Genomic DNA, 57,671 nt, shown 5'->3' with positions numbered 1-57,671 from the left:
TGCCTGATTGTGGGGGTGCTGCTGCGGCGGGTACCGGCTTTCCCGAGCACGTCGCCGGTGGTGCTCAACCAGTTCATCATCTATATTTCGCTACCTGCACTGGCGCTCTATGCTATACCTGAGGTAGAATTGGATAGCACGGTGCTGTTGCCGGTGGGGGTAGCCTGGATCTGCTTTGGGGCGGCTGCATTGTTTTTCTATACCTTGGGCCGCATCTACGGCTGGTCCAAAAAGCTGATCGGCTGCCTGATCCTGACAGCCGGACTGGGCAATACTTCTTTCGTTGGCTTCCCAATAATTGAAGCGCTTTATGGCAAACAGGGTTTACAGACAGCCATCCTCGTCGACCTGCCCGGCACCTTCGTCGTGGTGTCGACGCTGGGTATAGCCCTGGCCGCCTACTTCTCCAAAGGACAACCCGATTTCAGAGCTATCGGCCTTAAGATTCTCACTTTCCCGCCTTTCATCGTGTTTGTGATCGCTTTTGCCATGAACGTGGCCAACCTGCATTTTTCAGACGATCTGAAGGATGTCTTCAACCGCTTGGGCAGCACCGTGACGCCTTTGGCGCTGGTGAGTGTGGGCATGCAGCTGCGCATTGAACGCAGGAGCAAGCACTGGCGATTTCTGTTTCTGGGGCTTGCCTTTCAGTTGATTCTGGCGCCACTTCTGATTTACGTGCTGTATGCACTGGTGCTCGGTATGCGTGGTCCGGTGGTGCAGGTGAGCATTCTTGAAGCAGGTATGGCGCCCATGATCACGGCTTCCATTGTGGCTATTTCCTACGGTCTCAAACCCCGGTTGGCTTCCATGATGGTGGGCTTCGGTATTCCGCTCTCTTTCATCACACTGGCAGTCTGGTACCTGCTGCTGCAGGGGCTATAGGTATAAGAGGTTAGCTATTCCTGAAGATTTCTCGTTATTTTACAGGTATAAATACTGGCCCGGGCTATACCTGGGCCTATTCAGATTATGACACAAAACACAACCGAGGGCATCCGCCTGAATAAATTCATCAGCGACGCAGGCATTTGCTCGCGCCGCGAAGCCGACAAACTGATTGAGCAGGGGAGGGTGCTGGTGAATGGCAAATTGCCTGAAGTTGGAGCCAGGATAAAAGGCAAAGACAAAATACAGGTAGATGGCAAGACGCTGCAATGGAACCAGGTGGCACCCGTATACCTGGCGCTCAACAAACCGGCTGGCATTGAAACCACTACCGATCTTTCGCAGCGCGACAACATCATCCGTTTTGTCAATTATCCGGAGCGTATCTTCCCAATCGGTCGCCTCGATAAAGACTCTGAGGGCCTGATCTTCCTGACGAACGACGGCGACATCGTAAACAAAATTCTGCGGGCGGGAAACAAGCACGAGAAAGAGTACATCGTGACGGTAGACAAGCCGATCAACGAAGATTTTGTGCAGCGAATGAGTAGTGGTGTGTCGATCCTCGGCGTGAACACGAAGAAGTGCTTTGTAGAGCAACTGGGTGCAAACAAATTCCGCATCATTCTCACACAAGGTATGAACCGCCAGATCCGTCGCATGACCGAAACGCTGGGCTACGAAGTGCAAACCCTGCAGCGCATCCGCATCATGAACATCACCTTGGCCAAACTTCCGCTGGGCCAATGGCGTGAACTTACCGACGATGAGATTGCCACAATCCAAAGCCAGGTGGCCGATTCAGCGAAAACGGAAGAAGGCTCAGTGAGCAAAAAAAAGGCAGCGACGAATCAAACATCATCTTCACAACCAGGTCGTAAGAAGACAACTACCAGCAACCGACCAGCCCGAAAAGAGGGAGGTGCAGGCAAAAAAAGCAATTTCGGAGCAAGTGACTCCAAAGTTGGCAGAGGCCAGCGTGGCGCTTCGAAAGGGCCGGGAGCTAAAAAGTCAGGAGGAAAGAGCAGTGCAGGTGCCAGGGGAGCCAGCCGGAACGCCCCGGCAGCCAAGGGCGGCGGACGGAAGCGACGTTAGCTTATACCTTTAATTAAGAAAGCCGGTGCAGCAGGCAGGTTGATATACCTGTACCTGTTGCACCGGCTCCTTGCATTTTGTGTACTGATGTCTTTTTTATCGTAGGATTTTGAATCTGCTGCTCGTTCCTAAGGACCAACTTTTAATTTATACACGTATCGTAAAAAGGCACTTACTGATTGTCTTCCTCGTCCTCAGTATCCTCTTCCGGATAAGCGTTTAGTTTGATCTTTTCGATCTGGAGGTAGGTTTTGAATTGATGAATCAGCTTGTCCATTTCCTTTTCCTTCTGCTGCAGGGCATCCACTTCTTCATCTGAAGTTTGCAGTACCGGGCGCAGACGGTTCAGGCTTTCTTTCATCTGAGCCACAGCGTCTTCTGTGTGGTTGATTACATCCTGGTTTTGCTCGGCGGCCATGGCCAGTTGCAGCTGACCGATGTACATTTCCAGGAATTCCACCATATCCCAAGGATTATTGGGGCGGTTCCAGGTAAAGCTGGTGTTGCAGCGACGGCATTTGTAAGTATTGCATTTCCAGCCGTGCTCGTTGGTGGTGGAGCCGGTGCGTTTCAGCATATCAGCTTTGTTACACTTGGGGCACTGGGCATTGTCTTCGATGATGTTGAGCAGGCGCTCCCGCTTGTCCATGATGGCCGTGCGGTTGGTGGCATGCGTGAGCAGCTGCGTTTCCAGATTCTGGCAGGCAGCTGTCATTTGAGTATGCTCCGCGCTGAGTTCGCCTTCTTCCATCAGCTTAGCGGCACGCTTGCTGAAAAAGCGTATCAGTTTGATCAGTTCTCTCTCGTTGGGCTTCAGGGTGGCTTGTTTCATGGGCTTGTGTTTGTTCAAAGTTACAAAATCCGTGGTAAAGCACGAATTGTTGAGCGGATTACCGGGATGCTTTTGCTTCGCGGGTGCGTTTGTAGATGCGGATCGCCAGCATCAGCATGGCCGAGAAAAGAAGCAGCCCCACAATGCCCCACACCATGCTCAGTGCGTTTTTGAGAACCACTAAAAAGACAATGGCGATCAGAAAGACTGTGGCCACCTCGTTCCAGATGCGCAGTTGGGCGGAGCTATACCTGATGATGCCGTTTTGCTGTTGCTTGAAAATGCTGTGACACAGGAAATGATACACGTATAGGCACACCACAAAAGCCAGCTTCCAAACAAGCCAGCCCGGAAAACCACCGCCATACAAGTGCCACATCGTGATACCAAAAATCAGGGTGAGCACCGCCGAGGGCCAGGTGATGCCGAACCACAGGCGCTTCTGCATGATGCGGAACTGGTTTTGCAGAATGCTGCGCTCCGGTTCCGGCTTATCTTGTGCCTCTGCAAAGTATATGAACAGGCGCACGATGTAAAAGAGACCCGCAAACCAGGTAACCACAAAGATGATGTGCAGGGCTTTGATGTATAAAAATGACATAGAGCGTCAGGTTGCTGTTTCGGCAAAGGTACGTAAAACAAAATTCCGGAGGGGAAGGCCCCATCCGGAATTTTCGGGCGGTTTAAAGTAACAATAAAAGCTTTAAACCATTTCTAAACTAAACTTATCTTAAACAGATTTACTGAAAACCGGTACGGTTAACTTGCTGGCCCACAGGCGCGCATCCAGGCACATAGCAATATTGCGAACGAAAGGCTTACCGGCAGGCAGCACCTGTATGTCGTGGTTGCTGTACTCTACCAGGCCGTCGTCAGCGAGTGGTTGCAGGCGCATAAGGGCATCTACAAAATAAGGCAGTTCTTCAGCAGACCAGCTGGTGTAATCGCGGCACATTAGGTTTTGGATGTGGGTACGCAGTAGCATGTCCTCGCCGGTCAGTTCGTGGCCTTTCAGGATCGGCAGATGTCCGGTCAGTACAGCTTCTTCGTAGGCTTCTACTTCTTTGATGTTCTGCATAAAGGCCGTGCCGGTGTCAGAGATGCTGGAGCAACCTAAGCCAATCAGCAATTCGGTATGACGCGCGGTATAGCCCATGAAATTACGGTGTAAAGTTCCGTTATCGGCCGCAATGCACAACTCATCTGCCGGCAAAGCGAAGTGATCCATACCTGTTTCGATGTAACCGGCCTCTTCCAGCATGGCTCTGCCGAGTTCGTACAGACCGCGTTTCACTTCTGGTGCCGGCAGATCGGCCTCAGAATAACGACGCTGGCCTTTGCTCTTCCAGGGCACGTGGGCGTAGCTGTAGAAGGCAATGCGCTCCGGACGCAACTCTTTCACTTTCTCGATCGTCATGCGCACGCTCTCTGCCGTTTGGTGGGGAAGACCGTAGATAATGTCGCCGTTGATAGAGTTATAGCCGATTTCACGGGCGTTGTCAAAAATTTCTTTTGTTTTGGCGAAGGTCTGGATGCGGTTGATTACGATCTGCACACGCGGATCGAAGTCCTGTATACCTACGCTCAGTCTGCGGAAACCCAGGTCATATAGCACCTGCAGCTGCTCGCCATTGGTAGCGTTCGGATGCACCTCGATACTGAAAGCTGCGTCGGGTGTCACTTCGGTAGGGGCCAGCAATCGCTCCAGCAGGTCTTTTAAATTGGCCGCACTGAAAAATGTTGGCGTGCCGCCACCCAGGTGCAGCTCCCTGATGCGTGGTTTCTCATCAAAGAGTGCCAGATACTGCTCCCATTCTTTCAGCAAGGCTTCCAGGTAGGGCGACTCTACTGCGTGGTTTTTGGTGATGCGCTTGTTACAGCCGCAGTACGTACATAGCTGCTCACAAAAGGGCAGGTGCAGGTATAAACTGATGCCTTCTTTTTTATTGGTAGCACGAAAAGCCTGCTGCACATGGCTCATCCAACGGGCCTCGGTCAGGGGCTTTTCGTCCCAGAACGGCACGGTGGGGTAGCTGGTATAACGCGGCGAAGGTACATCGTATTTGGCCAGTAGTTCAGCGGGGGTGACAGCAGTTTTCATATTCGACTCTTCTTTATTCTATACCGAAGCAGACATCTGCTCCATTACGTTTACAAAGGTCGGGCACGCAGGCTACCGAAGAAATGACATTTGTCAGTCAGCGCGTTTTTTCTGAAATTTCGGGCAGGGCAAAGGGGTGATTTTTATCATAAAAATGATTTTCCTGTTACAGGATCTAGTGCTATACCTGCCACGCAACTGCCCGCTATACCTGTTAAGCCAACTACTATGCTCGACCATATCATGCAAACCACGCTTCTGCTGGACGAAATAAAGTGTCGCCATAACATCGCCATGATGGCTGAAAAGGCAGCCCGTAACAACATCCGGCTACGGCCGCATTTTAAAACGCATCAGTCGGCACAGGTCGGGGGGTGGTTCCGGGAAGCAGGCACAACGGGTATTACAGTTTCGTCACTCAAAATGGCGCGCTATTTTGCCTCTCATGGCTGGACTGATATACTGGTGGCTATACCTGTGAACATCCGGGAGATGGCGTTGGTAAATGAACTGGCCGCTAAAGTGCAGTTGCATCTGGTGGCTGTGAACATCGAAACGGTGCAGGCGCTAGCAGAACAAGTACAATACCCGGTTAACCTCTGTCTTAAAATCGATACCGGCTATCACCGCACGGGCATCCTGCCGCACAGTCACGAAGAACTCGATGCGATAGTAACACTGATGGAACAAAGCGACTTGTTGCAGTTTACAGGCGTGCTCGCCCACGACGGCCATACCTACAAACAAACCGATGCCGATGCCATTCGCACCATCCACCACACCACTGTTTTCCTCCTGAACCTGGTCCGCGACAGGTATAAGGCCCGTTTCCCGGCGCTGAAGGTATCGATCGGAGACACGCCTTCGTGTAGTATTTTGCAGCATTTCAGCGGAGTAGACGAGATCAGGCCGGGCAATTATGTTTTTTACGACCTCACCCAACAGCACATCGGCTCCTGCAATTTCAGACAGATAGCGGTGTGCATGGCCTGCCCGGTCATCGCCAAGCATCCCGAGCGTAACGAGATCATCGTGCATGGTGGTAGTGTACATTTTTCTAAAGACAGCCTGGCCACAGCAGATGGTTCGCTGATCTATGGGCGTGTGGTGGACTTGTCTGAAAACGGTTGGTCAGCGCCCCTGGAAGGTATAGCGGTGGTGTCGCTTTCGCAGGAGCACGGCACGCTACGCGCAAGCAAAGCACTCTTCGACAGGTATACGATCGGTGATCTGGTAGGTATACTTCCGGTGCACTCCTGCCTCACCGCCGACCTGATGAAAGGCTTTACCTTGCACGATGGCACGCAGCTGGAGCACCTCTCAGGTATGGGGCGTTAAGTTTTTAGGACGCGTCGCAGTGCAATTAGCCCGAATGGTATATCTTTGCTTTCCCCACAGCAAACCATGAGTACAGTCAGAACGCCCGCGCCGCTGAAACCCATTAAGTCCCCCAAGGCCCCTCAGGCCCCCAGGGTGCCCCGTGCTGCGCCAAAGCGAAAAAAAAGCAAGAAAAAACAGTCGAAACTGCCGTTCTGGATCGGGGTTGGCGTTGTGGCTGCTATTGGTTTGCTGGTGCTCTATGTGGAGTTTTTCACAGAAAAGAAGCAGCCAATCTGGCCTGAAGGGCATAATCCGCTCGGCAATACCATACTGGGTATAGACGTGTCTAAGTACCAGCGCAAGATAAACTGGGAGAAAGTGCGCGACAACGATGTGTCCTTTGCTTTTATCAAAGCCACCGAGGGCAAGAAACTGAAAGACAGCCACTACGAGCGCAACTGGGAGGGAACGCAGGAAGTCGGCATCATCCGGGGAGCCTACCACTTTTACCGGCCTAATGTGTTGCCAGAGGAGCAGGCCCGTAATTTTATTCAGACGGTGGTGCTGCAGCCCGGTGACCTGCCCCCCGTACTGGACGTGGAAGTGCGCGGCAAGCAGCCACTCAACCATTTCCGGGGCGATATCAAGGAATGGCTGGTGCACGTAGAGCGGGCCTATGGCGTAAAACCCATCATCTATACCGGTTACAGCTTTTATAAGGATTATCTGGAGGGCTTCTTTGATGAATACACGCTCTGGATTGCGCACTACAACGTGAAGGAATTACAAATGCAGCGCACCGACCGGGCTCTGCTCTCGTTCTGGCAGCATACCGACCGCGGTGTAATTGAAGGTATAAGGGGGCCGGTGGACTGCAACATCTTCTATGGTACCAAGAAGGATATCCTGAAACTTTGCATTTCGCCGAAAGAACCGACAGAAACAGCAAAGGTGCAGCGATAAGCTGCGCCTTTGCTGTTTGTCGTAGCTATACCTGTTTTCAGTCATTTGGTCAGTACTTCCGATTGCAAGATCATCCTGCTCAAGCGAAGAAGCCATACCTGACTACCAGTCGGTAGCCCAACGGTTGCGGGCTGTGTTAAATTCGCGTGGGCGCTCCTGGTTGCCGCGGTGTGTACGATTTTGATTGCCTGACTGCAGGTAGCCGCCCGAGCCGTAATCCCCATCGCCATACCTGCTGCGCGATTCGCGGTGGTAGCCGCCTCCCATGTAGTTGCCCTGGTCATCACCGTAGTTGGAACTGTAGTAATCGTCGCGCTCAAAGTCGTAGCGCTCCTGTCCGCCACGTCCCTCAAAACGGCGCGACACTTCATTTCCGTACAGGTCTTCACGGTTGGAGCCATACCTGTTATGGCGGCTATAATCCCGGCCTTCTTGCTGGTATCCGCGGCCGCCCATCGATCCACGGCCCTCGCTGCCATACCTGCGCTGCGAGCCCATGCCGCTATCGAAGGGGTGGCTTGAGTCGTGGCGGCCGCCTCTGCTGTCGCCGAAGCCCTGGGCGCCACCGTAGCTGCCCATGTTGCCGTAGTTGCGGGAAGTGCTGTAAGTATTGCTGTCGGTGATGTTTGTATTGGAATAGTTGCGTGAACCACCCCGCTCATTTCCCTGGTTGCCCCAGGTGTCCTGGTAGCTCTCGTTGCCATAGCCGCCGTGCGCTGCAGAGCCATAGTCGTCGAAGCGATAGTCTCTGTCCTGCTCCGGATGGCGATAGCGCTCTGAGCGATGGGTATGGAAACCTCCCTGCTGGCGGTCGTAATCCCGGTCTGATGAGTGTCTGTTCATAGGTATAAGTTTTAGCGTTTTACATCGATACACTATAGCTATAAACGGGAGCGGACGTCAACTGTTGGGGTATTTATGACCGGACTTACCTGGGTGTGGGCGGCATACTCACCGGAAAGGTCGCATGTGTGCCGGCGTCTGGTTTAACCGGCTTTTGGACAAGTGGCCTGTCTTGCTTTTGAGGAGTGTTATAAGGCTTATAACCAAACAGCAGGAAACTGGTCGAGACAGCCACCGAGCCCATCGTGATGACAATAGCCACGTACCGGATGCCGTCGTAAAAGCTGTGTCGTGTTCGCCAGATGGCTAGCCGGAGCGGTTGCAGGACAGGTTGCAGGATGTCGGCGTGCAAAATATTGTGGCGCACCCATTGTATAGATTTTTCTTGCCCGATTACCACCACCGTGCCCAGTATACCAATGTTCACCAGCGAGAACATGGCCATCATCTGCACATAAGGGTTGGTATAAAGGTGTCCGTACAGGTGCTGGCTATAGGCAATGGCTCCGAGCATCAACCCGATCATTAGGATATTAGGGAGACTCAGCAGCCAGTTGTTTTTCGGTTTGTCGTCTTTGGGCGTGGGTATATACGGCACTTTCACCCGGAAAATAGAGTAAATGAGTCCCAGCAGGAAGATCCACCAGGTGCCGGTGCGCAGTATGCCCCCGAACATATGGAAGCCTTTTTCATTTTTCTCATGATACCAGCGCTGCGCATAGTGCCGGATGGCGATGGAAATCAGGAAGAAAGGCGTGAACATGATCAAAAACTCACCCAGCGACACGTACCACGGGAACTCTGCCATGATCAGGGCCAGCGAAGGAATCAGGAAATCGATCAGGTTGAACATTCCGAAAAGGTAGTAGAGCGGAAGTGTGCCGTAATGGATGCGCTGCCGCCAGGTGAAGTGTTTGAACAGCTTCGGGTATACTATAAAGAGCAGTTCGAACGTGCCGCGGCTCCACTTTACCTGTTGTTTGTAGTAAGCCGAAAGCGTGCCCGGCACCAAACCACGATTCAGGATTTTGGGTACGTAAACCGATTTCCAGCCCTTGGCGTGCAGTTGCATGGCAGTGTGCATATCTTCGGCCAGACCAGCGGCATGACCGCCAATGCTGTCGAGGGCGCTGCGGCGGAAGGTACAGTTGGCACCAATGGCCTGCGCTGTACCGTGTGCATTCATCCCCATCATCATCGGGCCGTAGAAATTGTAGGTTTGCTCGGCAGCGCCATAGGCCACCAGACTTTCTTTCTGGTTGTAGTAGGCCTGCACGCACTGCACATAGCCTATTTCAGGGTCTTCAAAATAAGGCAGCACTTCATCCAGAAACTCCGGCACAGGCACATGGTCAGGGTCCAGAACGAGACAGATGTCGCCGGTGGCCTGCTTCAGGGCGTTGTTGATGTTGCCGGCTTTGGCATTGATTTTCTGGGTACGGGTAACGTGGATCACGCCCAGGCGGGCGCATTCTCTTCTTAGAAACGGATCATCGGCCTCATCGCAGAGGTAGGTGGTATGCGGGTATCGTATGCGCTGAATGGCTTCCAGCGTGTTGACGATCATCTCGTAGGGCTCGCCGGGGCAGAAAGTAGTGAGCACATCTACCTTAAATTTAGTGCGCAGTTTGGGCTTAACAGGTACACTCACATCAAAGTAATGGTACCACTCATGCAGGGTACGGAGGAGTTTGAAACCCAGCGCAGTGGTCAGCATGATGTAGAGGGGCAGGTAGCCGATATGGTCTTTGTCGATGAACCAGTATAGGAACAGCACCATCGAGATCAGGCCCATCACGATCATCAGCCGGATAGTCAGGACATCCTTCGGCTTTGGGTCAACGCCGGGAAGAGAAGCATGCTGTACTTTCGGATTACTGGCAGGAGCGTTATACATCGGGGAATGAAACGTGTATTATCTTAAGAATGGCTTATTGAACATGCAGCTGTTGTTTTGCATGCTTTATGATTATCTGGTGCAATAACATCTGAAGTTTATACTCGTATTAGCCTCAAAAGTTCTGTCGCTTCAAACTGATTTTGATTACTTCCACCCACCCTATACCTGCAATATGTTTACCCACATAATGGTTTGTTTCACCAGTAAGAGTGCAATTTTTCTCTTTTGCCTGCTACTAATCAGCTCTTGTTCTTTTTTAACATCTGATAATCAGCAATATGTCAAAATGGGACGCACGGTTGAGGTAGTGAAGGAAGGCGACAAGTATACCCTCTACCGTCACGGCAAACCTTACTTTATAAAAGGAGCCGCCGGCTACACTTATTTTGACAAAGTAGCGGCCTATGGCGGTAATTCTATCCGGGTATGGCACACCGATGAAGACACCCAACGAATACTCGACGAAGCGCACCAACAAGGCCTGACCGTGATGCTGGGGCTCTGGATGGAGCGCGAGCGGGAAGGATTTAACTATTACGATAAAGACGACGTGGCTGCCCAGAAGGAGCGTTTGCGTGAAGAAGTGCTCAAGTATAAAGACCATCCGGCCCTGCTGATGTGGGTGGTAGGCAACGAGTTATACGCTGAAGGATCAAATGTGAAGGTATGGGATGCCGTGAATGGTGTTGCAGAAATGATCCATAAAATCGACCCTAATCACCCGACTACCACCACGGTGATGAACGTACCAAATCAGGTCGTTAACCTGATTAAGCGCCGCTGCCCGGCTATAGACATTCTCTCTATCAACTCATTCGGGGCTCTTTACGACCTACCGGCAGAAGTTCGCGATACGAACTGGGATGGCCCCTATGTTATCGCTGAGTTTGGAGGGCGGGGTTACTGGGAAACCTACACCACCTGGTGGTATGCGCCCATCGAGCAGACCAGTTCGGAGAAAGCCGCCTTTGCCCGCCAAAGGTATGAGAAAACGGTGCTGGCTGACCCGGATCGTTGCCTCGGGGCCTATGCTTTTATCTGGGGGTACAAATATGAGACAACGCCAACCTGGTTCAGCATCATGACCGAAACCGGCGAAGAGACCGAAATGGCGCAGGTGATGCGCGAAATCTGGAGCGGAAAGCGCGACTTCAATCGTGCGCCGCACATTGCTTATTTATCACTGAAAGACATTTTCCCATCTGACCAGGTATACCTGCAACCCGGCGAACTCTCCACAGCCGCCGTTTTTGCCACAGACCCGGATGGCGATAGTCTGCAGGTAAAGTGGGAATTGCTACCCGAAACCGTGAGCGAAGATGGCAATGCCATAAAAGAACAAAAGCCGGAAGTGATACCTGATGCCCTTCAGAAAGCGGCAGGTAACAGCGTTACGCTCAAAGCTCCGCAGCAGGAGGGCCCTTACAGGCTGTATGCCTATGTGTATGACGGGCAAGGAAACGTTGCCACCGCCAATTTCCCGTTCTATGTAAAGGCCGGTAATACCTTTAGTTCAGCTTTAGATTTTTACTAAGGTATACAGCGAAATATTTAAACCATTTGGCTGTTTTTTGGACTTATTTAATGGTCTTGCGCTATCTGATTCTTTATTTAGTAAGTGCTACAACTAATTCGGCACTTCATCAGTAAACCACTTACCTCAGTTATAGATTTAGGAGTAGTACAATTTAGACTGTTTCCGCTAGAGGCAGTCTTCAGGCCATGCTGTCTCCTTCTGAACATTTCATAGATCCTGGAGCCTGAATGAACACATGAGCAAGCAACTGAATAATACAAAAATAAAAAAAACCCAGACGACGGAAAAAGTAACAAGTGCCTTGTCGAAAAATGGGCAAAAGCCTTCCAATAAGCTATCGGCAGAGGACTTTTACAAAGAAGCGCTGAACCTGCTAGTCAAGAGCGAGGCGAAGTATCTGGTAGGAGGTGGCCTCGCCCTCGATATGTATACCGGGATTAACAGGGCCACCAAAGACCTGGATATTTTCTGCAAGGTAGGAGAGTGCCCCCGCATACTCAAAACCTTTGCGGAAAGCGGCTACGATACCGAGATGACTGATGCCCGCTGGCTGGCCAAAGCCAAAAAGGAAGATCACCTGATGGACCTGATCTATAATAACCCGGCCAGCCTGTGCCCCGTGGATGACCGCTGGTTTGAGTACGCCACCGAAGGAGAATTATATGGGGTTAAGGTGAAGTTTATGCCGCCTGAAGAGCTTATCTGGTGCAAGCTGTACGTGCAGAACCGCGAACGATACGATGGCTCAGACATTAACCACCTCATCCTACGATGCGGCGAAAAATTAGACTGGAACCGCCTTTGGTCTTACACCGAGCAGCACTGGCAACTTATGCTGGCACAGTTCATGAGTTTTCATTTCGTATATCCTTCCGACCGCGACATGATACCCCGTTGGCTGATGGACGAACTGCTGCTGCGGGCCAAAGAGCAATACGACGTGGAAACACCCAAAGAAAAAATCTGCCGCGGCCCTTACATCGACCAAACACAATACGGACACGATATTACGGTATGGGACTACAAAGCCCTTACCATGCGCACTATTTAGGTTTTTGCTGCCAAAATTCTATACCTGTATACCTGTAGGAAATAGAATACGGCTTAGTATTTTTAGACAGCGAAGAAAACTTTAGGAGTGGATCTATACCTTAGGTATAGCGTATGTTTTAATCTACCTCCCTCAGGTATATTCCTTTTATAAATCCATACCTTGACACATAAAGCGAAAGGCCCTGTGCGTACAGGGCCTTTTGCTTTAGAACTTATTGCTGCGTCTCTCCAGCAGAATGGTGTTGCGCCATACCTCGTGTAGCTGGGCAATGCGTTCGCGGTAGCCGATCTGGCGGAAGCCGTGTCGCTCCTGCATCCGCAGGCTGGTCAAATTGTCGGCAAAAGTTGATGATTGTAAGGTCCAAATGCCATTGGCTTCGCTTTCGTTTATCATGGCGTGCATTAGTTGGTCGGCTATACCTCTGCCGCGGTGGCGGGTGGCGATGTATATACTGAATTCGGCCACGCCACGGTAACAGGCTCTGGACGACACAGGCAGCAGCGCCACCCAACCCAGCACTTCATCCTTTTCAATAGCCACTATTCGGGTATGCGGCAGGTGGTTGCGGTCCCATTCCTCCCAGCTGGGCACCTCGGTGTTGAAGGTAGAGAAACCGGTTTCCAGGCCTTCGCCGTAGATGCCGAGCACCTCGAGGGCATGCTCCGGCTGCATTGTTGCAAGCTGTATCATTGCTTATTTCCAGATCAGAATGAGAGTTCCGCACAAGATCACGCCCATGCCTAGCAGCAGGCGCGGTGTGAACGGTTCGTTCAGCAAAAAGTAAGAGAGTCCCACCGTTACCAGTATACCTGCCCGGTCGATGGTCGCTACCACCGACACATCGGCCGTTTTGATGGCTTTAAAGTATAAAATCCAGTAGACGGCAGTGCAGACGCCAGCCAGTATAAACCAGGTAAGTGTTTTGTTGTCAATCTGTAATGCCGACTTGAGTCCGCCCGCATACAGCGCATGGCCGAGCACCATCATAAACAGCACTCCTGTGCGGATAACCAAAGCCAGGTGCTCGTTGGCATTGTTATTCATTCCCATCTTCGCAAACACCATCGCCACGCCTCCTGTGAGCATGGCTATGAGTGCGTATCCTAACCAAGATTCCATTGTCCAGAAATTTTCAGGCTGCAATAGTACGACAGGTTTCGTTCTCTGCAATTACTTGTGACTTGATTTTTGCGGAGATCTACCGCTTATTTTTTGGTGAGTTGGTTGGCTAGTTTTGCCTGCTTTATTTCAACCTGCATGGCAGCCAAATCGGAGCGGAATTTTTTGCTTTTTAACTTACTGTCATTTTGTTAAGAAACTTGGTTGAAGTGAGATTAAGCTGAAGCTACTAGCAACCAAGATCCTTAAAGGATAACAAAAGAGATAAGGTGAAGCCCTACCCTTCAAAGGGGGAACTTCTGCTACTTCCTCTTCTAAGGTATAGCATCGTAGCAAAATTAGACCATTGGCAGGTATAGCAAAATTAACTTGCCCCTTCAGCAATGAAACAAATCTCCTGAGCCAGGTGCACCTAAATGATTACCCACTGTTTGAGCGTTCAGCGAGTGGGGGTAGGGGCCCTCGATTTTTTTGTCAAGACAAAAAGGAGGTGCCCGCCGCACAGGCGAAGCTACAGAGCGACGCAGGTCTCTATACCTGTAATGGCAGTTGCTATACCATATGTCCGCCCTGGCCAGGGCAAGCTGTAAAACAAAGCAATTTGCTATACCTGCAACAAGCAGTAGCAACAACAAAATCCTTTCCTATAATCTTATTACCTTAGCACCACATTGCCAAAGGCATTAAATACTCATAATTTCAACACAAGACATAAATAATCATACATGAGCACCGAAGTAAGAGCACTCGAACCGAAAGCCCTCTGGAATAATTTCGCTGACCTGAACGCCGTGCCGCGTCCTTCCAAAAAAGAGGAGCGTGTGATCGCCTTCATGATGGAATTCGGCCAGAAACTTGGTCTTGAAACCATTCAGGACGAGATCGGCAACGTCATCATCAAGAAACCCGCCACGGCAGGTATGGAGGACCGCAAAACAGTACTGATCCAGAGCCACATGGACATGGTGCACCAAAAAAATGCCGACACTGATTTTGATTTCGACACGCAGGGCATCGATATGTATGTGGACGGTGACTGGGTAAAAGCCCGCGGCACGACACTCGGCGCTGATAACGGTCTTGGTGTTGCTTCCATTATGACCCTGCTGGCCGCTACTGACATTGAGCATCCGGCTATTGAAGCGCTGTTTACGATAGACGAAGAAACAGGTATGACTGGCGCCTTGGGCCTGAAAGGTGGTTTGCTGGAAGCCGAGATTATGCTCAACCTCGACACCGAAGACGATACGGAACTGACCATCGGTTGTGCCGGCGGAGTGGATATTAACGCCAGTGGTACCTACCAGCCCGAAGGTATAAGCGGCGACATGAGAGGCTACAAAGTAAGTATCAAAGGCCTGACTGGCGGTCACTCAGGTATGGATATTTACCTCGGTCGTGGCAATGCCAACAAACTGATGAACCGTTTACTGCACCAAGCTGCTGAAAAAGTTGGGCTGTGCATCGGCACAATCGATGGCGGGGGACTGCGCAATGCCATTCCGCGCGAGTCGGTGGCTGTGGTGGCTATACCTGCAGGCGAGGCTACGACTTTCGAGAAATTTGTGGAGGTACTGACGGCTATCTTGAAGAACGAGCATGCTACCACTGATCCTAATTTAACTGTAACGGCGGAGCAAACTGAAGCCCCGGCGCAGGTGTTGCCAGCTGACTATCAGTCGAAACTGTTGCGTGCGCTTTATGCCTGCTACAACGGAGTATACCGTATGAGTCCAGACATTGAGCACCTGGTGCAAACTTCCAACAACGTAGCCCGTGTGCTGGTACAGGACGGCAACCTGACTGTGCAGTGCCTCACCCGTAGCTCTGTTGACAGCGAGAAAATGGATTTGGCGGCCGCCATACAAAGTGCACTGGAACTGGCTGGTGCAGCGGTAAGCCTGAGCGGAATGTATCCGGGTTGGATGCCGCGTCCGGGTGCCGGCATCGTGCAGATAATGAGCGACCTGTACAAAGAGAAGTATAACGGCGAAGCCCACGTAAATGCCTGTCATGCTGGACTTGAATGCGGTATCATTGGTGCGAACTACCCGGAAATGGAGATGATCTCTTTCGGTCCGAACATTCGTGGCGCTCACTCACCTGACGAAAAGGTGCAGATCAGCTCGGTACAGAAATACTGGGATTTTCTGCTGGATACCCTGAAGCGTATACCTGCAAAGGCCTAACGCCCCACTCTTAACTGAACTTTCAAAGCCTCTTTCAGCTCCATCTGGAAGAGGCTTTTTTATACCTATTTACTCACCCGCATCACCCAATCCATTTCCCGGTCCACCGCCTGCAGTGCGATCCTCGATTCCATAATCAGCAGCAGACTGGCGTAGAATAGTAGGCCGGCGCCAATCAGGCTAAGCAGCGTGATAGCCCAGGCATAAGGCAGATTGAGCACATCGAACAAGGCGATGGCGATGCTGGTGGCTACAAAAACACCCAGGGTCAGGTATAGGCACGTCATGGCGCGTTGCAACAGGCGGCAGCGGCGGGTGACGCGCAGCAAAAGATCGAGCAGGAAGCTTTTCTCTGCCGGGTCGGATTGAGAAGATACTTCTTTGCTGGTGAGTGTACTGTACTGGTCTGCCAGTTTGCGGACCCGTTCCATGCTGCGACTCAGGCGCTGGGAGGTCGTCAGGATAAGTGAACCACTGGCCATGATCAGGATGGCCGGGGTGATCATGGCCGAAAGAATTGTCAGTGCTGCTGAGAGGTTGTCCATACCTGTGCTATACCTTGTTTAGGCAACCGGCCAGGCCATCATGGTGGCAATGGCATTGGCAGTCTGTCGTGTATCCTGTCGGCTGAATTGTACCACCACCGGCACATCCGATTGCAGCACGCATGAGTAGGGTGTGTCCAAAGCTATAGCCAAGGGGTCGATCAGGTCGTTGAAGCGCACTTCTTTCATGCGCTGCGCTTCTACACAGATCGGGTAGGGGCCATTCGGCTCACGGTCCTGGTAATAGATGACCAGTTCGATGTCTGCTACTTTGCCAGAGGTGTTAAGGATGCTGAGGCTGTCGTGGCTGGTAAACTCAGGTTCTTTGCCGTTCGTGCCAAAGGGGATGTGGCCACCGGGAATGACCCATTGCTTGCTGCCTGTTTTTTGTGGTTTCATGTTGGTTGCTCTTCTTTCGATAAACTCATTCAAGGCCCATCAGGCGACGCATATAAGGTGTTAGGAATACGCCGTTCGGGTCCATTTCTTTACGCACTTTCAGAAAATTGTCAAATTCAGGGTATAGCGGCTGAAGTTCTTTGGCTGTGAGCGTGTGCTTTTTCCCCCAGTGCGGACGACCGCCGTGCTCCAGAAAAATGGGTTCGATGTCCTTGAAATAATCCCAGAAAGGAAGGCCCGCATTGTGGTGCAGCGAGATCGTAACAGAATCGGTCGGGTAGGGGCTGAGGTAGGCATCGTCCGGGGCTATAGTTCGGTATAGTACACGCCAGGCCACTTCTTTGCGATGTTTCTCTTTTACCCGTTTGCGCACCGCCTCAAAACAGGCCGGGCCATTTTCGACGGGCAGGGCATATTCCATTTCGTCGAATTTTAGGGTGCGCTTACGTGGCAGTATCTCGTGGCTCCAGCCTTCCTCTTCTTTCACGCAGGTGGCATAGGGCAGGTCAAACATGTCATTGCCGGGTTCATTTAAGGTACGGATCTTGGTCATGTCGGAGCGGGGATACCAGTAAAAGTCGAAGTTGCGGTTGTTTTCGGCCAGCTCGTCAAGGTGCTCCATGCATTGCTCTATGTGTGTGCACCACTCCCGACGATGCAGTTTAAAAGCAGGCTCCAGTTTAAGTCTGATCTGGGAGAATATCCCCAGCATACCCATGGAAGTGCGCAGCGCCCGGATGAACTCCGGATCTTCTTCAATGTGCTTGTCGATGATATCGCCGGAGGCTGTGATCAACCGGGCCCCGATGAGCATGGTAGAGAGGTTCTGTAATTTTTTGCCCGTACCGTGCGTGCCCGTACCAATGGCTCCCGACACGTTCTGCACGTCCACATCACCGGTGTTGTGCATGGCAAGCCCCACTTTATAGAGTGCCTGACCGGCATCGTGCACCTTCATACCGGCATAAATGGTGGCTTCGTTTGCTGCAGTGTCATGCGATACCAGGCCCTGCAGTTTGTCGAGCGAGATCAAGGTATCCTGCGTTTCAATGAGAGGAGAGGAGGAGTGCTGTGCACCGGTAACCCGCACATTGCGCCCTTCTTTAGCAGACTTTGCAACGGCTTTGGCTATTTCCTTTTCGTTTTTGGGGTGGAGCAACTGCTTCGGGGTAAAACACAGGCTACCCGACCAATTGGTAACTTCTTTCGCCATACAGGAATGTTGGTTTGTTATACCTGTGCAGCCATCAGGTTGGGTGCATGAGGCGCAGGTATAAATTCCTGTTCTTTAACGGGAGCGTCCGTTTGGGGTTATCTATCTGTCTGCAACGCTATCTTTTTGAGGGCCGGAACAGATCAATACCGAAATTTTCGGGAAAGAAAGGCACTGGTCTATACCTGCCTAAGTTGCTCCAAACAACAAAGGCGCATTAGCTGCGCCTTTGAGTTATTAGGTTAGATGCTCTAGTTTCTGACTTTCAAAACATTTTAAATCAATTACTTACTTCAGGTATACCCTGAACTCAGAGCCTTTGCCCTGTTCACTGTCGCATTCAATTTTGCCATCGCTGTTCTCTACGATGCGCTTCACAATGGCCAGACCCACACCGGTTCCTTCTACATGAGCATGCAGACGCTTAAACATATCAAACACTTTTTCCCGGTCCTCTGACCTTAAACCAAGTCCGTTATCTTTCACACAAAACACGGTAAAGGCGCCTTCCCGGTAGGTGTTCACTGCAATAACTGGTTTACGATCGGGTGAACTGTATTTAATGGCGTTTGAGACTAAGTTGTAGACGATGCTCCGCAGGTTTTTGCGTGAGAAAATCATGTCAGGCGCTGCAGAGAAATCTGTGTCGATTGTAGCGTCGTACTTGAAAATCAGATCCTGAATGTTGAGGGTTATATCATCGATCAGCTCCTCAAAACGCACGCTTTCGGCCGCCGTCTCATCCTGATGCTGCAACTTGGCTACTTCCGTCAGGTCCATGAGGGTATGTTTGAACCGGCTAATCGCATCCTGTATCATGGCCATGATGATATTGAGTTCATCATGGTCAGGCTCCGGACTATCTAATACCTCTTTCAGCGCAACGGCCAGACCCTCAATGTTGTTGATAGGTGCCTTGAGATCGTGGGAAGCGGTATAGACGAAGTTATCCAGGTCTTTATTCACGCGGGTGAGCTCGGCAGTACGTGCCTTTACACGCTCTTCCAGTTCGCGGTTTATTTCCTGCGTCCGTTTGTGGGCACGCTCTATCTCTTTCTTTTGCAGGTAAAAGCGCACAAAGGCCGCCACTTTGGCTTTGGTGATGGCAGGGTGCAGGGGCTTGAAGAGAAAGTCCACGGCTCCGGCCTCAAAGCCCTCGATTACATGCACATCCTGCTGGTGAATGGCCGTCACAAAAATAATGGGAACATCACGCGTCTTGGAAATGTCGCGCAGGTAGCGGGCCACTTCGTACCCATTCATGCCGGGCATCTGCACATCCAGCAAAATAAGCGCAATCTCTTCCTGCAAGGCCATCTTCAGGGCTTCTTCGCCAGATTTAGCAAACAGGTATATGGTGTTGTCTCCTTCTTCCGATAGCAGACTCGCCAGGCTGACAAGGTTTTCTTCCCTGTCGTCCACGAGCAATATCTTTACCGGGTGAGTAAGTGTTGGCAAGGTTGTAATAGGTAAGATAACGTGGTCAGTGTTCATGTAAGGTTAGCAAATATGCTTGTATGCGCTCAACATGCATGATACTACAGCCAGGTGTGCTCTGGATGGCTGCTAGCGGCATGGTGGAAATCTCCGCTTCGCCGGGATGCTGCACAATAGCAGTGCCCCGTTTTTCAAATATATACTTTAATCCTGAACTTCCATCCTTGCTGGCGCCACTAAGTAGTATCCCAACCGTATTTTTCCCGAAAACATCAGCTGCGCTGTTAAAAGTCACATCGATGGAAGGGCGGGAATAGTTCTCCAGTTCGGAATCGTCGAGCGAGAAGGTATGGTCTTTTTCGAGGAGCACGTGGTAGTTAGCCGGAGCAATGTATAGGTGGCCAGCCTCCAAAGGAACTTTGTCATCTATCTCTACCGCTTTCAAGGCCAATTTTTTGTCAAAGAGCTCCTGCATATTGCCCTCATAGTTGCGCAAACGGTGCAGCACCAGCACAATGGGAATACTGTAGTTGGCGGGTAGCCCTTGCAGTATTTTCATCGACGCCTGAATGCCGCCCCAGGAGCCGCCTATTACGATCAGTCGGGAAGTTGCAAGCATCAGGAGTTTTTGCGGTAAATGCGGTTGTTTTTATCTACGAAGTTATACTTGCTGCTGATGTCTGACATGGCCAGTGTTTCCTTTTTGCCCAATGCCAGATAACCCAGGCTCACCAGACTTTCATCGAAAAGCTGGTATACCCGCTCCTGCAAGGCCTTGTTGAAGTAAATCAGCACGTTACGGCACACGATCAGGTGAAACTCGTTGAACGAGCTGTCAGTAGCCAGGTTATGCGGGTAGAACACCACATTTTTGACAAGCGATGAATTGAACTTGGCACTGCCGTAGTTACTGGTATAATATTCAGCAAAATCGCGCCTGCCACCTGCCGCGTAATAAGCTGCAGTATAGGCCGTCATGTGTGAAGCAGAAAAGATCCCCTCTTTCGCCTGCCGTAGCACCTTCTGGTTGATGTCGGTGGCGTAAATTTTGGTGCGGCCCAGCAAGCCTTCCTCTTCCAGCAGAATCGCCAGCGAAAAAAGCTCCTCGCCCGTGGAGCAGCCCGCATCCCATACCTTGATGAACGGATACGTCGAAAGTATAGGCAGCACATTATCACGCAGCGACTTGTAAAAAGTCGGGTCGCGGAACATCTCCGTTACATTCACGGTGATTTCCTGCAGAAAATTCTCGAAGAAAAAACTATCTGTGAACAGAAACTTGCGCAGCTCGTCTATGCTGTGCAGGTGTTTCTGTCCCAGAAACCGTTTGATGCGGCGGTATACCGAGGCCCGTGCATAACCGCTGAAATCGTATCCGTACTGTGTGTGTATTTCTTTAATGAGCGCCTCTACCTCCAGCTCAAAAAGTTCCTCGTTCTCAGGCTTCATACAACCAAACCCGCATCAGGGTCAGCAACTTATCGGTATCTACTGGCTTTGGTATATAATCTGAAGCTCCAGCTTGTATGCATTTTTCTCTGTCTTCTTTCATGGCCTTGGCGGTGAGTGAAATGATTGGCAGTTGCTTAAAACGTAAATCCGCACGGATTCGTTTTGTCGCTTCTATACCGTCCATTTCCGGCATCATCACGTCCATCAGCACCATATCTATACCTGCCTCTGTGTCAAGTTTTTCCAGTGCCTCCTTGCCATCATAAGCAGCTACTACCTGCATGCCGTGCAATTCCAGCAGACTGCTCAGCGAGTAAATGTTGCGCACATCATCATCCACTACCATTATCTTTTTGCCGCGCAGCACTTCCTCGGGCACGTGCAGCTTCATTTTAAACTCATTGCCCGGCGGCAGCTTCTGGTTTACTTTGTGCAGGAAGAGCTGCACCTCGTCAAGCAGGCGCAGGTATGAGTACTCGTTTTTGATGATGATCGTGTTGGCAAACTCCTTCAGTCTCGTCTCTTCGTCTTCGCTCAGGTCTTTGCCCGAGTAAATGATGATCGGAATATCACCGAGCTTGGTTTGCGACTTGATCTTCTTCATCCACTCGTAACCTTTCATGCCCGGCAGGTTGAGGTCGAGGATGATGCAGTCTACTTTTTGCTTGGCCAGCACCTTTTCGGCCTCTTCGGCAGAGTAGGCGGAGGTAGACTTGAGGCCGTGCGCCAGCAGCAGTTCGGCCACAGCTTTGTTCTCGATCTCGTTGTCCTCCACGATCAGGATGTTCTCGATGTTCGCTCCCGATTTGTTCACAATCGAACCAAAGGCCTTGTTGAGCATCTCAAGCGTAACGGGCTTCGGCAGGTATTCTTCGTTTTCGGCATGCTCTCCGATTACTTCTTTGTCGTAAGCCGACATCACATGCACATTGATGTTGCGCAGTTCTTTGTCTTCACGTACTTTTTTGAGCACGTCCCAACCGGTCATATCCGGTAACTGTATATCGAGCAGCATGGCGTCTGGCTTGTGCTCCAGGGCCAGACGCAGCCCCTCGCGACCGGTAAAGGCCTGGTGTACCCGGAAGTTTTTGGCTTTGGCAAAGTCAGCCAGGATGTCGCTAAAGCCTTTGTCGTCCTCAACAATGAGCACCCGGATGTCCTGCTTGTCTTCGCGCTCCATGTTCAGGAAAACCTGCCCCATGCTCCGGCTTTTCTGCTGAGCTGTCGGTTCGGCGGTTTCTGCTTCGGCTGTTGCTACAGGCGTTTTGTAGGTATGTACCAGTTGCTGCAAAGGTGCAGTGGTTGGTGAAGTGCCGGTTCCGTTAGGTATACGCGGCAGGTATAGCGTAAAGGTGCTGCCTTTGCCCGGCTCACTCTCGAGTATCAGTTCGCCGCCCAGCAGGCTGGCCAGTTCTTTGCTGATGGTGAGGCCCAGACCAGTACCGCCATACTTGCGTGTGGTAGAAGTGTCAGCTTGCTGGAAGGCTTCAAACACGACATCCTGCTTGTCCTGCGCTATACCTATACCTGTGTCGCGCACGGCAAAGGCTACCACGTCTTGCGTATCGCGTAGCTGCTCTGATCTGAAAGCGGGACGCTGTGTAACCGGGTATACCTGGAACTCCACTTCGCCGCCCTCGTCGGTAAACTTAATGGCATTACCAATGAAGTTTTTCAGGATCTGCTCCAGCCGGAAGCGGTCGGTCACGATGCTGTCGAACGTGCCTGGTACGTGGCGTTCTTTGAAGCTGATCTTCTTTTTGGCGGCCAATTCCCTGAACATCGGCTTCATTGTGATCTCAGAAAGTTGCAGCTCCTCTGTTTCCAGCTTCACCATACCTGATTCGATCTTGGAGAGGTCCAGAATCTCGTTGATCAGTCGGAGCAGGTCGTTGCCGGATTTGTGGATGATCTGTGCGTGGTCAATCTGCTTTGTGGACAGCGTATTTTCCATGTTGTCGGCCAGCAGGCGCGACAGAATCAGGATACTGTTAAGCGGAGTGCGCAGCTCATGGCTCATGTTGGCCAGGAAGTCACTCTTATACTTACTCACCGTCTCAACCTGCTGTATCTTCAGCTCAATCGCTTCGCGGGCATCTTCCAGGGCTTTGTTTTTGGCTCCCAGGGCTTCGTATTGCTCTTCCAGCAACTGTGCTTTTTCTTCGAGTTCGGCATTCTTTTCCTGCAGCTCTTCCTGGTTCACGCGCAACTCTTCTTCCGATGCTTTCAATTCGGCATTGAGCTGGCGTAGTTCCTCCTGCTGTGTCTCCAGTTCCTCGGCCTGGTTCTGTGTTTCGTAGAGGAGTTCCTGGGTTTGCAGGTGTGCTTTTAAGGTATGGATGAGCACCGAGATGCGTTCGGAAGCAGAATCGAGCAGACGACGCTGCACCTCGGTATAAGGCTTGCGTGAGGCCAGTTCCAGTGCGCCGACAATGGTGCTGCCAAAGTAGAGTGGAATGATAATGACCGTGGCCGGTTCAATATCAGATAGGCCGGTGCGGATGCGCAGGTATTCTTCCTGCACGCCTTCGAGCACTTTTACCTTTCGTTCCTGCACAGTTTGCCCTACCAGGCCTGCTCCAACTTCAAACACGGGCAGTTGCGCCTTGTTTTGTTGCACCCCGTAGCTGGCGGCAGGCTCCAGTTTGCCATTATTGTTGTGCAGGTATAGCACACCTGCTTCAGAGTCGGTGTAGTTGCAGAGGTAGGAGAGGGCGTGATTGGCTACATTGTCGAGCGTGGACTCGCCTCCGATCAGGTTGCTAAGCTCGGCCACACCTGTGAGCACCCAGTTGCGGTTGGCATTTTCGGTAGTGAAGGTATACAGGTTCTCCTTCATGGTGCGGATGGCCAGGCTGAGCGTGTCTTCTTCGCTCTGAGGCTCCACATCCATGTCGTAGCGGCCCTCGCCAATGGCCTTAGTCACGTCAGAGAGCATCACCGTTTTATTCAGCACTCCTCTGAACGAAGCAGCCACACTGCCAATTTCGTCGGTGCTGTTGATGTCGATCTGCACATCGCTGGCGCCCAGCCGGATGCGGTCGGCTGCCAGCTTAAGCTTGGCCAAAGAGCCGGAAATCAGGCTGATGATGTAAAAGGACAGCAAGCCAACGAGAAGCAAAATAACCACCAGGCTCGTAAATAGCACCTGCAGGTAGCGCTCCTTGCTTCTGCTCACTTCCATAACGCCTGACCGGATGTGGTCTATCAACGCAATTTCGGCATGGCGCAGGGCCTCAATGTTGCTGGTGAAAAGCGAGTAAACTTTAAGCGGATCGTAGTGGTTTAAGTCTGTCTCGGGATTCTCCTGTAAGCTCTTTAAAATAGCGTCGCCGCGCTTATAGGCGTCCGTCACCACAATTTTCTGTACTCCGGCAACGGCATCCTGCCCGCCAAAGCGGTAAAATTCTTTCAGCGATTTGGTATGGGAGGTATACTGCTCCATAAGCTGCCCAAAATCCTGGTATGAGAGAATCCCCTCCTGCAGCGATTTCATGAGCAGGCTGCGTATGCGGGCAAGGTGCACCTTTGCTTCAGACAAACTTTTGAAGCTGGTAAGCTGCCTGGAAATTTCGACATTGTCGATCCCGATTGCGCTGTCGTCCATGCGGTCGAGCATGCCGTAGATAAAATCAGAAGAATAGCGCCGGAACTCCAGCGGGTCGAGCTTGCCTTGGTCTAATTCATTCCGATATTTCTTTATGTCCTCCAGTTTGTTGATGGCGGGGAAAAACCGGTTATGCTCACCCAGGAATTTGATCAGTTCTTGTCCGGCCGCATCGGTGATGTTGCGCTGGGCGCGGGCATCGAGTGTAAAGGCGGAGTCGCCGGTAGAGGCAGCCAAAATGCGGGCCCGCTCCTGCTGGAAGGCGTGAACCAGAGCAGAAATTTTTTCAGACTCGTCTAACTGAACCATCTCCTGTTTCAGTTTTTCATGCGCTTCGAATTCGCTCTGCACCGTGGCAGCAACAAAGTAAACGAGTGGGAAAAGGAGCAGGGCCAGCAGGAGAAGGAGTTTATCCCTGATCTTCAGGTTTTTGATGATGTTCATCGAGCGTGCGTCGGTTTAAGCAAGGGTGAAAAAGAACCTGTTGAATATGCAAGTTAGGAAAACATAGGGAATTCTGGGATACAGGTATAGGAAAAGCACAGGTATAATACTTCTGCTTATACCTGAGTTTATCCGGGTCAGAAAGTGCTGTCTGGTGCCAGCATTATCCCGGAAAATTGCTGGCTTCTTTCAGCGTGTTAGGCGTATCGGATTTTAGCGTAGGTATAACCGTTATATCCCCAGTTGATTCCAATATCATTGCATCAATCACCGACAAGTTTTCCTGTCCACCATTGCGTGCGGCAGAATTGATTTCTTCGATCGTAATACGCTCCCTTTTAAGAGCACCTTCCAAAAGTTCGCCTTTGTAGAGCAGTAATGTAGGCTGACTGGTTATAACCTGTTTGACTTGCCTGATTCGCACCGAAAGCCAGGTAATGAGGTATTGCAGGAAGATCAGTACAAAAAATGAGGTAATCCCATCGGCCAGCGATACATTCTTGTTGAGCGAAAGCGAAGCCAGTACAGAGCCCAGTGCTACTGTAACAACAAAGTCAAAAGCATTCATCTTGGAGAGTGTCCGTTTACCAGAGGCTCTTAAAAGTACGATCATGGCAATATAACCCATGATCGTAACCGACAAGGTTCTGATAATGCTTCCCCAACCATCAAAGAAGATGTTTTCCATAAAGTATGTATACCTGAGGTTCAGAAGAAGATATACGCTCCTTTTGAGGGTTTCGGTTGTACAGTTACGGATAGGTATAAACCTTCTGTTTCTACATAAAGTTGGGCCTTTCTCCTATTCAGGATATTCAACCGGAGATAAAATTACACCAAATTGATCTAGTATGATCAATACACAGCTGGTTAACCTTCTATCATGAGGAAAGATTTATCAAATTTTAATAATTATTTATTGTTTTTCGATAAATAATTATTTACCTTCGATCAATCTAAATGATGAAAGTATGAAAGCAATAGGCAAAACCAGAACTGAGCAGATTCTCCGGGTGATGTATGTCCTCTCATGGATTGCGTTTATTGGCCTGCTGGTAAAAACAGGCGCCATTATGATTTCCTTTAGTGTAAGCTTGTACAATCCGGAAGCTTCACATAATCTCTATAAAGGTTTGAGTCTGCATGAAGTGAGGGAACACAGTTTCTGGTACTACACGCAGGTCGTTTCCCTGATGATTGTCTTTTCAGGCCTGAAAGCCTATATCTTTTATTTGGTGATCAAAGCCTTGTCAAAAGTAAATCTGACAAACCCCTTCACCATGGACGTGGCAATCCTGCTGGAAAAGATCAGTTATGTGCTGATCGGCATCTGGGCAGTGGCGCTGATGTATAACGCGCAGACGGAGTGGTTCGCCAAAAGGCAAATAATAAACCTGGAGCAGTGGTCAACCGACGGCTTTTTTTTAATGGCGGGGCTCGTGTTCATCATCTCCCAGATATTTAAACGCGGCGTGGAGATTCAGGCTGAAAACGAATTAACCGTATAAGACATGCCTATAATTGTGAACCTGGATGTGATGATGGCTAAGCGGAAAATGTCTTTAAACGAACTGTCAGAAAAGGTGGATATCACGCTGGCCAACCTGTCTATACTTAAAACCGGAAAAGCCAAAGCAATCCGTTTCAGCACTCTTGAAGCCATTTGCAAAGCGCTTGACTGTCAGCCCGGCGATTTACTGGAATTTGGCGCTGATGAACGTGCAAGTTCTTAAGTTAGTGTGGTTGCTATACCTATACCTGTTGGTATAGCGCTGTGTCTTGATTATGTTTTTGAGGAGAGATAAAGGTCTGGAATTTAGCGGGTTCGCCTGATCATAAATGCGTTTTCTGCCTTCTCGAATCCCACTTTGGGGTAATAATCCATGGCGGACGGGGCTGACAGAAGCAACAGCATCGTTTGTTCTCCAATTATCTCCCTGGTCAAAGCGATCAATTGCCTGCCGATCCCTTCTTTCTGATACTCCTTCCTGACGGCAAGATCTGACAGATAACAGATATAGCAGAAGTCGGTCAGTGAGCGTGCTATACCTATCAGTTTCTCTCCATCCCAGGCCGATACAACCAGGTTGGAATTAGCGTACATCTTCTCAATACGCTCATGGTCATCAGTCGGGCGGTTTATACCTGAGCTGTTGTAAAGGTCGCTGATCAATTGCGTGTCTGGGGTGAAGTCTGATCGGTAAGTGATGTTCATGGGGTAGGAAGGGTGTTGGAATTTAGGTTAACGGGCTCGCGCATGAGGTGAGCTAGGTATAGCCGGAGTTTTACTCATGTGTTGTGTTGGCAGTAGAGCTTCTGCTCAAATTTTTTAGACCAGATTTTCTCTTTTCTCAAAATAAAAGCTGTTCCCAATCCGAATACTATGCCTGTTGCAATTCCAGCCATGGCAAAAAAAGGCTTTTCCGGTACCCTCACGCTTAATTCTGATGCAAATGCTGCATAAAGCCCTAAAACCGAATAATACATAAACCAAACATGCACAGATTTATACTTCTGGGGCAGGCTTTTTAATGACAAGGGTAACATTCCTAAAACCAATGTCAAAGAACTGATAATAGCCATGATGTGAAACACTCCAAATTTTCCAGTCAAATTGTATATGTCCAACGCAGATCCACAAACTAACACCATGGCAATAACATAGCTATACCCGACCCTTTTATGCTGCTTTGTCCCCTTTTTTGCAACCAGCACGAAAGCACCCGCAAGCATAGCTAACAAGGCAGTAACTAAATGAAACCAACCTAAAGAGGAATTTACAAAACCGTACATTGTTGACTCAATTTGAATATTATTGTGAAATCAAATTACTGCTATTATAATTTGCTTCAATACTTTAATATTACTGCCAGCGGGCCGCGTGCATGCGGAGCCTGAAACGTTAGCGAAGGTTGAGCAAGCATTGTGTTGGCAAACGCGATTCTTATTTTAACAGCTTAAAGTAGGTAATGAAGTTAATTGCGTAGTAGACTAAAAACATAGCAACTCCTATTCCTATACTTTCAATTACATCTTTGATTCCTAAGCGCATTTCGCCAAAGAATACTCCGATAAAAAGTCCTGTTGAGATACTAAGGACAAGCCAAGTATAAACAAGGTTCTTTCTACTTAAGCTACCCTGATTTGTCAGGTAACTGAAAACAGGCCTTACTAAAATAAATTGTAAAAAGGTGAAAACTACAAAAAACAGAATCAAAAGAACAACATCTGAAATCATGAATTCAGCAAGCTCTTTTAACTCTTCATTATAGCTTTCGTTTCTAATCCTGTATATAAAGCTTTCAAGTTTCAACAGCCCGTAAATCACAAGCGTGCCTACCATACAGGCAACTAAATGTGAGCCTATTTTACTTTTCATACTTTACATATTTGCCAACTTGTTCAAAAGCGGAAACATACGCTTATTGGTGCTATATCAAAAGGCCTCTTCCTAATCCTCCCGCTCCAGCACGATCAAATTCGCCGAGGCTTTGTTCAATGCAATCGGGATGTTGTTGAGTACAGCTGTGCGGATCAGCGTTTGGATGTCGTGCTCGTGGCCGTGCGGAGTTTCCACGTCGATAAAGAAAATCACTTTCTGGATCTGTCCTTGCAGCAAACGTGCGGCCAGCAGAATATCACCACCACTGGGGCCGTGTCCGAACGGCTCAATGTTCATGTCAAGGAGCTCGTTAATCAGTTTGGCAGTGTTGGTGGTGCCAATCAGTTTGTATTGGCGCAGAGCCTGCTGGTTTTCTTTTACCCAGTTCAGCAGTTCGGTTTTCTTGTTGTTGTGGGCGATGAGTGCAATTGTTGTCATAATGTTTCAGGTATAGGGTACAGGCGCAACTCAACTGCATGAAGGTTGCGCAAGTGAATATAGGTTTTTCCTATTAATAATCGGCACTCAGCAGTTTGAAAGATTATCGGGCAGCGGAGGTAAGGGTGAAAAACCAGTGGCATCCTCCATAAAAAAACGCCGCCAGTAGTACCGGCGACGCTTTTGATAACAGCCTCGGTGGAAAGGCTGCGCATTATCCCATTTGTGTAAAAGGGTGCTACTTTTTATGAATTAGCTATCGCTTTAATCTGGCTGATAGCCGCTCAGGTTCTCCATGTATTTCTGTCCGGAGCCGGTGTTGAGTAATAAAATTTCTTCATCGTACTGAATGAAGCCGGTGTCCAGCAGTTTGCGGGTAGCCATCCAAACGGCCGCTCCTTCCGGTGCTACAAACAAGCCTTCGCTGGTGCCCAGTTCTTTCAATCCAACAACCATTTCCTGTTCCGTAATGCTGATGGCCGTGCCGCCAGATTCCTGCAGTGTTTGCAGCATCAGCTGCTCGCCCAGCGGACGAGGCACTGCCAGTCCGTTTGCGATGGTCGGTTTGCCCACATAGTTCTGGGCATTGGCTTGTCTTCCGTAGAAAGTCTCTACCAGCGGACGGCAGTTCTCGGCCTGCACTGCCACCATGCGGGGCAGCTTTATATTTTCCGGCAGCCAGCCAATTTTTTTTATTTCATTGAAAGCCTTCCAGATACCGATCAGCCCCGTGCCGCCACCGGCAGGGTATAGGATCACGTCCGGCAATTTCCAGTTGCCTTGTTCGGCAATTTCATAGCCCATGGTTTTCTTGCCTTCGAGGCGGTAAGGCTCTTTCAGTGTCGATACATCCAGTAATTCGCCTTTGCTGTTAAGCTCTTTTACTTTGGCGGCGCAGTCGTTGATCAGGCCATCTACAAGCACCACTTCAGCGCCATACCAGTAGCATTCATCACGAAAAGCCTTGGGTGTATGGCGAGGCATCACTACTGTGGCGCGCATACCTGCTTTGGCACAATAGGCGGCCATAGCTACACCGGCATTACCGGCCGTAGGTATAATGCAGCCCTCTACACCATGCTCTTTGGCTTTGGATATTGCCATGCTCAGGCCACGTGCCTTAAACGAACCTGTTGGGTTCTGTCCTTCGTCTTTCAGCAGCAAATGCTGTAGTTCGTACTTCCGGGCCAGGTTTTTCAATTCCAGAATAGGGGTATAGCCTTCCCCCAGACTCACGACGTTTTCCTGATGCAGCACAGGCAGCATTTCAAGGTAGCGCCACATCGTGCCTTCCCGGCTAAGCAGCGCCTCTTTTTCAGGCATTACATCGGGAGCATAGCCAGCCAGAAGCGGTAATTGACAGCAGGCCGAAACCGTCTGTTTTTCGAAAGGAGAGTAAGGAGCGCCACAGTTGGAGCAAGTTAGGCTGCTCAGGTGACTTATAAGTGGTTGAAGCGTCGTTTTCATATCAGTATCTACGGCAAATTGCAACCATGATATGACCAAACAAAATAGCTAAAAGGAATAGACTATTCCATTTTGGAATAATAACGCTTGGTAAACTGAATGAAATTCTTGTATGGAAAATTATTCTCGGTGCCTTTGCGCTGTATAAAGTTGAAGCTCCGTTTTATGGTGAGTCCATGGATCGGCACCTGCACCAGTTCGCCTGACTGTAACTCTTTGATAACAGCCTGCCGGGGCAGAAAGGAAAGGCAGGTATCGACCCGCACAAAGTTTTTAAGAGCCTCCGTACCACCCAGTCTTATTTTGATAGGCAATTCACTTAGCTTCACTTGTTTTTGCTCCAGCGCTATTTCCAGTACAGCGAGCGTTCCGGAGCCACGTTCGCGCAGCGCCAGCGGAATCTCGTACAGGTCACGAATCTCGAGTTGCTGCTTTTTGAGCGGATTGCGCGAAGAGCACACCGCGATTACTTCATCGGTCAGGAAAGGGGTATAGGTCACGTTACTCACCTTGTTGATGCCTTCCACTATGCCGAGGTCTATTTCATGGTCGAGCAAAGCTTTAAGGATGTTCTCGCTGTTGCGGTTTTTGAGGTCGAGCTGCACGTTTGGGTTCTTCTGCAGGTATGCCGAAAGCACTGGTGGCAGAATGTAAAGCGAAATGGTGGTGCTGGCGCCCAACACCATGTTCACTTGTGGCGAGAAGTTCTCGCTGAGTTGCTTGAAATCCTGGTATAGCTCATGCTGCAGCTGCTTGGCGGACAGCAGTTTATCGTACAGGAGTTTGCCGGCAGACGTAAGCACCACACTGTTGCCGAGACGCTCAAAAAGGCCGGTTTTATAATACTCTTCCAGCGCTTTGATGTGCTTACTAATGGCTGACTGGCTGATAAAGAGCGTCTGGCTGGCTTTGGTAAAGCTCAGCAACCGCGCCACTTCCATAAAAATCTCGTGCCTGTGAGAGAGCATACCTGTCGGAACGTGTTTCTGCCAATATAACGAAATGCCGTGTAGTTTGGTAGTAGATGAGCCCGGACATCAAGGCTGTTGCACGGTGATCTGCTTCACCAACTTCTAGATAAAAGACTGAGCTTACTTTACTCCAAACTTGTAGATCGTTGTTTCGCTGTACTTCTCGCCCGGCCGGATTATGGACGAGGGGAAGCTTTCCTGATTCGGGGAGTCGGGGAAGTGCTGGGCTTCGAGGCAGAGGCCGGCATAGCGGTTATAGGCTGTGTAGTTGTGACCAGTCAGGGTGCCATCCAGGTGATAGCCCGTGTAGAACTGGATGCCGGGTTGGGTCGTGTGCACTGTCATGATGCGGCCAGAACCCGGGTCTTCTACCGTCGCTGCAATCACAAGTTTGTCGCCTCCGTTGCGCACCACATAATTCAGATCGTAGCCATAGCCCTGCAGATTTTCGATGTGCTCGCCTACACGCTGTGGTGTAGTAAAATCGTAAGGTGTGCCTTTTACTGATTGCAGTTCTCCGGTAGGTATAAGCGTTTCGTCCGTGGCCGTGAACTGGTCGGCGTGAATCTTGACAATATGGTTGAGGATATCCTTTTCCGTCCCTGCGCTCAGATTGAAATAACTGTGATTGGTCAGGTTAACCGGCGTGGCTTTGTCGGTGGTGGCCTCGTAATCAATCTTCAAAGCATCGAAGCCGGTCAGGGTATAGGTAACGACTACGGTCAGGTTGCCAGGGTAGCCTTCTTCGCCGTCCTTGCTCACGTAGGTCAACCGGATAGCATTCTGGTTTTGTAAGAGTTCCGCCTGCCACACCACTCTGTCGAAGCCGGTGATGCCGCCATGCAGGTGGTTGGGCGTGTCGTTCGTAGCCAAGGTATACGACTGCCCGTCCAATATGAATTTGCCCTTGGCAATGCGATTGGCATAGCGACCAACAATGCCTCCCAAATGAGGATCATTAGGTATATAGCCATCCACACGATCGAAACCGAGTACCACTTCGCCCAGATTGCCTGCACGGTCCGGCGTCCGGATTGACGTTACGATAGCACCATAATTGGTGATCTTCACAGTCATGCCGTTGGCGTTCGTCAGGGTATAGAGCTGCACTTGCTGCCCATTGGGGGCGGTGCCGAAGGGTTCGGATTTTACTTCCATAGCATTTGCTTCTTGTTTACCCAAAACTTGACCAGGCAGACCCGGCTTGCCACCGCAACCTGCAAGCGTCGCGACACTCAGCCAGCATATCAGCGCTGAAAAAAGCAAGGTATAGCGGGCTTTACGTTCTTTCATAAACTCGTTACAGTTTGTTGTATTTTTCTTAAAATAAGGGAAAAGTAGACCGAACGCCTGGCCGCATTGTCATTCCGTTTCGTACTATTTAACTGAATTATCAATAGGTTATTTTCGTGAAATCTGGCAGCTAAAACAGAATGGAAGACGCCTGTCAGTAGCAATAAATAAGGTATAACGAAGCCGCAAATAGCAGTAGCTTAAACTGGTGCAAGTGCAGTTTCAGGGTCTTACTTCTAAAACTATAAAAAATCCCCCTGCGCTCAAAAAGTGCAGGGGGATTTTGTCTTATAACATGTTGTTTTATTTTTTCACCACTTTGATCATCGTACCGGCGGATACCTGGTCACTTAGCTGCATGCCGTTAAGCACAGCCAGTTCGTTGTGGCGGGCATCGGGCATGTTATTGCTGCGCAGCGCCTGGGCCAGCGTAGTAGCTTTCGACACTGTGACAATACTGATGCGCTCCGGCTTGCGGTTCAACTTGTCAGGGTCCGACAATACCTTGAAACTCTGCATGCTGCCGTTGAAAACCTGAAAAGCGTTGTCGAAATTATTGGCAGTGGTAATACCCATCAGGCTGTAGATGTTGTCGCCGTGCTGAATAAAGTAGGTAAGCGTGCGCAATGGCTGTTGTTGCTGTTGTTGCTGTTGTTGTTGCTGCTGCTGTGGGTCAGCCACTACCGCAATGGCAGGTAGTCCGTTCACTGTCACTTGCTTACTCTCAATAGGCTGCAGGCCATAGCGTTGCAGCGATTGCTCGGCGGCTTCCTGCAAACTAGCTCCCGGAACTAGGGTTAATGCCATTACGGCGCTTCCGTCCTTTGGCCCCATCTGCACCTGTTGTGGTGAGTTCTGGTATTCCCAGTTGGTTGGTATGTTAAACTGGAACTTCAGCACAGGATGGTAGAAGACGTTGTTCTCAACAAAGCCCTGTTTCGGATCCTCACCGTAGACCAGGCCATCAATCATTTTGAGGTAACTGTTGCGGTTTACCTGTGCATTGGTCACGCTCTGCTTCTTTTTTTCCTCAGCTGCCAGTTGGTGCACCGTATTATATCGGTCACCCGGATCGGGGTGTGACGAAAGGAAGGAAGGTATAGCCTGTCCGCTTTCTTCCTGCTTGCGCTGCAGCGTTGTAAAAAAGTCCGCCATTTGTGAGGCATCATAACCAATCTTGGTCGAATATTCCACGCCCAGTCGGTCCGACTCACGTTCTGCATCGCGGCCATACTTGAGCATCAACAAACCAAGTCCCTGCGAAACTTCCTGACCATACTGCGCAACCGTAGGCGACAGGATCATACCGAGCAGCAGGCCGCCCTGCGCCAGTATGGACTTGCTTTGCTGCTGTGCGGAGTGGCGTGCGGTAATGTGGCCGATCTCGTGGCCAAGCACTCCGGCGAACTGCGCTTCGTTGTTGAAGTGGGCCATAATGCCGCGTGTGAAGTACACATAGCCACCTGGCACGGCAAAAGCGTTGATCACAGGGGAGTCCACGATCTTGAACTCGTAGTTGAGATTGCTGCGGTGCGAGACCTTGGCCATCTGCTGGCCTTTCTCATTGATGAAGCGCTGCAGAGCTGGGTCTTCGTATAGTCCAAACTCCGCTACAATTTGTGGGTCCGCTTCCTTGCCCATCGCAATCTCCTGGCCCTCCGACATGAACATCACGTCTTTTTTGCCCGTTACCGGGTTGGTCTGGCAGGAACTGCTTAGCAGGAACACGGATGCCAATAATCCGGATATTATGTTCTTTCTCATTGTTTTATCTTTTTAAGCCTCCTTATATCACCCCAGAACTCAGGTATATCGCAGAGACTGAATATGTAACAAGCAACGATAATACAATTTTTAAGTTGCAGCACAGGCCTGCTATGCGTTTTCAAGGGACATTTACTACCGGGTATAGTCAGGTATATTCTGACCCAAAATGATGTCTCTTTCGGCGACCAGCAAGTTATTTGCCCGGCTAAGGGTTATAATACCGTTTCCGCCCCGGTTTTGGCGTGATGCCCGTACTTGCTGCGTGAGCAAAGGGTCACCTTCAAACAGGAAATCATCCAGGTAGTATTCGTTTTTATCGGGCTCCTTTACGGTGACATGGATATGAGCAGGCTCTGTTCTGGAAGGGTAGGATCCGGGCCTGGTGGTATAGAACGTATACCTGCCGTCAGCCCCAGTCCGGATCCAGCCCCGCAGATAGCCGTGTCGCCTGGCCCAGCCTTTTTCATCTCCTTTGGTGGGGTATATACCTGTTTCGTCGGTGTGGTAGATGTACAGGATCACATCCGATGCCGGTGTTTTACCATCTTTCAGGTATACAGTGCCTGTCAGCTTGAGTTTGTTTTTTGCATCCGGATGAAAGCCTGGCAGCGTATCAGTCGGAGTGAGCTGTTTGTCGCCGTACTCGTGCAGTGCCTCGCAACCTTCGCAGGGGCCTCCTACGTGCCGGGCAGGCTGTTGCGTTTCCTGTCTGTCCTGTGCCTGGCAACTTATCACTGTGATCAGCATCAGGTATAGAAGCATTGATTTTTTCATGGATGTTTCGAGTAGGTATAACATCCTTTTTACGTGCTAAAGACCGTATAAGGCGAAGAAGTGCACCAAGCTTACACTTTGTTATTTAACACTACAATCACCAATTTTACCGCATGTATACACGGGAACAGGCTTCTAAACTCAAACAGGCATTCTGGACAGCATTCGGGCAATATATGTCACCCGTGTTGTCGGCAGAAGGTATGCCAACCAACTGGATTAACTACAAAACGGGCTTGAAGAATGTGTACTTCCGGATGCAGGCTGACAGAAAGCAGGCTTCCATTGCCATCGAAATGACGCAGCCAGACTCCGAGATTCAGCAAATGTTTTTTGAGCAGTTCGGAGCGATGAAGGAGTTGCTGCACAGCACGGTAGAAGAGGAGTGGACTTGGGAACTGCACACAACAGACGAGTACGGAAAAGAAGTAAGCCGTATTTACACCGAGCTGAAAGAGGTAAGTATTTTCAACCAGGACGACTGGCCCGCGCTTATTTCTTTCTTCAAGCCCCGAATCATTGCCCTCGATGCCTTCTGGAGCGACGCCAAGTATAGCTTCGACGAGCTACGCTAGGTATAGCACTACCGATTCCGGGCCTGACGCTTGATGGGCTCGAGCAAATATTCCAGTCCGTTGATTTTGATCTCGTAGAGGGTAGCCAGCAGCATGCCCAGCTTGCCTGGCGGAAAACCCTCACGGGCAAACCACTCCAGGTATGGGACCGGCAAATGGCATAGCAGGGTGTCTTTGTACTTACCGAAAGGCATTTTCATTCGCACCAGTTCGGTGAGCATGGAGGAGTCGGGTTGCATAGGCTTGTTCATTTTCCCAAAGATAAAGATAAGGTATAGCAGGCGGGCATAAAAAAAGCTCTGTAACCGAAGCAGAAAAGTAATTTTGACTGAGGTTTATTTTAGTCCAGCACTTCGCTCACGTGTTTGCGGATGTTGTGGCAGATCTGGTCGACGGGCAGGTCGTTGGGGTCGCTGCCAAACGGATTTTCAATCTCTTCCGCAATCAGTTCCAGACTGGCCAGCGCATACAGAATCAGGATAACCACCGGTATCACATAATAGCTCAGACTAAAGACCCAGCCAAAGGGGAGCGTCATCACATAGAAGAAAATAAACTTCTTGATAAAAACGCTGTAGGTATAAGGTATAGGTGTGTTTTTGATGCGCTCGCAGGCACCGCAATGTTCTGTCAGGGCTCTTAAGTCTTCGTTGAGCACCAGCATTTGTGCTGTGTCCAGCTTGCCCTGGGTATACATGGCGTTCAGTCGGGCGTACATACCGGTTGCCACCTGGTTGGGCAGGTGTTTTTCTTTTTTCAGATCCAGTACCGGGTCCAGTTCGCGGAAGTCTTCATTTTCGCGCAGCAAGCATTTGACGGCGAAGGCATAATTCGGAATCATCAGCCTGAAAAAGCGACGGTCTTCTTTGTCTGTGGCGATGGCCTGCAGCTTAATGGCCAGGTTGCGGGAACTGTTGGTAATGCCGCCCCAGATCTTGCGGCCTTCCCACCAGCGGTCGTAGGCCGTGTTGGTACGAAACACAAGCAGAAGGGAGATCACAAACCCCAGCACGCTATGCATCATACCTACATTGCGAATGTATTGCGTTTCAGAAAGGTGCAGAAAGTTGAGCTCTACGTAGGCTACAATACCGGCGTAAATACCGACTCCAAACATGAGCGGCAGCAGCTTCCTGAAGGTATCGGCCTTGGAGAAGCGGAAGATAAAAACGAACCAGTCTTTGGGGTTGTAGTTGATCATAAAAAAATCCGCTTAGCCCGTCCCTAAGTGAGTGGGCAGGCTAAGCGGGGTTCAGTTTGGCTAAAAGCTGAGCCTAAAGATAAGCACAAAAAAAATTAGCGTGCAAGCTCTGTTTCTTAAAAAAAGTATATTGTTTTGTATATGTAATTGGTTTTCAGTTGTATATACTTCAATAAGCTGTGTGAAATGCATTGTTGCTGAAATAATATCTCTAGCAGCACATTTTAGCCCTTACTTTTGTTCTTTCACTATGGAATACTTTGTAAAGCAAGGCAGTGTGGTGCGCGAAATCTGGGGAAAGGGCGACACGATTCTGTTTATTTTTGCGGGCGCTTCGGCCGAATTTGCCCTTAACAAGGCAGTGGACTGGCTCTACTTTACCGGACGACTACCTGCTGATCCTCTGGGGCGCTTGTTCACAACGGTAGGCTATGCCCGGCAGATCGTGTTCTCCAGTATGGAAGGCGCGCACAAAGCGATCGATACCATGGCGAAGATACATGCCGGGGTAGAGGCAAAGCGCGGCATGGCTATACCTGACTGGGCTTACCGGGATGTGCTGTTTATGCTGATCGACTATTCAATCCGCTCTTTTGAGTTGCTGGAGCGAGCGCTGACTGCGCCCGAAAAAGAAAATGTGTTCGAGGTGTTCTGGCGGGTAGGCACACGTATGGGACTGCAGGGTTTACCAGACAATTACCAGGCCTGGCTGCACATGCGACAGCGCCACTTGGAAGAAAACCTGGTACCAAGCCACTTCACGACAGACCTGTACAAGCAGTACCGCAAGCATCTGGGCCCCATCAGGTATAAGCTGCTGTTGGAAGGGCAGAAGTTGATCGTGCCCAGCACCGTAAGACAACAGCTTGGACTCTATAAATGGTCAGCACTGAAGCCGGTGCTTCGCGTGTATAAACTCAGTCGCCATTTGCGTGCCGACTGGTTGATCAAATCCCTGATCCTGCCGCCTGCTTATAAAAACGAAATCAAGGAACTGGATGTGCACCCAGCCTGAGAAACGACTTTAGATTTTAGGTTGGTTATTTATGTTAAATACAAGGTGGCTATACCTGAGAATCTCAATAGCTATACCTGCTCCAGGTACTTTTGAATTTCCGCAACCGTCTGCCGGGCGCTGCGGCCTACACCGATGAGGGTAGCGGAGGCGAAGCCGGTCCAGTTGCCGTAGCCCACCAGCCAAAGGCCTTCTTGTTGTTTTGCTCGGGTTCCTTCCACTTCAATTTTGCCTTTCTGATCAAGTATATTTAAGCGGTCCAGATGATCGAGCGCATACCCAAAGCCGGTGCACCAGATCACCGCATCCACCGGTTCCTGCTCACCATCTGACCAGACTACACCGTCTTCATAAAAGCGCTGGAAAGGCCTTACCGTATGCAACACGTTACGGCTGCGGGCTTCTTTCACGGGAGCTACCATCACGATATTGCCCACATGAAACTGCGAGGGATTTACTGCTTTACCGTGCTGCATCGCATAGTAGCGGGCTGATGCCTGATCAAAAAGCACCCGGCCGTCTACGTCGTCTGGCAGAAAAGTCACCTCATCCAGCGTAACCCAGCTTGTGTTGGCTACTTTCGATACCTCCGCCAATATCTGGGCACCAGAGTTTCCTCCACCCACTATGAGCACCCGCTTATTTCTGAACGGCTCCGGATTTTTATAGGCAGAGGAATGCAGCTGCAGGTTCCGGAATGTTTCAGCACCGGGGTAGGCAGGTATAAAAGGTTTCCGGAAAGTGCCTGTTGCGCTGATCACAGTACGCGTCAGGTAAGTTTTATCGACGCTTTTCACTTCATAAAGTCCTTCGCGAAAGCACACCTCCTGTACCTGCACCGGGCGCTCTACCGGAAAATCATAGCGCTGCTCATACCTGGTCAGGTAGTCAATTACTTCCTCACGAGATGGAAAAGCTCCCCGGCTCTCCGGCATCAACCAGCCGGGCAGACTGCTGAAAGCGGCAGGGGAGAAAAGGGTGAGAGAATCCCAGTATTTGCGCCACGAAGCACCGGGCGCTTCCTGATCATCCAGCATAATGTAGTGGAGCTTGGCTCTGCGCAGGTAATAACCACAGGCTAGTGCACTCTGGCCGCCGCCAATCACTACAGTATCGTAGATATCTTGCATCTTGCTCAAGGTATAGGGATGTTTTCGAAGATACTAAAATGGCAGGTAAGTTGGTCGATACTCTCCTTATTAAAGGCCGTTGAGTCCACTCTGTCATCTCGTCTGCAATGGGATTTCTAAAAATCTCTGTTGCCGAGATACTGTTTCAGATTTCTCTCAAAACGAGGGCCCCTACCTCCAGGTCGAAATGGCATTTTAATGTTTAAGGTATGAGTTTAGCCTATTCCTAGGCCATGTGCTTGGTAGTTTTTGAGTAGTTCGCACAAGACTGCTTTCAGCTAGACGGCCGGTTAACGCATCCAGGAGAGTGCGTCCTGTGCAGCAATTGAAAACGCTGATTCAGTGGCCAGCAAAGTTGCCAGAATAAACCTTTTGATTATAGGGTTCGGGTTGAAAGCATCTACGATAAGGAAGTAGCAATAAATATTTAATACGACTGCATGACGAGCGCCAGCACGCAGAACGCGACGATGACCCACAGCGTAGGGGAAATGCTTCGGCCTTGTCCGGTTGCTACTTTCAAAACAGCCCAGCTCAGGAAACCCCAGATAATACCTTGTGAGATAGAATGGGTGAAAGGAATCAGTACCATAGCCAGGAAAGCTGGGATCGCCTCATCCATTTTAAGCCAGTTGATCCGGACGATCGGGCGCACCATAAAGGCGCCTACCAGCACCAGCGCCGGCGCTGTGGCAATGGCCGGAATCATGGAAAGCAGCGGCGCCAGAAACAGGAAGGGCAGGAAAAGTAAACCAGCTACAACTGCTGTCAGGCCGGTGCGGCCACCGGCTTCTATACCTACCGCCGACTCTACGTAGGCCGTGCCGGGACTGGAGCCCAATAATCCGGATATGGTCGTGGATACAGCATCAGCGGTTAAGGATCGGCCTACGTTTCGGGGCTCCCCGTGCTCGTCTGTCAGATTTGCGGCTTCTGCCAGGCCTACAAACGTGGAAAGACTATCAAATAAATCCGTGAAAACGAAAGCGAAAATGACAGGAAAAACCGCATACTGCAGCGAGTTGACCAGATCCAGCTGAAAAACAAGGCTAAAGTCGGGTGCGGAGAAAAGGCCCTGCCAGCTGATGAGAGGAGCCGCATCAGTCGCCCACCAGCGCCCCAGCGGATAGGCTGCCAGCGTGGTCAGCGCTATACCTACCAGTATGGCACCCGTCACGTTGCGGGCAATCAGAATGGCCATCAAGAACAATCCACCTAAAAAAGTGAGGACTGATGGAGAGAGCGGACCCAGGCCAGTCGTAGTAGCTTCATCAGGAACAATAAAACCGGCATTGGCAAAGCCTATGATGGTGATGAACAGGCCTATACCTGCCGCAATGGCATAGCGCAAAGGACGGGGTATAGCCTTAACAATTAGTATACGCACTTTAAATACCGAGAGCAACAGGAAAACGATACCTGACCAGAAAACGGCCCCTAGCGCCACTTGCCATGTTATACCCATCCCCAACACTGCCGAGAAAGTAAAGAAGGCGTTCAGTCCCATACCTGGCGCTACAATAATTGGGTTGCGGGCATACAGTCCCATCATCAGACTGCTGAAAAATGACACCAGCACCGTAGCAGTCAGCGCTCCCGAAAAAGGCATGCCCGCCTGGCTCAGTATGGCGGGATTCACCGCAATGATATAAGCCGTTGCCAGAAAAGAAGTGAAGCCGGCAAGGACCTCGGTTCGGATAGTCGTGTTATTCTTTTTGAGCTCAAAATATGACTCCATGCTCGGATCTGGGTTATAAAGGATGGCAGTTTAATATTAGGCAATTTATACGGTCAAGCGTTAAAAATATGTTAAAGTCATGCTTCTTCGCTTGATTTTTCCTGCCTCAAAGCAACCCTCATGCTATCTCCTCTCTCTATTGCTTATACCTGCTGCCAGGGTGTGTTCAAATTCAGAACAGGGTGTTCATTTTCAGACACTTCAGAAGATAGTAAAAGGTTTAAAAAATTATTTAAGGATCAGATAACCAATATATTATGTAGCTGGCACACAATTAGAATAAGCAAAATCAAACTATGGAAAATAAATACTGAGCGCACATGAAAAATTCTCTATCTCTCCAGTCTCAACACAGTGACAAGGTATGTCTGCTTCTGCTGTTTTTTCTTTTTGTCTGCACTTCCGTTTCGGCGCAGCAGGCCACAATCGCGGGCAAGGTGATGGAAACTACGCACAAGCCGATGGGTTATGCTAACGTACTCCTGCTCAAAGCAGCTGACTCCTCACTCGTAAAGGGTACGCTGTCCGATGAAAGCGGCGCCTTCCTGTTTGAAGGTATAGCTGTGGGCAGGTATAGGGTGGTGGCCAGCATGGTCGGTTTCGGCAAATCAAAGGCCATGGAAGTGAACGTAAACGCTGAAGCAGAGGCGCTCAAGCTAAACCCAATCCTGATGAGCCAGTCAGCCACGGCGTTGAAGGAAGTAGTGATCGAAACACAGAAGCCGCTGATAGAGCAACACCTCGACAAAACAGTGTTGAACGTGGAGAACAGCATTGTGTCGGCGGGCAACACGGCACTTGAAGTGCTGGAGAAGGCGCCAGGCGTGGTGATCGACCAGAATGACAATATCAGCATGCGCGGTCGCCAGGGTGTGATCGTGATGGTGGACGGAAAACCGGTGCCCATGTCGGGCTCGGAACTGGCCAATATGCTGCGTGGTATGTCTGCTAATAGCGTGGAGAAGATCGAGCTGATTACCAATCCGTCGGCCAAGTACGATGCGGCCGGCAACTCGGGTATTATCGACATCCGCCTGAAACGCGGCAAAAGCCTGGGCACCAACGGCACGTTCAGCGCTTCTTACGGACAAGGTCGCTTCGCCAAATCGAACCAAGGGGTGCAGCTGAACCACCGCACCAAAAAATTCAACCTCTTCGGCAGCTACAACTATGTGCTGCGCAAAGACTTCAACGACCTGGACATCTACCGCCGCTTCCTGGACGAAAACGGGGCTTTTATTGGTGCTTACGACCAGCAGAACAGGTTCGATTTTACGATAAATAACCACAGCGGCAGGGTAGGGGCCGATTACTTCCTGTCGCCTAAAACGGTGCTGGGTGTGATAGCCAGTGGCTTTGTCTCGGATGTTGACCGTGGCACAAACAACCGTTCCAGTGTGATCAATGCAGGCGGGCAGGCAGAATCCTCTTTTGTGACGGGCGCCGATGTGGAGCACGGTCGTCGCAATCAGGCCTACAACTTTAACCTGAAGCACACGATTGACAGCCTGGGCCGTGAGATCACCGCTGATGTGGACTACATAGCGTACCGTAACACCGACGAGCAGAACTTCACCACCAACTACTATAACCTGAGCAACGAGCAGATCCGTGACCCTTACCTGCTCTACGGCACGTTGGACGGTGACCTGACTATCAAGTCTGCCCGCGCCGATTATCGTCAGCCCCTGGCAGGTATAGGAGGGAATTTGGAAGCCGGTTTAAAAAGCAGTCTGGTAACGGCCGACAACGACCTGGAATTCTACGACCGAAGCAACGGCGGCAATGAACTGGACACTGATAAAAGCAATCATTTTCTGTATGACGAGAACATCAACGCTGCCTATGTGAATGCGAACAAGAAGTGGAAAAAGACAGGGCTGCAACTGGGACTTCGTCTGGAAAACACCAACGCGAAGGGCAGGCAGTTGACCGACGGGCAGAAATTTGACCGCAACTATACCCAGTTGTTTCCGAGTGCAGCCGTTAACTACAGCCTGAATAAGAAGCATGACCTGGGCATGTCGGTGAGCCGCCGTATCAACCGTCCGTCTTACAACCAGCTCAATCCCTTCAAGAACTTTCTGGACCCAAGCACTTACTCGGCTGGCAATCCCTTCCTGAAACCAGAGCTGTCCTATTCCTTCGAGCTGACCCATACTTTGGATCAGCGCTTCATCACCAAGCTCAGCTACAGCCGCACCACCGATGTGATGGTGCAGGTGCTCTCGCCTGCCGAAGAAGGGGAGAAGCTGGTAGTGCAAACCTTCCGCAACCTAGCTTCGCTCGATTATTACGGCTTAACCGTTACAGCTCCCTTCTCGATTGGAAACTGGTTCAACAGCGTGAACAACGGCACCCTTTACTATGGTCATTATAAGGGCTTTGTGGCCGACACTGATCTGAGCAACGGCACCCCGACCTTTAACCTGAACTCTAACAACACGATCAAGCTGCCAAACGACTGGTCAGCAGAACTGGTGGGTGTGTACCGCAGCCGGGAGGTATATGGCTTCCTGGAAGTTGACCCGCTATGGTTTATGTCGGTGGGCGTGCAAAAGCAGTTCTGGGACAGAAAAGCAAGTTTGAAGCTGAATGTATCGGATGTGTTCTATACCAACAAAGCCAACGGCTATACCGCTCTGGCCCGCTACGAAGAGAATTTCTACCAGCGCCGCGACACGCAGGTGGCGACCCTGAGCTTCAACTACCGTTTCGGGCAGGCGCAGTCTGGTCCGTCGCGCCGCCGCACCGGTAGTGCCGAAGAGGAAACAAGAAGAGCGAATTAAGTTTGTGAAAGTGTAAAGACTGGTTTTTGTTAATTGATAAAGCGCCCGGGTTTTGCCTGGGCGCTTTTATTTTTGGTGCGTATACCTTGGTTATACCTTGTGCCCATGTCCTATACCGCTACTTTCCGGTTTCACGACTCCCTGAAAGACTTTTTGCGGCCCCGCCAGCGGCATACTGCCATCTTCTATACCTTCGCAGAGCACCAGACAGTAAAAGACATGATCGAGGCGATGGGCGTGCCGCATCTTGAGGTGAAAAACGTGTTGGTAAATGGGGAAGAATTAAGTTTTAGCCAGCGGATTCAGGCAGGTGATCAGGTGGAAGTATATTCATACGAAGGAGGGGAGGCGGAACTGCTGCCAGGTATAGCGGAGCCACGTTTCGTGCTGGATGTGCACCTCGGCTCGCTGGCCCGTTATTTACGCATGTTGGGTTTCGACACGGTATACGAGCAGCAACTGCATGATCCGGAACTTGTTCAGATCTCCAGTGAAGAGCAACGGATTCTGCTCACGCGGGATGTGAACTTGCTCAAGCACAAGGCTATACCTGCCGGCTACTGGCTGCGCTCCCAGCAAACCGAAGAGCAATTGCAGGAAGTGATCAGCAGGTATAAGTTAGCAGGTCATTTCCAGCCTTTTACCCGCTGTATGGTTTGCAACGGCCACATTGTGCCGGTCGAGAAACGGGACGTGCTGGAGCAAATCCCGCCTAAAACCAAGGTATACTTCGACGAGTTTTACCAGTGCCAGCAATGCAGACGGGTTTACTGGAAAGGCTCGCATTATGAGCGGATGCAGGAGTTGATCCAGCGAATAAAAGAGGTATAGCCGAATAAAAAATGAAGGCCTTACTAAAAGTAGTGAGGCCTTCATTTTTTTAAGATTTAGAAGCTTAGACTATACCCGGTAGCAAATCGCGTTGATGTTCATACCTGCTCCCACCGAAGCAAACAGAATAATATCGCCTTCATGTAACTCGTGCTTCTCATCCTGACCTCTGCGCACAATGTCGTAAAGCGTAGGCACGGTGGCAACGGAGCTGTTGCCAAGGTAGTGGATACTCATCGGCATGATATCTTCCGGAATGTCGCGACGGCCGTAAAGTTTGAAAAGCGCCTGTATCATGCCTTCGTCCATTTTTTCGTTGGCCTGGTGGATGAACACTTTTTTCACGTCACTGATGTCCACGCCGCACATATCCAGGCATTCCTTCATGGCCTCCGGTACCAGTTTGATGGCATACTCGTATACCTTGCGGCCCTTCATTTTGATGTAGCGCACCCGTGGGTCGCCGTCCGGCATGTAAGACTTGTTCATGTTGATATAATAGGCCTCCTCCACACTATGGCTACGGGCGCAACTGGCCAGTATACCACTGCCGTCCTCCGGCACTTTCTGGTATTCTACTACAGAAGCGCCGGCGCCATCACTAAAGATCATACTATCGCGGTCGTACTGATCGATGACGCGGGAGAGGGTTTCAGCTCCGATCACAAGCGCCTTCTTCGCCATACCTGCCTTAAAAAACGCTTCGGCCTGGATCATCCCCTGCACCCAACCCGGACAGCCAAACAGGATGTCGTAGGCCACGCAATTCGGACTCTTGATCTTGAGGTTGTGTTTCACGCGACTGGCCAGTGCAGGCACGGCGTCGGACTGTATCGTGCCTTCTAGCACATTGCCAAAGTTGTGCGCCACGATGATCATGTCCAGCGTTTCGGGGTCGATGCCGCTGCTGCGGATGGCCTCTTCAGCAGCCAGGGTCGCGATGTCGGAGGTAGTGAGGTGAGAGGCTACGTAGCGGCGCTCGGCTATACCTGTTATTTTCTGAAACTTCTCGACCACCACATGAGGGCAAACCCCGATCGGGACGTGCTGGTCTGTGTAAAAATTATGAGAGGTAAAATCCTTGTTGGTTTTTACTTCTGTCGGAATATAACTGCCGGTGCCAGTGATAACGGATCGCCACATATTGGTAGATTAAAAGGTAAGAAAATTCAGTCGGGATTAAGCCCCAACTGCCACCCAATATATTGGTTATCACTATATACGGCAAGATAAATTTACGAAAAACGATGGGACATCGGTAGCTCCCGATACCTTGCCAGGTATAGCCTAATTAATACATCGTTTTCTACTACGAAAAGCTATTTATCACCTGTTCCAATTCCTCCATGAACAAGTGTATGTGGTAGCCATCGGCCAACGCGTGGTGCAATCCTATGCTGATGGGCAGGTATACCTTGTCGCCACGCATTTCCAGTTTGCCATAGCCAATCCTGGGTACGCCCGGATCTTCGTGGCCGGTCGAGAACGCATGCTCCATCCCTTTAAAAGTGAACCAGGGCAGCGTGGTCATGTGCAGCAGGTCTGCACCCTGATGGCCATTGAACAGTTTGTTGCTTTGCTTTACGGCTGCCATGATACGGGCACCTTCAGCGCAAAAATCCTCCAGTTTTTCGTGGAAAGGGAAATGGGTAAAGGCGATCTGCTTGTTGTCTTTGAGAATGGTAGTAGACAGATCCAGTCCGCTATACCTGATCACCTGTCCGTTTTCGATGCGCAGCAGGAAGTTCTCTACCTGACGGGCAGCCTGCACGGTGGCATGCATGTAGGCCAGCGAAACCGATAGGCCGTGCTGTTTACAATACCGGTATAGCGGTGTGATATCAACTTCTGTGTGTACATTAAAAAACGGCTGGGTGAAGGTGCTGAAAAACCGGAATGTCTCTTCGCGTTCCCATCCTTCAATTGGTTTAATTTCTTTGCTGTAGCGGCTTTGCATGTAGTAGCAGGGCAGACTTTAAGCAATCTGCCATTTGTAAATGAGAGCACAAAGATAGTGGAAGGACTGCATTTTTAATTTTTTCTGCGCTTCAAATACAAAAAGTATAGGCTTTGTTATGAATATTCTTTTATATTTATAGCACCATATATGTTATACCTCCTTCTGCCTATGAACGAACTTTTACAAGCTACTTTTTCTGCCGTTAACATCCTCCCAACTGCCCTGTTAGTCTTTGTCATGCTGTACTGGCTTGCCGTGATCTTTGGCTTGCTGGACCTCGACTTTTTTGACGTAGAAGTGGAACCCGATGTGGATGCAGATGGCCTGTCGGCGGTCAGCTGGCTCAACAACGTACTGGCCTTTTTCAACCTGGGTAAGGTGCCCTTTATGGTGTTCCTCACTTTCCTGGCGCTGCCTTTCTGGGCGATCTCAATCCTGGCCAATTACTACCTCAACGATGGCTATACCTGGTTAGGCTGGCTATACCTGATCCCGTCCTTTATCGCGGCACTTTTTGTGGCCAAATTCCTGACCATGCCTTTCATGCGTGTGTTTGCCGCCATGGAAAAAGAACACGAATCGGCTGCCGCTATCATCGGGCAGATCTGCACGGTTACCTTGCCGGCCAACGGCAACGAGCTGGGCCAGGCCGCCGTGAAGACGGCCGGCGCGCCGCTCCTGTTGAATGTCAGAACCACCCAGGGCTCCGCTGTGCAGAAAGGCGAGACCGCGCTCGTGCTCGAGTACAATGCTGAAAACAAATTTTACCTCATAGAACCTTACCAAACCATTTAATTCGCATGTTAGAATCTTTATCCCTGTCTATCGTCATTATGCTGGCGGTATTCGCCATTGGCTTAATAGTCTTTGTTATCAAAATGTACCAGAAGGCCATTCAAGGCGAAGCCCTGGTGCGTACCGGTCTGGGCGACACAAAAGTGTCTTTCTCCGGCATCTTTGTCGTGCCCGTTATCCATAAACTGGAGGTGATGGACATTACCCTCAAAACAATCGTCATTTCCCGGACAGGCTCCGAAGGATTGATCTGTAAAGACAACCTGCGCGCCGACATCAAGGTGAACTTCTTTTTGCGCGTGAACAAAACGCCGGAAGATGTGATACAGGTGGCGCAGTCGATTGGCTGTAAGCGCGCTTCGGATCATTCAGCGCTGGAGAGTCTATTCGATGCCAAATTCTCGGAAGCACTCAAGACGGTGGGTAAGCATTTCGATTTCGTGGACCTGTACCAGAGCCGCGATGATTTCAAGCGCCAGATTCTACAGACGATCGGTACCGACCTGAACGGCTATGTGCTGGATGATTGCGCGATCGACTACCTGGAGCAGACCCCACTGACCCACCTGAACGAAAACAACATCCTCGATGCCGAGGGTATCAAAAAGATCATCGACCTGACGGCCAAGCAGAAAGTGCAGGCGAACCTGATCGAGCGCGAAAAGCAGAAGACGATCAAGAAGCAGGACGTGGAGGCGCAGGAGACGATTCTGGAACTCGAAAAGCAACTGGCGGAGAATGAAGAAAAGCAGAAGCGCGAGATTGCCAACATCAAATCGCGTGAGTTTGCCGAGATGGAGAAAGTGCGCCACGAAGAGCGCCTGAAAGCAGAAAAAGCCCGCATCGCCACCGACGAAGAAGTGAAGATTGCCGAGCAGAACAAAGACCGCCAGATACTGGTAGCAGAACGCAGCAAGCAACGCACGGACGCCATCGAAACAGAGCGTGTGGAGCAGGCGCGTTTGCTGGAGGCCAATGAAAAAGAACGAATTGTGTCGCTTGCTCAGATTGAGAAAGAGAAAGCCATTGAAGAAGAACGCAAGAATATACAGGGCATTATCCGCGAGCGTGTGACCGTGGAAAAAGCCGTGGTAGAAGAAGAAGAAAAGATCAAGGACACCAGGGCTTTCGCTGAAGCGGATCGTGTGAAAGCTGTGGCAATCAAGAACGCGGAGCGGGAAGCAGAAGAATCGCTGGTGAAAGAGATCAAGAGCGCCGAAGCAGCCCGTCAGGCAGCGGAGTTCCGCGCCAAGCAATTGCTGATCGATGCGGAGGCAGAGCAGGTGTCTTCGAACAACCGTGCCCAGGCGATCAAGACCATGGCAGAAGCCGAAGCAGCGCAGGCAGCCGCCATTGGCCTGTCTGAAGCTCAGGTGATGGAGGCCAAAGCGCATGCCCGTCAGAAAGAAGGCGAAGCGGAAGCACTGGTGATCAAAGCCAAAGCCAACGCGCAGGCCGAAGCTGACGAGAAACTGGGTATGGTAACCGCCAAGGTAACCAAGGAGCAAGGTATAGCCGACGCAACTGTGGTGGAAAATATGGCTACTGCAGAAGAGAAGCGCGGACTTGCAGAGGCCCGTGTAATAGGCGAGAAGTTCACTGTAGATGCCAAAGGTATAGAAGAGAAAGCCGAAGCGATGCGCAAACTGGATGGCGTGGGCAAAGAGCACGAAGAGTTCAAGTTGCGTCTGGAGAAAGACAAGGCCATCGAACTGGCACACATCAACATCCAGAAAGACATTGCCGCTTCACAGGCCGAGGTAATTTCTGAGGCGCTGAAGTCAGCGAAGATCGACATCGTGGGTGGCGAGACCATGTTCTTCGACCAGATCGTAGGCTCCATCACCAAAGGCAAGCAGGTGGACCGCCTGGTAAGCAACAGCGAAGTGCTGAACACCGTGAAGGATACCTTCTTCCAGCCAAACGCCAACGGCCACGTGGATTTCCGCGAGAACCTGCAACAGTTTATCAACCAGTTCGGTATGACCTCCGACGACGTGCGCAACCTGAGTGTTTCGGCCATCCTGCTGAAAATGATGCAGAGCAGTGCTGATGAAGGCACAATTAACACCCTGAAGCAGCTGACCTCAGCGGCCACAGCCATGGGTATAGCAGATAAGCCTTACATTTCACTGAACTAACCTCACCCCAAGCCCCTCTCCTAAAAACAGGAGAGGGGCTTTTTATACCTGTATTAGGTGGTGTTAAAAGTAAAGCAATGGTTTATAAAATTGACTTAGAAGATTTAGAGAGCTTAAACCACTTACTCTTTGACGCCAGTGTTGAGTTTGAAAAACTTGAGAATTTGAGTATAGATACGCCGATTGAAATTGAAATAGAAAGAAGGTGCTTTGAGAATGTAAAAAGGAAGAAATTTCTGTTTTGGACAAGCACCAGCTTCGGCGGCAAGACATCTATATTGAAATTATCAGGAGTAAAAGAAATTGTATTAGAAGGAGTAAATGAAAGATTTACAGACAATCACTTCATCGACAGGATAATCTTTAATCCTAAAAGTAAGGCTTTGGAAATAGCTACGGTATTTGGTTTAACTGTAAAATTTATACTTGGTAGCGGCTTTCAAGGAGAATTAGTAGACATCAGAGACAGTAATTTTGGAGCTGGCAGTTTATTTGGCTCTAAAGGCTTTACTGAAGAAGAGTGGGAAGATCATTTAAAAGGCATTACCTAGCAAAGTTCAACCTTTATGCTCGGCTTAGCCAGTCCATCGGCTATACGAGAAACGTTATACAAACCATTAGTACAGGATCTAACTGTGAAAACAATTGGCTTTAACTGAAGCCAAAAACTTACCATCATTCATTCTTAATCCTCCAACCCAAATGGAAGATACCAATACCGCCACCACACCCGCTGCCGAAAACGTGCAGTTGGAGGGTGGTACCTATGAAATCTTACGGAACCGTCTGCAGAAAAGCGGGGCCGAACTGCGTGCGCAACTAGAGCAACTGAATCAGGAGCGAAAGAGTGTGTTCGGTGCCATTGAAACGCAGCTAGTCACGACCGAGCGCATTACCACTGAGAACAACTGTGTGCCCTCGGACATGGTGCCGGTGGGCTATACCTTGCTTTTTGGCTACAACGTATACCTGGGCCTGAAGTCGGAAGTAGAGCTGTCGGATGTGTTTGGCGTCTATACCTACGAAGGCCACAGCTTCCATCAGCAGCCGCTCGATTTGCTGCAGGATAAGACCTTTCAGGACGACTTTCAAAAGCTCTACAAGTACTACAAGAACACCCAGTTCGTCAAGTTTGCGCACATCGGCAACTACCTGTACATGGTATTCCGGGTTGGCAAGGGCATCAACGATATCAAAACTTTTAAGTGGTTGCTCAAAGGCGATACCATCACCTACATCGACAACCGCAGTGATCACGAGTATGTGTTCCCGAACCAGCACGACTTCAGCTGGAAACGCACCACCCGCGAGGCGCAGCGCAAAGGCAAGCACCCGCATGTGTCCATCGAGGACAAAGTGTTCGTGGAGACGGTCGGCGGTGACCTGACCATTAAGGTAGAAGACAACACCGATTCCGGCCGCGGCATTTATTCCGAAGAGGTCGAAGACAAAGACCAGACGCTGGATGATTCGGAAATATACTACGCCGTGGTTGGCAATATTATCATCCTGAAGATCCGGCCATACCGCGAGAATAACTACCGCTATTTCGTTTACAACTCCAAGCTGCAGGAAGCCCGCCGCATCGACGCGCTGGAGCACAGCTGTGTGCTGTTGCCGGACGGACAGGGCATTATCTACGCCTATGGCTACTACCTGCAGACGGGTGAGTTCAAAGCTTTCGACAACAACCTACAGGACATGCTCTTCGAGAAGCGCATTGCTTCCCCGAACGGCGAGGATTTCCTGTATGTGTTCTACAACAAAGAGTCAAGCGTATACCTGTTGCTGTCCTACAACCTGATCACGCAGCAGATCGAAACGCCGATCGTTTGCCACGGCTATGCCATTTACGAGAACGGGGAGCTATGCTATTTCAGGGCTGACGAGGAGGCGCAGAAGCACCATGCCATTCAGATCTGGCAGACGCCTTACATCGGGCCGAACTTCGTTATACCTGTTACACAGGAGTCCTATCTTTACAAGATCGGAAACAAGGATATTGTGCGGGCGATGGCTGAGAGCAACGAGGTGCTGTCCTTGCTCCACAAAGACGATTCCTACGCCAACCTATACCTGGATCTGATCAAAAAGACGACGGATGTGCTAGACTCCTACCACTGGCTCAACCGTGCGGAAACCCACAACCTGGCTGCCCCGATTTCGGCGATAAGACAGACGGCCACGGCGGCGGTGGAGGAGTACGAGAAGGTGCTCAGCATCAAGAAAAACACGCAGGCGCAGATAAGTCAAGTGTTGGGTCAGGCCGATGTGCTTATTCAGACGCTGAAGTTCAAAAAGGCCGAAAGTATCAATCATTATGTGAAGTACCTGGCCGATTTGCGCAGTATACGTGGAGAGGTGATTTCACTGAAAGAGTTGCGCTATACCGACCTGCCGAACATCGAAAAATACGAGGCACAGCTGCAGCAATTTGCCCAGGACACCGCGAACGGAGCTGTTGAATTTCTTCTGCAACCTAACGCACTGGCGCCTTACGAGAAGAAGGTAAAGGAGATCAACACCGCCATCCAAGGTATAGCCAAGGTGGTGGAGGCCGACGCGACCGACAAAGAGATTGCGGCGGTTTCGGCGGAGTTGGAAATGCTGATCGATGTGGTGAGTAACCTCAAGATCGAAGACGCTACGCAGACCACCCGCATCATCGATACCATCTCGGCTATCTACGCCACCTTCAATCAGACCAAAGCCACCCTGCGCCGCAAGCGTAAGGAGCTTTTGAGTCAGGAGGGCAAAGCCGAATTCAATTCCCAAATAAAGCTCATGAGCCAGAGCGTGGTGAACTACCTCGACGTGTCGGATTCGCCGCAGAAGTGCGAGGAATACCTGGCCAAACTGATGGTGCAATTGGAAGAACTAGAAGGCCGCTTCCCTGATTTTGATGAGTTTATTGAGCAGCTCACGGTCAAGCGTGAGGAGATCTACAGCGCCTTCGAGTCGAAGAAGGTGCAACTGCAGGAGGCGCAGAACAAGCGCGCTAACAGTCTGCAACAAGCGGCAGACCGCATCCTGAAAGCGGTGCAAAACCGGGCCGGCAAACTGACCTCAGTGAATGAGATCAACGGCTACTTTGCTTCTGATCTGATGATCGAAAAGGTACGGAGCACGGTGAAGGAACTGCTCAAGATCGGCGACACGGTGAAGGCCGATACCATCCAGAGTCGCCTTAAAACGCTGAAGGAAGACGCTGTGCGTCAACTCAAGGACAAACAAGAGCTGTTCGTGGATGGTGCCAATATACTCAAGTTCGGCAAGCACCAGTTTACAGTGAACACGCAGCCGCTGGAACTGAGCGTGGTGCATCGCGACGACTCCATGTACTACCACCTCACCGGCACCAACTTTTTCGAGAAGATCACCGATGACCAGTTTTTGAGCTACCGCCCGGTGTGGGAGCAGACTCTAGTATCGGAGAACAACCAGGTATACCGCGCCGAATACCTCGCCTTCAAAGTACTGGAAGCCGGGCAGGACAAAGGTATAGCCGTTCAGCAAACAGAGAACAGCCTGCGCTACCTGACCATAGACGAACTGCATAAATTGACGGAGTCCGAGCTGACCGAGTACGTGAACAAGTTCATGGCCATTCGCTTTAATGAAGGCTACATGAAAGGGGTGCATGATCATGATGCGGCCCTGATTTTAGGTGCCCTGATCCGCCTGATCAAGACAGCTGATCTGTTGCGTTATACCTCCATCGACCGGTCTTGTGCGCAGCTGTACTGGAAGGTGTTTGCACCGGAAGCAAAAAAAAATACGCTCAACCACCAGCTCAAAGGTATAAGCGCCATCCTGCAGGTTTTCCCCGACACCCACGAGTTTGATGACGTGAAGGCCGATCTACAGGAGGAACTCTATACCTTTCAGCAAGAAACCGGTCTTTGCAGAGAGGCTAATGCTGCGGAAGCAGGGGAGTACCTGTTTTACGAACTGACCCGCGGCAACAATTTTGTCATCGACAGTCAAGCCGATGTGCTGTATGACGGCTTCAGGCATTTCCTGACGGAGCGCAAAGTGCTGGATCGGTTTGAAGAATCGGTGAAGGCACTGCAGGAAAATGTAGCGCACCAGTTCGAACTGATCCAGCACTGGCTGAAAGCATACATCGCGCAGACGGGGCAGCATGACAAGGCCGAGTTTGTGGCCGAAGTGGCAATACTCTTGCTCACCGATAGCTACAATCCGCTGCAGGTGGTGCACACGGTTCTTAAAGAAAATCTGCATGGTATGCAGGGCGCGCACCAGCAGGTGCAGGGACAAAGCTACCAGTTAAACTATCACCAGTTCCTACACCGGTTACGCGAATATACCTCCGGCACCGCAACTGCTTTTATGCAGTTTACGGAGCTGAAGAAGAACATGACGCAGCAGGCCGAGCAGGCGCTTCGTCTGAATGAGTTCAAGCCGCGGGTGCTGGCTTCTTTTGTGCGCAACAAGCTCATCGATCAGGTATACCTGCCACTGATAGGCGCTAATTTGGCCAAGCAGATCGGTTCGGCAGGGGAGACCAAGCGCACCGACCTGATGGGTATGTTGCTCCTGCTTTCGCCTCCGGGCTATGGTAAGACCACCATCATGGAGTATATCGCCAACCGCCTGGGCATCATCTTTATGAAGATCAACGGCCCGGCCATTGGCCACCAGGTCACGGCGTTGGACCCGAAAGAGGCCCCTAATGCCGCTGCCCGCGAAGAACTGGAGAAACTGAATTTGTCCTTTGAGATGGGCGACAACGTGATGATCTACCTTGACGACATCCAACATTGCAATCCGGAGTTTCTGCAGAAATTTATCTCGCTTTGCGATGCCCAGCGCAAGGTCGAAGGCGTGTACAAAGGTCGCAGCAAAACCTATGACTTCCGGGGCAAGAAAGTGTGTGTGGTGATGGCCGGTAACCCGTACACCGAGACAGGGGAGAAGTTCCGTATACCTGACATGCTCGCCAACCGCGCCGACATCTACAACCTCGGCGACATTATCGGCGATACCGAAGATGTGTTCAAGCTGAGCTACATCGAAAACTCCCTGACCTCCAACACCGTGCTGGCGAAGCTGGCGGCGAAGAGTCAGAAGGATATTTACGCGCTGATCCAGCTGGCTAAAACCGGCGACAGCGAAGGGCTGGAGTTTGAAGGCAATCATTCTGCTGCAGAAATAAATGAGTATGTGCTGGTGCTGAAAAAGCTGTTGAAGATCCAAGACGTGATCCTGAAAGTGAACCTGGAGTACATCCGCTCGGCTGCGCAGGCAGAAGAGTACCGCACCGAGCCGGCTTTTAAGCTGCAGGGTTCTTACCGCAACATGAACAAGCTGGCAGAAAAAGTCATGCCGATCATGAACGACCAGGAACTGCAGACCCTGATTCTGTCGCACTACGAAGCTGAGTCGCAGACGCTCACTTCCGGTGCCGAAGCCAACATGCTCAAGTTCAAGCAACTCATCGGCATTATGACTGAAGTTGAGGCGCAGCGCTGGGAAAATATCAAAACCACCTTTGTGCGCAACAACAAGCTCAAAGGCTTTGGTGGCAACAACCAGGTAGGGCAGGTGCTTTCTGAAATGGAGAATATCTCCGGCGGACTGGCAGGTATAAAGGATGTGCTGAGTCAGTTTAAGCCGAGCAAGCTGGAAGCGGCGGAGGAGCTGTAAGGTATAGCAGCTGCAAAATGATAATCCCCTGCAATCAGTAACTGCAGGGGATTTTTTTATTCTGTTATAGCCGGAGTTGGCTTGAGTTGTTGATAATAGTTAAAGGCGTAAAGGAAGCGCTTAGCTCGCCTGCTTCGGTGGCGATGGGAACATTACTGCTAGGAGATAGTTTGTCACTGGAACCTACCTTCGAGAGAATTGCCTCCAGCAGTGGTAGCATTTCATTCAGGTTTTTGGACTTGATAATAAAATTCCAGAGCGGCTCAAACTTCTTCCATCCGCCGGAGTAGAGCAGGTGCTTTAACTTGTGCTTGTGTGAGTCGTGCTGTAGGCTTGCCTTGAATATGTTGGACCAGCTGTAAAACTCATTGTAGGCCCAGTCATAGCCTTCCTTCAATTCATCGGCAGTCAAACGGGTTGTCTTATACACGACACTTCTGGTATCGTAAAGGTCCCAGTTCTGGGTCAGGATACGACCTTGACTTTCCATGTCTTTGTAGAGTTTGGTGCCAGGATATGGAGTCAAAATATGATAGGTCGATGTCGTTAGTCTATTATTAACACCCCAGTCTACAGTTCTTTTGAAAACATCCCGGTCGTCGTCGTCAAGGCCAAAAACAAAGCTGCCGTTGATCATGATGCCCAGATCATGTAGCCTGTTCACAGCTTTGATATAGTCTTTCTGCAGGTTTTGCTTTTTGTTGCTCTGCTTTAGGTTAGCGGGTGAAAAAGTCTCGAATCCAACAAACAGACTGCGTAATCCAGCCTCAGCTGCTTTTTCTATCAGGTTGCCACGAAGTATGGAGTCAATGGTCGCGGCTCCCTGAAATACCCGGTTTATGCCTTTCATTCCTTCAAACAAGCCACTTGCAAATTTGGCATTGCCCAGCAGGTGGTCATCGAGGAAATAAAGGTGTTTGCCTGGAAGCCTGTCAATTTCGGCCAGCGCATCGTCCACAGCCTGGGTATAGAAAGTTTTCCCTCCTTCAAAAAAGGCATCCTTGTAGCAAAAGTCACAGTGGTGCGGACAGCCTCTGGTCACCACAATCGAGTTGGGCACCAGGTAGCGGTTGCGCTTGATGAGGTCCCTTCGGATGGGAGGTATGCCTTCGAGTGTCCGGGTCAGGGAGGTATATACCTTCTTTGGCGTTTTGTTTTTGAAGTCTTTCAGAAACTGAGGGAACGTATCTTCACCGGGACCAAGGAAAATGGTATCTGCATGCGGTGCAGCTTCTTCAGGCAAAGACGTCACATGAAGTCCGCCGAGCAGCACATAAGCGCCCCGGCCTCTGTAGTGGTCGGCAATTTTATAGGCCCTATAGGCATTGGTAATGTATACCTGGATGATGACCAGGTCGGGAGTATCATACAGGTATAGCTCTTCCACGTGCTGGTCTTGCAAGTCTATTTCATCGTCCGGGGACAGGTATGCCGCTAAGGTGGCAAGTCCGAGAGGAGGAAACAAAGAGTACTTGATAGGCCGCCAAAAGGGACTTTCAGCTTCGGCCAGTGCCGGGAGTATCAGTTTTACTTTCAATTCTTACAGTTTTTGAGGTGGATGGAGGTATCGTTTTCAATCCTATCTATTTAGAGCAACTCCTTTTCCTTAGTCTCAGCCTCAACCGCAGTCACTAACTGCTCCTGCAGACTCAGCAAACTGCCCAGGCACTTAGTATACACCCGCTGCATGCGCTCGGCAACAGTTACGGTCTGGTTGATCAATGTATTCAGCTCTTCGCCCTGTAGCGAGTCAGCCGACATCCAAATCAGCTCTTCCTGTAGCAGGTACTTGCGCACTGACTGGTCGGTATCCATGTTCTGCAGCACTGGAAATTTAAGTGTATCCGCTTCCTTCAATAGCGCATCAAATGCATCACGTAGGCGGCAAAACTCAACTGCAAACCACTTGCCCTCCTTCTCGGACATATGATTGCCTTTGCTGATGGCAGTATCTATGGTGCTTTGCAGATTTTGCTGCTCCTGCTGCCATGCGCTAAACTGCTTCACCCAGGCCACCAGGAAGGTATAGCGCTTCAGCAGTTCCTGTCTTTGTGCCGGTTGTACTTCTGTCAGGAGGTAATGTACGGCAAACACTTTGATGTCGAACTGCTGATACCAGGCTTCGTCGGCCGGAAACTCCTGCAGCCTTTGCTCCAGCAGCGCCTGGGCTTCGTGGGGTTCGTAAGAGAAGCCATTGCTCAGGGTATAGGTCTTGCGCTTGTCCTGTTTCTGAAGGATAAGCGACAGTGTCTGGATGTCCTTATACCGGCCACCGAGTTCCTCCATTTTCTGCTGCAAACCTGCGCCATAAAGCGATCTCAGTGACTCTGGCAGCAGGTCGGGCGATACACCGGCTTTCGCAACCAATGTCTCAGGCTCCGACAGGTCCAGCTCGGTGAGCAGGCGGTTGTCATACACACCCAGATAGTGCGCCTTGAAAGTGGTTTCCTGCTGCTCGGCCTCCACAAAAGCCTGTACCTCCTCGGCGGGAGTAAACTGGATGTTCGGGTGCAGTTGCAGGTTAACACGCAGCAGGTTCTGTGTAACAGTTTCCGCCAGTTTTTCCGGCTCGTTGAACAGTAACCAGGGCGAGCGTTTGTCCTCTATACCTGCAAAGTATGTGGCTTTGGCATTCTGCTCTCTTTTGTAATTGGAAGGGTGACTAGAATACAGTCAATTTAGTCATTAGGTATCACTTTAGCATACTGAGAAGCCATCTTTTCCCTGGCCTCCTTGACTGTGAAGCTCCAGTGGATTTTTACTTGTTTCTCATTTCGTTCTTCTATCCAGGGCACT

Annotated in this window: 49 protein-coding genes (1 of these 49 running past the window's edge); 17 read left to right on the top strand and 32 right to left on the bottom strand. The window is 50.4% G+C overall.

Annotation, left to right across the window (positions count from 1 at the left end; all coding sequences use genetic code 11):
* Nucleotides 1-885, top strand: partial view of an AEC family transporter gene (locus tag K3G39_RS04185; RefSeq protein WP_220624925.1) — the 3' portion only. It extends 27 nt beyond the left edge of the window; 885 of the gene's 912 nt are visible here — the last part of the coding sequence; its start codon lies beyond the left edge, outside the window; its stop codon occupies nucleotides 883-885.
* An 87-nt stretch (nucleotides 886-972) separates the two neighbouring features.
* Entirely contained in the window at nucleotides 973-1,983 is a 1,011-nt protein-coding gene (gene rluF, locus K3G39_RS04180) for a 23S rRNA pseudouridine(2604) synthase RluF (protein ID WP_220624924.1), read from the top strand.
* A gap of 172 nt (nucleotides 1,984-2,155) precedes the next feature.
* On the opposite strand, the gene K3G39_RS04175 is transcribed toward rluF, so the two are convergent.
* The 3 genes from K3G39_RS04175 to hemN all read right to left on the bottom strand — a co-directional run bounded on the left by K3G39_RS04175 (nucleotide 2,156) and on the right by hemN (nucleotide 4,916).
* Entirely contained in the window at nucleotides 2,156-2,815 is a 660-nt protein-coding gene (locus tag K3G39_RS04175; protein ID WP_220624923.1) for a hypothetical protein, read from the bottom strand.
* A gap of 58 nt (nucleotides 2,816-2,873) precedes the next feature.
* Nucleotides 2,874-3,416 carry a CopD family protein gene (locus K3G39_RS04170; protein WP_220624922.1) on the bottom strand — a complete coding sequence of 181 codons (543 nt, stop codon included), beginning with the start codon at nucleotides 3,414-3,416 and terminating at the stop codon, nucleotides 2,874-2,876.
* Between the two features lie 129 nt (nucleotides 3,417-3,545).
* Entirely contained in the window at nucleotides 3,546-4,916 is a 1,371-nt protein-coding gene (gene hemN, locus K3G39_RS04165; RefSeq protein WP_220624921.1) for an oxygen-independent coproporphyrinogen III oxidase, read from the bottom strand.
* Nucleotides 4,917-5,144: 228 nt separating this feature from the next.
* On the opposite strand from hemN, the gene K3G39_RS04160 reads away from it, so the two are divergent.
* Both K3G39_RS04160 and K3G39_RS04155 read left to right on the top strand, forming a co-directional pair.
* Complete coding sequence (locus tag K3G39_RS04160; RefSeq protein WP_220624920.1) at nucleotides 5,145-6,254, top strand: alanine racemase; 1,110 nt, start codon at nucleotides 5,145-5,147, stop codon at nucleotides 6,252-6,254.
* A 66-nt stretch (nucleotides 6,255-6,320) separates the two neighbouring features.
* Nucleotides 6,321-7,199 carry a glycoside hydrolase family 25 protein gene (locus tag K3G39_RS04155; RefSeq protein ID WP_220624919.1) on the top strand — a complete coding sequence of 293 codons (879 nt, stop codon included), beginning with the start codon at nucleotides 6,321-6,323 and terminating at the stop codon, nucleotides 7,197-7,199.
* Nucleotides 7,200-7,301: 102 nt separating this feature from the next.
* Here the strand turns inward: K3G39_RS04155 and K3G39_RS04150 are convergent, their stop codons facing one another.
* Both K3G39_RS04150 and K3G39_RS04145 read right to left on the bottom strand, forming a co-directional pair.
* On the bottom strand, nucleotides 7,302-8,042 hold the full coding sequence (locus K3G39_RS04150; RefSeq protein ID WP_220624918.1) for a hypothetical protein: 741 nt from the start codon (nucleotides 8,040-8,042) through the stop codon (nucleotides 7,302-7,304).
* A gap of 85 nt (nucleotides 8,043-8,127) precedes the next feature.
* Complete coding sequence (locus tag K3G39_RS04145) at nucleotides 8,128-9,939, bottom strand: glycosyltransferase family 2 protein (protein ID WP_220624917.1); 1,812 nt, start codon at nucleotides 9,937-9,939, stop codon at nucleotides 8,128-8,130.
* Nucleotides 9,940-10,228: 289 nt separating this feature from the next.
* Between K3G39_RS04145 and K3G39_RS04140 the strand changes: the two genes are divergently transcribed.
* On the top strand, nucleotides 10,229-11,476 hold the full coding sequence (locus K3G39_RS04140; protein ID WP_255593924.1) for a glycoside hydrolase family 2 TIM barrel-domain containing protein: 1,248 nt from the start codon (nucleotides 10,229-10,231) through the stop codon (nucleotides 11,474-11,476).
* Between the two features lie 238 nt (nucleotides 11,477-11,714).
* Nucleotides 11,715-12,530: a nucleotidyltransferase gene (locus tag K3G39_RS04135; protein ID WP_220624916.1), complete on the top strand. Its 816-nt coding sequence runs from the start codon at nucleotides 11,715-11,717 to the stop codon at nucleotides 12,528-12,530.
* A 207-nt stretch (nucleotides 12,531-12,737) separates the two neighbouring features.
* Here the strand turns inward: K3G39_RS04135 and K3G39_RS04130 are convergent, their stop codons facing one another.
* Nucleotides 12,738-13,223: a GNAT family N-acetyltransferase gene (locus K3G39_RS04130; RefSeq protein ID WP_220624915.1), complete on the bottom strand. Its 486-nt coding sequence runs from the start codon at nucleotides 13,221-13,223 to the stop codon at nucleotides 12,738-12,740.
* A gap of 3 nt (nucleotides 13,224-13,226) precedes the next feature.
* Nucleotides 13,227-13,652 carry an EamA family transporter gene (locus K3G39_RS04125; protein WP_220624914.1) on the bottom strand — a complete coding sequence of 142 codons (426 nt, stop codon included), beginning with the start codon at nucleotides 13,650-13,652 and terminating at the stop codon, nucleotides 13,227-13,229.
* 725 nt (nucleotides 13,653-14,377) lie between these two features.
* Here K3G39_RS04125 and K3G39_RS04120 point away from each other — a divergent pair.
* Nucleotides 14,378-15,841 carry an aminoacyl-histidine dipeptidase gene (locus K3G39_RS04120; protein ID WP_220624913.1) on the top strand — a complete coding sequence of 488 codons (1,464 nt, stop codon included), beginning with the start codon at nucleotides 14,378-14,380 and terminating at the stop codon, nucleotides 15,839-15,841.
* A 65-nt stretch (nucleotides 15,842-15,906) separates the two neighbouring features.
* Here the strand turns inward: K3G39_RS04120 and K3G39_RS04115 are convergent, their stop codons facing one another.
* From K3G39_RS04115 to K3G39_RS04080, 8 genes are all read right to left on the bottom strand, one after another.
* Complete coding sequence (locus tag K3G39_RS04115; RefSeq protein ID WP_220624912.1) at nucleotides 15,907-16,386, bottom strand: DUF2721 domain-containing protein; 480 nt, start codon at nucleotides 16,384-16,386, stop codon at nucleotides 15,907-15,909.
* A gap of 18 nt (nucleotides 16,387-16,404) precedes the next feature.
* Nucleotides 16,405-16,785, bottom strand: a complete 381-nt coding sequence (locus K3G39_RS04110) for a sensory rhodopsin transducer (protein WP_220624911.1) — start codon at nucleotides 16,783-16,785, stop codon at nucleotides 16,405-16,407.
* Nucleotides 16,786-16,810: 25 nt separating this feature from the next.
* Nucleotides 16,811-17,998 (bottom strand): D-arabinono-1,4-lactone oxidase, encoded by a 1,188-nt coding sequence (locus tag K3G39_RS04105; RefSeq protein WP_220624910.1) that lies wholly within the window; start codon nucleotides 17,996-17,998, stop codon nucleotides 16,811-16,813.
* Between the two features lie 288 nt (nucleotides 17,999-18,286).
* On the bottom strand, nucleotides 18,287-19,456 hold the full coding sequence (locus tag K3G39_RS04100) for a response regulator (protein WP_255593923.1): 1,170 nt from the start codon (nucleotides 19,454-19,456) through the stop codon (nucleotides 18,287-18,289).
* Nucleotides 19,457-19,481: 25 nt separating this feature from the next.
* A complete protein-coding gene (locus tag K3G39_RS04095) occupies nucleotides 19,482-20,054 on the bottom strand; it encodes a chemotaxis protein CheB (protein ID WP_220624908.1) in 573 nt (190 codons plus the stop codon).
* Nucleotides 20,054-20,884, bottom strand: a complete 831-nt coding sequence (locus tag K3G39_RS04090; protein ID WP_220624907.1) for a protein-glutamate O-methyltransferase CheR — start codon at nucleotides 20,882-20,884, stop codon at nucleotides 20,054-20,056. Before K3G39_RS04090 ends, K3G39_RS04095 begins: the two co-directional genes overlap by 1 nt.
* The gene (locus tag K3G39_RS04085) at nucleotides 20,874-24,938 is read right to left on the bottom strand and encodes a response regulator (protein WP_220624906.1); all 4,065 of its coding nucleotides are present in this window, start codon (nucleotides 24,936-24,938) and stop codon (nucleotides 20,874-20,876) included. The genes K3G39_RS04090 and K3G39_RS04085 overlap by 11 nt, the downstream gene beginning before the upstream one ends.
* A gap of 163 nt (nucleotides 24,939-25,101) precedes the next feature.
* Nucleotides 25,102-25,626: a DUF421 domain-containing protein gene (locus K3G39_RS04080; RefSeq protein WP_220624905.1), complete on the bottom strand. Its 525-nt coding sequence runs from the start codon at nucleotides 25,624-25,626 to the stop codon at nucleotides 25,102-25,104.
* Between the two features lie 283 nt (nucleotides 25,627-25,909).
* On the opposite strand from K3G39_RS04080, the gene K3G39_RS04075 reads away from it, so the two are divergent.
* The gene (locus K3G39_RS04075; RefSeq protein WP_220624904.1) at nucleotides 25,910-26,446 is read left to right on the top strand and encodes a DUF2975 domain-containing protein; all 537 of its coding nucleotides are present in this window, start codon (nucleotides 25,910-25,912) and stop codon (nucleotides 26,444-26,446) included.
* A 3-nt stretch (nucleotides 26,447-26,449) separates the two neighbouring features.
* The gene (locus K3G39_RS04070) at nucleotides 26,450-26,671 is read left to right on the top strand and encodes a helix-turn-helix transcriptional regulator (protein ID WP_220624903.1); all 222 of its coding nucleotides are present in this window, start codon (nucleotides 26,450-26,452) and stop codon (nucleotides 26,669-26,671) included.
* 83 nt (nucleotides 26,672-26,754) lie between these two features.
* On the opposite strand, the gene K3G39_RS04065 is transcribed toward K3G39_RS04070, so the two are convergent.
* From K3G39_RS04065 to K3G39_RS04025, 9 genes are all read right to left on the bottom strand, one after another.
* On the bottom strand, nucleotides 26,755-27,153 hold the full coding sequence (locus K3G39_RS04065) for a GNAT family N-acetyltransferase (RefSeq protein ID WP_220624902.1): 399 nt from the start codon (nucleotides 27,151-27,153) through the stop codon (nucleotides 26,755-26,757).
* A 74-nt stretch (nucleotides 27,154-27,227) separates the two neighbouring features.
* On the bottom strand, nucleotides 27,228-27,731 hold the full coding sequence (locus K3G39_RS04060; protein ID WP_220624901.1) for a DUF2306 domain-containing protein: 504 nt from the start codon (nucleotides 27,729-27,731) through the stop codon (nucleotides 27,228-27,230).
* A 151-nt stretch (nucleotides 27,732-27,882) separates the two neighbouring features.
* The gene (locus K3G39_RS04055) at nucleotides 27,883-28,317 is read right to left on the bottom strand and encodes a hypothetical protein (RefSeq protein ID WP_220624900.1); all 435 of its coding nucleotides are present in this window, start codon (nucleotides 28,315-28,317) and stop codon (nucleotides 27,883-27,885) included.
* Nucleotides 28,318-28,389: 72 nt separating this feature from the next.
* Nucleotides 28,390-28,758: a methylglyoxal synthase gene (locus K3G39_RS04050; RefSeq protein WP_220624899.1), complete on the bottom strand. Its 369-nt coding sequence runs from the start codon at nucleotides 28,756-28,758 to the stop codon at nucleotides 28,390-28,392.
* Between the two features lie 264 nt (nucleotides 28,759-29,022).
* Nucleotides 29,023-30,225, bottom strand: coding sequence for a threonine synthase (locus K3G39_RS04045; protein ID WP_220624898.1), 1,203 nt, complete (start codon nucleotides 30,223-30,225; stop codon nucleotides 29,023-29,025).
* A gap of 62 nt (nucleotides 30,226-30,287) precedes the next feature.
* Nucleotides 30,288-31,193, bottom strand: a complete 906-nt coding sequence (locus K3G39_RS04040; RefSeq protein WP_220624897.1) for a LysR family transcriptional regulator — start codon at nucleotides 31,191-31,193, stop codon at nucleotides 30,288-30,290.
* Between the two features lie 123 nt (nucleotides 31,194-31,316).
* Nucleotides 31,317-32,489, bottom strand: a complete 1,173-nt coding sequence (locus K3G39_RS04035; RefSeq protein WP_220624896.1) for an aldose epimerase family protein — start codon at nucleotides 32,487-32,489, stop codon at nucleotides 31,317-31,319.
* 303 nt (nucleotides 32,490-32,792) lie between these two features.
* The gene (locus tag K3G39_RS04030) at nucleotides 32,793-34,253 is read right to left on the bottom strand and encodes a M48 family metalloprotease (protein WP_220624895.1); all 1,461 of its coding nucleotides are present in this window, start codon (nucleotides 34,251-34,253) and stop codon (nucleotides 32,793-32,795) included.
* 135 nt (nucleotides 34,254-34,388) lie between these two features.
* Nucleotides 34,389-35,030 (bottom strand): intradiol ring-cleavage dioxygenase, encoded by a 642-nt coding sequence (locus K3G39_RS04025; RefSeq protein WP_220624894.1) that lies wholly within the window; start codon nucleotides 35,028-35,030, stop codon nucleotides 34,389-34,391.
* 113 nt (nucleotides 35,031-35,143) lie between these two features.
* Between K3G39_RS04025 and K3G39_RS04020 the strand changes: the two genes are divergently transcribed.
* Nucleotides 35,144-35,605 carry a DUF4268 domain-containing protein gene (locus K3G39_RS04020; protein ID WP_220624893.1) on the top strand — a complete coding sequence of 154 codons (462 nt, stop codon included), beginning with the start codon at nucleotides 35,144-35,146 and terminating at the stop codon, nucleotides 35,603-35,605.
* Between the two features lie 8 nt (nucleotides 35,606-35,613).
* On the opposite strand, the gene K3G39_RS04015 is transcribed toward K3G39_RS04020, so the two are convergent.
* A complete protein-coding gene (locus K3G39_RS04015; RefSeq protein WP_220624892.1) occupies nucleotides 35,614-35,856 on the bottom strand; it encodes a DUF3820 family protein in 243 nt (80 codons plus the stop codon).
* An 89-nt stretch (nucleotides 35,857-35,945) separates the two neighbouring features.
* Nucleotides 35,946-36,806 (bottom strand): bestrophin family protein, encoded by an 861-nt coding sequence (locus K3G39_RS04010; protein ID WP_220624891.1) that lies wholly within the window; start codon nucleotides 36,804-36,806, stop codon nucleotides 35,946-35,948.
* A 250-nt stretch (nucleotides 36,807-37,056) separates the two neighbouring features.
* Here K3G39_RS04010 and K3G39_RS04005 point away from each other — a divergent pair, with 250 nt between their 5' ends.
* A complete protein-coding gene (locus tag K3G39_RS04005; RefSeq protein WP_220624890.1) occupies nucleotides 37,057-37,821 on the top strand; it encodes an oxygenase MpaB family protein in 765 nt (254 codons plus the stop codon).
* A 71-nt stretch (nucleotides 37,822-37,892) separates the two neighbouring features.
* On the opposite strand, the gene K3G39_RS04000 is transcribed toward K3G39_RS04005, so the two are convergent.
* Both K3G39_RS04000 and K3G39_RS03995 read right to left on the bottom strand, forming a co-directional pair.
* Nucleotides 37,893-38,951 carry an ArsO family NAD(P)H-dependent flavin-containing monooxygenase gene (locus K3G39_RS04000; RefSeq protein WP_220625101.1) on the bottom strand — a complete coding sequence of 353 codons (1,059 nt, stop codon included), beginning with the start codon at nucleotides 38,949-38,951 and terminating at the stop codon, nucleotides 37,893-37,895.
* Nucleotides 38,952-39,378: 427 nt separating this feature from the next.
* Nucleotides 39,379-40,689, bottom strand: a complete 1,311-nt coding sequence (locus K3G39_RS03995) for an NCS2 family permease (protein WP_220624889.1) — start codon at nucleotides 40,687-40,689, stop codon at nucleotides 39,379-39,381.
* A 320-nt stretch (nucleotides 40,690-41,009) separates the two neighbouring features.
* On the opposite strand from K3G39_RS03995, the gene K3G39_RS03990 reads away from it, so the two are divergent.
* A complete protein-coding gene (locus tag K3G39_RS03990) occupies nucleotides 41,010-43,478 on the top strand; it encodes a TonB-dependent receptor (protein WP_220624888.1) in 2,469 nt (822 codons plus the stop codon).
* A 33-nt stretch (nucleotides 43,479-43,511) separates the two neighbouring features.
* Entirely contained in the window at nucleotides 43,512-44,309 is a 798-nt protein-coding gene (locus K3G39_RS03985; RefSeq protein ID WP_255593918.1) for a Mut7-C ubiquitin/RNAse domain-containing protein, read from the top strand.
* Nucleotides 44,310-44,378: 69 nt separating this feature from the next.
* On the opposite strand, the gene K3G39_RS03980 is transcribed toward K3G39_RS03985, so the two are convergent.
* Both K3G39_RS03980 and K3G39_RS03975 read right to left on the bottom strand, forming a co-directional pair.
* Entirely contained in the window at nucleotides 44,379-45,452 is a 1,074-nt protein-coding gene (locus K3G39_RS03980) for a 3-oxoacyl-ACP synthase III family protein (protein WP_220624887.1), read from the bottom strand.
* Between the two features lie 166 nt (nucleotides 45,453-45,618).
* On the bottom strand, nucleotides 45,619-46,266 hold the full coding sequence (locus K3G39_RS03975) for a CatA-like O-acetyltransferase (RefSeq protein ID WP_220624886.1): 648 nt from the start codon (nucleotides 46,264-46,266) through the stop codon (nucleotides 45,619-45,621).
* Between the two features lie 171 nt (nucleotides 46,267-46,437).
* Here K3G39_RS03975 and K3G39_RS03970 point away from each other — a divergent pair, with 171 nt between their 5' ends.
* The 4 genes from K3G39_RS03970 to K3G39_RS03955 all read left to right on the top strand — a co-directional run bounded on the left by K3G39_RS03970 (nucleotide 46,438) and on the right by K3G39_RS03955 (nucleotide 54,875).
* Entirely contained in the window at nucleotides 46,438-47,064 is a 627-nt protein-coding gene (locus K3G39_RS03970; RefSeq protein WP_220624885.1) for an OB-fold-containig protein, read from the top strand.
* Nucleotides 47,065-47,069: 5 nt separating this feature from the next.
* Nucleotides 47,070-49,205: a flotillin family protein gene (locus K3G39_RS03965; RefSeq protein ID WP_255593916.1), complete on the top strand. Its 2,136-nt coding sequence runs from the start codon at nucleotides 47,070-47,072 to the stop codon at nucleotides 49,203-49,205.
* A 77-nt stretch (nucleotides 49,206-49,282) separates the two neighbouring features.
* Nucleotides 49,283-49,756: a hypothetical protein gene (locus K3G39_RS03960; protein WP_220624884.1), complete on the top strand. Its 474-nt coding sequence runs from the start codon at nucleotides 49,283-49,285 to the stop codon at nucleotides 49,754-49,756.
* Nucleotides 49,757-49,907: 151 nt separating this feature from the next.
* Nucleotides 49,908-54,875 (top strand): DNA repair ATPase, encoded by a 4,968-nt coding sequence (locus K3G39_RS03955; RefSeq protein WP_255593915.1) that lies wholly within the window; start codon nucleotides 49,908-49,910, stop codon nucleotides 54,873-54,875.
* 64 nt (nucleotides 54,876-54,939) lie between these two features.
* On the opposite strand, the gene K3G39_RS03950 is transcribed toward K3G39_RS03955, so the two are convergent.
* Together K3G39_RS03950 and K3G39_RS03945 are read right to left on the bottom strand one after the other, a co-directional pair.
* Nucleotides 54,940-56,412, bottom strand: coding sequence for a B12-binding domain-containing radical SAM protein (locus tag K3G39_RS03950; protein WP_220624883.1), 1,473 nt, complete (start codon nucleotides 56,410-56,412; stop codon nucleotides 54,940-54,942).
* Nucleotides 56,413-56,462: 50 nt separating this feature from the next.
* On the bottom strand, nucleotides 56,463-57,341 hold the full coding sequence (locus tag K3G39_RS03945) for a hypothetical protein (protein ID WP_220624882.1): 879 nt from the start codon (nucleotides 57,339-57,341) through the stop codon (nucleotides 56,463-56,465).
* Nucleotides 57,342-57,671 lie beyond the last annotated feature (330 nt).

This window comes from Pontibacter sp. HSC-14F20 (assembly GCF_019599265.1).
GTDB lineage: Bacteria > Bacteroidota > Bacteroidia > Cytophagales > Hymenobacteraceae > Pontibacter.
This window is presented reverse-complemented; position numbering and strand designations above follow the sequence as displayed.

Coding starts and splice junctions, on each gene's coding strand:
- K3G39_RS03965 (WP_255593916.1), top strand. CDS start 47,070: ATGTTAGAATCTTTATCCCTGTCTATCGTCATTATGCTGGCGGTATTC.
- K3G39_RS04130 (WP_220624915.1), bottom strand. CDS start 13,223: ATGATACAGCTTGCAACAATGCAGCCGGAGCATGCCCTCGAGGTGCTC.
- K3G39_RS04055 (WP_220624900.1), bottom strand. CDS start 28,317: ATGAAAAGTAAAATAGGCTCACATTTAGTTGCCTGTATGGTAGGCACG.
- K3G39_RS04155 (WP_220624919.1), top strand. CDS start 6,321: ATGAGTACAGTCAGAACGCCCGCGCCGCTGAAACCCATTAAGTCCCCC.
- K3G39_RS04145 (WP_220624917.1), bottom strand. CDS start 9,939: ATGTATAACGCTCCTGCCAGTAATCCGAAAGTACAGCATGCTTCTCTT.
- K3G39_RS04125 (WP_220624914.1), bottom strand. CDS start 13,652: ATGGAATCTTGGTTAGGATACGCACTCATAGCCATGCTCACAGGAGGC.
- rluF (WP_220624924.1), top strand. CDS start 973: ATGACACAAAACACAACCGAGGGCATCCGCCTGAATAAATTCATCAGC.
- K3G39_RS04110 (WP_220624911.1), bottom strand. CDS start 16,785: ATGAAACCACAAAAAACAGGCAGCAAGCAATGGGTCATTCCCGGTGGC.
- K3G39_RS03995 (WP_220624889.1), bottom strand. CDS start 40,689: ATGGAGTCATATTTTGAGCTCAAAAAGAATAACACGACTATCCGAACC.
- K3G39_RS04120 (WP_220624913.1), top strand. CDS start 14,378: ATGAGCACCGAAGTAAGAGCACTCGAACCGAAAGCCCTCTGGAATAAT.
- K3G39_RS04090 (WP_220624907.1), bottom strand. CDS start 20,884: ATGAAGCCTGAGAACGAGGAACTTTTTGAGCTGGAGGTAGAGGCGCTC.
- K3G39_RS04135 (WP_220624916.1), top strand. CDS start 11,715: ATGAGCAAGCAACTGAATAATACAAAAATAAAAAAAACCCAGACGACG.
- K3G39_RS04035 (WP_220624896.1), bottom strand. CDS start 32,489: ATGAAAGAACGTAAAGCCCGCTATACCTTGCTTTTTTCAGCGCTGATA.
- K3G39_RS04040 (WP_220624897.1), bottom strand. CDS start 31,193: ATGCTCTCTCACAGGCACGAGATTTTTATGGAAGTGGCGCGGTTGCTG.
- K3G39_RS04030 (WP_220624895.1), bottom strand. CDS start 34,253: ATGAGAAAGAACATAATATCCGGATTATTGGCATCCGTGTTCCTGCTA.
- K3G39_RS03960 (WP_220624884.1), top strand. CDS start 49,283: ATGGTTTATAAAATTGACTTAGAAGATTTAGAGAGCTTAAACCACTTA.
- K3G39_RS04175 (WP_220624923.1), bottom strand. CDS start 2,815: ATGAAACAAGCCACCCTGAAGCCCAACGAGAGAGAACTGATCAAACTG.
- K3G39_RS04075 (WP_220624904.1), top strand. CDS start 25,910: ATGAAAGCAATAGGCAAAACCAGAACTGAGCAGATTCTCCGGGTGATG.
- K3G39_RS04160 (WP_220624920.1), top strand. CDS start 5,145: ATGCTCGACCATATCATGCAAACCACGCTTCTGCTGGACGAAATAAAG.
- K3G39_RS04050 (WP_220624899.1), bottom strand. CDS start 28,758: ATGACAACAATTGCACTCATCGCCCACAACAACAAGAAAACCGAACTG.
- K3G39_RS04045 (WP_220624898.1), bottom strand. CDS start 30,225: ATGAAAACGACGCTTCAACCACTTATAAGTCACCTGAGCAGCCTAACT.
- K3G39_RS04095 (WP_220624908.1), bottom strand. CDS start 20,054: ATGCTTGCAACTTCCCGACTGATCGTAATAGGCGGCTCCTGGGGCGGC.
- K3G39_RS03980 (WP_220624887.1), bottom strand. CDS start 45,452: ATGTGGCGATCCGTTATCACTGGCACCGGCAGTTATATTCCGACAGAA.
- K3G39_RS04025 (WP_220624894.1), bottom strand. CDS start 35,030: ATGAAAAAATCAATGCTTCTATACCTGATGCTGATCACAGTGATAAGT.
- K3G39_RS03975 (WP_220624886.1), bottom strand. CDS start 46,266: ATGCAAAGCCGCTACAGCAAAGAAATTAAACCAATTGAAGGATGGGAA.
- K3G39_RS04085 (WP_220624906.1), bottom strand. CDS start 24,938: ATGAACATCATCAAAAACCTGAAGATCAGGGATAAACTCCTTCTCCTG.
- K3G39_RS04150 (WP_220624918.1), bottom strand. CDS start 8,042: ATGAACAGACACTCATCAGACCGGGATTACGACCGCCAGCAGGGAGGT.
- K3G39_RS04000 (WP_220625101.1), bottom strand. CDS start 38,951: ATGCAAGATATCTACGATACTGTAGTGATTGGCGGCGGCCAGAGTGCA.
- K3G39_RS03955 (WP_255593915.1), top strand. CDS start 49,908: ATGGAAGATACCAATACCGCCACCACACCCGCTGCCGAAAACGTGCAG.
- hemN (WP_220624921.1), bottom strand. CDS start 4,916: ATGAAAACTGCTGTCACCCCCGCTGAACTACTGGCCAAATACGATGTA.
- K3G39_RS03990 (WP_220624888.1), top strand. CDS start 41,010: ATGAAAAATTCTCTATCTCTCCAGTCTCAACACAGTGACAAGGTATGT.
- K3G39_RS04015 (WP_220624892.1), bottom strand. CDS start 35,856: ATGAACAAGCCTATGCAACCCGACTCCTCCATGCTCACCGAACTGGTG.
- K3G39_RS04080 (WP_220624905.1), bottom strand. CDS start 25,626: ATGGAAAACATCTTCTTTGATGGTTGGGGAAGCATTATCAGAACCTTG.
- K3G39_RS03970 (WP_220624885.1), top strand. CDS start 46,438: ATGAACGAACTTTTACAAGCTACTTTTTCTGCCGTTAACATCCTCCCA.
- K3G39_RS04060 (WP_220624901.1), bottom strand. CDS start 27,731: ATGTACGGTTTTGTAAATTCCTCTTTAGGTTGGTTTCATTTAGTTACT.
- K3G39_RS04115 (WP_220624912.1), bottom strand. CDS start 16,386: ATGGACAACCTCTCAGCAGCACTGACAATTCTTTCGGCCATGATCACC.
- K3G39_RS04005 (WP_220624890.1), top strand. CDS start 37,057: ATGGAATACTTTGTAAAGCAAGGCAGTGTGGTGCGCGAAATCTGGGGA.
- K3G39_RS04010 (WP_220624891.1), bottom strand. CDS start 36,806: ATGATCAACTACAACCCCAAAGACTGGTTCGTTTTTATCTTCCGCTTC.
- K3G39_RS04020 (WP_220624893.1), top strand. CDS start 35,144: ATGTATACACGGGAACAGGCTTCTAAACTCAAACAGGCATTCTGGACA.
- K3G39_RS04170 (WP_220624922.1), bottom strand. CDS start 3,416: ATGTCATTTTTATACATCAAAGCCCTGCACATCATCTTTGTGGTTACC.
- K3G39_RS04140 (WP_255593924.1), top strand. CDS start 10,229: ATGGGACGCACGGTTGAGGTAGTGAAGGAAGGCGACAAGTATACCCTC.
- K3G39_RS04070 (WP_220624903.1), top strand. CDS start 26,450: ATGCCTATAATTGTGAACCTGGATGTGATGATGGCTAAGCGGAAAATG.
- K3G39_RS04065 (WP_220624902.1), bottom strand. CDS start 27,153: ATGAACATCACTTACCGATCAGACTTCACCCCAGACACGCAATTGATC.
- K3G39_RS04105 (WP_220624910.1), bottom strand. CDS start 17,998: ATGGCGAAAGAAGTTACCAATTGGTCGGGTAGCCTGTGTTTTACCCCG.